Origin of the sequence: Streptomyces tailanensis (assembly GCF_008386495.1) — a bacterium.
Classification (GTDB): domain Bacteria; phylum Actinomycetota; class Actinomycetes; order Streptomycetales; family Streptomycetaceae; genus Streptomyces; species Streptomyces tailanensis.
In genome coordinates this window covers 113,134-169,997 of sequence record NZ_VTHJ01000006.1, presented here as the reverse complement: position 1 = coordinate 169,997, position 56,864 = coordinate 113,134, and the positions used below count along the sequence as shown (strand labels likewise).

The 56,864-nt window shown below is 70.3% G+C and carries 54 protein-coding genes and 1 pseudogene (2 of these 55 only partly in view); 28 read left to right on the top strand and 27 right to left on the bottom strand.

Features of this window, described 5'->3' with window-relative positions:
• Positions 1-65: the beginning of a lipase maturation factor family protein gene (locus F3T56_RS07535; RefSeq protein WP_149823908.1), read on the bottom strand. 1,360 nt of this gene lie to the left of the window's left edge; only the first 65 of its 1,425 coding nucleotides appear in the window; its start codon is at positions 63-65; the stop codon falls past the left edge of the window.
• 138 nt (positions 66-203) lie between these two features.
• Between F3T56_RS07535 and F3T56_RS07530 the strand changes: the two genes are divergently transcribed.
• On the top strand, positions 204-2,282 hold the full coding sequence (locus F3T56_RS07530; RefSeq protein WP_149823907.1) for a SpoIIE family protein phosphatase: 2,079 nt from the start codon (positions 204-206) through the stop codon (positions 2,280-2,282).
• Positions 2,283-2,496: 214 nt separating this feature from the next.
• Positions 2,497-3,366: an Fpg/Nei family DNA glycosylase gene (locus F3T56_RS07525; RefSeq protein ID WP_149823906.1), complete on the top strand. Its 870-nt coding sequence runs from the start codon at positions 2,497-2,499 to the stop codon at positions 3,364-3,366.
• 31 nt (positions 3,367-3,397) lie between these two features.
• Here the strand turns inward: F3T56_RS07525 and F3T56_RS07520 are convergent, their stop codons facing one another.
• The 4 genes from F3T56_RS07520 to F3T56_RS07505 form a co-directional block, all read right to left on the bottom strand.
• Complete coding sequence (locus F3T56_RS07520; RefSeq protein ID WP_149823905.1) at positions 3,398-4,054, bottom strand: hypothetical protein; 657 nt, start codon at positions 4,052-4,054, stop codon at positions 3,398-3,400.
• A gap of 240 nt (positions 4,055-4,294) precedes the next feature.
• Positions 4,295-4,810, bottom strand: a complete 516-nt coding sequence (locus F3T56_RS07515) for a hypothetical protein (RefSeq protein WP_149823904.1) — start codon at positions 4,808-4,810, stop codon at positions 4,295-4,297.
• A gap of 135 nt (positions 4,811-4,945) precedes the next feature.
• Positions 4,946-5,491, bottom strand: a complete 546-nt coding sequence (locus tag F3T56_RS07510; RefSeq protein WP_149823903.1) for a sigma-70 family RNA polymerase sigma factor — start codon at positions 5,489-5,491, stop codon at positions 4,946-4,948.
• 156 nt (positions 5,492-5,647) lie between these two features.
• Positions 5,648-6,109 (bottom strand): universal stress protein, encoded by a 462-nt coding sequence (locus F3T56_RS07505; protein WP_149823902.1) that lies wholly within the window; start codon positions 6,107-6,109, stop codon positions 5,648-5,650.
• A 101-nt stretch (positions 6,110-6,210) separates the two neighbouring features.
• Here F3T56_RS07505 and F3T56_RS07500 point away from each other — a divergent pair, with 101 nt between their 5' ends.
• A complete protein-coding gene (locus F3T56_RS07500; RefSeq protein WP_149823901.1) occupies positions 6,211-7,065 on the top strand; it encodes a polysaccharide deacetylase family protein in 855 nt (284 codons plus the stop codon).
• A gap of 33 nt (positions 7,066-7,098) precedes the next feature.
• Here F3T56_RS07500 and F3T56_RS07495 read toward each other — a convergent pair whose 3' ends face one another.
• A complete protein-coding gene (locus F3T56_RS07495) occupies positions 7,099-7,770 on the bottom strand; it encodes a class F sortase (RefSeq protein ID WP_149823900.1) in 672 nt (223 codons plus the stop codon).
• A gap of 333 nt (positions 7,771-8,103) precedes the next feature.
• Between F3T56_RS07495 and F3T56_RS07490 the strand changes: the two genes are divergently transcribed.
• Complete coding sequence (locus F3T56_RS07490) at positions 8,104-8,595, top strand: LPXTG cell wall anchor domain-containing protein (RefSeq protein WP_149823899.1); 492 nt, start codon at positions 8,104-8,106, stop codon at positions 8,593-8,595.
• A gap of 97 nt (positions 8,596-8,692) precedes the next feature.
• On the opposite strand, the gene F3T56_RS07485 is transcribed toward F3T56_RS07490, so the two are convergent.
• Together F3T56_RS07485 and F3T56_RS07480 are read right to left on the bottom strand one after the other, a co-directional pair.
• On the bottom strand, positions 8,693-9,457 hold the full coding sequence (locus tag F3T56_RS07485) for a bestrophin-like domain (protein ID WP_149823898.1): 765 nt from the start codon (positions 9,455-9,457) through the stop codon (positions 8,693-8,695).
• A 22-nt stretch (positions 9,458-9,479) separates the two neighbouring features.
• Positions 9,480-10,106, bottom strand: a complete 627-nt coding sequence (locus F3T56_RS07480) for a hypothetical protein (protein ID WP_246203469.1) — start codon at positions 10,104-10,106, stop codon at positions 9,480-9,482.
• A 270-nt stretch (positions 10,107-10,376) separates the two neighbouring features.
• Between F3T56_RS07480 and F3T56_RS07475 the strand changes: the two genes are divergently transcribed.
• The 3 genes from F3T56_RS07475 (at position 10,377) to F3T56_RS07465 (ending at position 14,658) form a co-directional block, all read left to right on the top strand.
• Positions 10,377-11,369 (top strand): SCO0930 family lipoprotein, encoded by a 993-nt coding sequence (locus F3T56_RS07475; RefSeq protein ID WP_149823896.1) that lies wholly within the window; start codon positions 10,377-10,379, stop codon positions 11,367-11,369.
• Between the two features lie 335 nt (positions 11,370-11,704).
• Entirely contained in the window at positions 11,705-12,517 is an 813-nt protein-coding gene (locus F3T56_RS07470) for an SAM-dependent methyltransferase (RefSeq protein ID WP_149823895.1), read from the top strand.
• Positions 12,514-14,658 (top strand): putative bifunctional diguanylate cyclase/phosphodiesterase, encoded by a 2,145-nt coding sequence (locus tag F3T56_RS07465; protein ID WP_149823894.1) that lies wholly within the window; start codon positions 12,514-12,516, stop codon positions 14,656-14,658. Before F3T56_RS07470 ends, F3T56_RS07465 begins: the two co-directional genes overlap by 4 nt.
• 114 nt (positions 14,659-14,772) lie before the next feature.
• Here the strand turns inward: F3T56_RS07465 and F3T56_RS07460 are convergent, their stop codons facing one another.
• Entirely contained in the window at positions 14,773-15,657 is an 885-nt protein-coding gene (locus tag F3T56_RS07460) for a LysR family transcriptional regulator (RefSeq protein WP_149823893.1), read from the bottom strand.
• A 120-nt stretch (positions 15,658-15,777) separates the two neighbouring features.
• Here F3T56_RS07460 and F3T56_RS07455 point away from each other — a divergent pair, with 120 nt between their 5' ends.
• From F3T56_RS07455 to F3T56_RS07435, 5 genes are all read left to right on the top strand, one after another.
• Positions 15,778-16,449: a succinate dehydrogenase gene (locus tag F3T56_RS07455; RefSeq protein ID WP_149823947.1), complete on the top strand. Its 672-nt coding sequence runs from the start codon at positions 15,778-15,780 to the stop codon at positions 16,447-16,449.
• A gap of 1 nt (position 16,450) precedes the next feature.
• On the top strand, positions 16,451-18,403 hold the full coding sequence (locus F3T56_RS07450) for a fumarate reductase/succinate dehydrogenase flavoprotein subunit (RefSeq protein WP_149823892.1): 1,953 nt from the start codon (positions 16,451-16,453) through the stop codon (positions 18,401-18,403).
• A complete protein-coding gene (locus F3T56_RS07445; protein WP_149823891.1) occupies positions 18,400-19,146 on the top strand; it encodes a succinate dehydrogenase/fumarate reductase iron-sulfur subunit in 747 nt (248 codons plus the stop codon). The genes F3T56_RS07450 and F3T56_RS07445 overlap by 4 nt, the downstream gene beginning before the upstream one ends.
• A gap of 355 nt (positions 19,147-19,501) precedes the next feature.
• Positions 19,502-20,272, top strand: coding sequence for a GNAT family N-acetyltransferase (locus tag F3T56_RS07440; RefSeq protein ID WP_149823890.1), 771 nt, complete (start codon positions 19,502-19,504; stop codon positions 20,270-20,272).
• 4 nt (positions 20,273-20,276) lie between these two features.
• Positions 20,277-21,194 (top strand): lysophospholipid acyltransferase family protein, encoded by a 918-nt coding sequence (locus tag F3T56_RS07435; protein WP_149823889.1) that lies wholly within the window; start codon positions 20,277-20,279, stop codon positions 21,192-21,194.
• On the opposite strand, the gene F3T56_RS07430 is transcribed toward F3T56_RS07435, so the two are convergent.
• From F3T56_RS07430 to F3T56_RS07385, 10 genes and pseudogenes are all read right to left on the bottom strand, one after another.
• Positions 21,118-22,119, bottom strand: a complete 1,002-nt coding sequence (locus F3T56_RS07430) for an LLM class flavin-dependent oxidoreductase (RefSeq protein ID WP_149823888.1) — start codon at positions 22,117-22,119, stop codon at positions 21,118-21,120. The two genes, F3T56_RS07435 and F3T56_RS07430, sit on opposite strands and share 77 nt — an antisense overlap.
• A gap of 162 nt (positions 22,120-22,281) precedes the next feature.
• On the bottom strand, positions 22,282-27,471 hold the full coding sequence (locus F3T56_RS07425; protein WP_149823887.1) for a family 43 glycosylhydrolase: 5,190 nt from the start codon (positions 27,469-27,471) through the stop codon (positions 22,282-22,284).
• Positions 27,472-27,723: 252 nt separating this feature from the next.
• Positions 27,724-28,695 carry a GNAT family N-acetyltransferase gene (locus F3T56_RS07420; RefSeq protein WP_149823886.1) on the bottom strand — a complete coding sequence of 324 codons (972 nt, stop codon included), beginning with the start codon at positions 28,693-28,695 and terminating at the stop codon, positions 27,724-27,726.
• Between the two features lie 87 nt (positions 28,696-28,782).
• The gene (locus F3T56_RS07415) at positions 28,783-30,504 is read right to left on the bottom strand and encodes a SulP family inorganic anion transporter (protein WP_149823885.1); all 1,722 of its coding nucleotides are present in this window, start codon (positions 30,502-30,504) and stop codon (positions 28,783-28,785) included.
• 264 nt (positions 30,505-30,768) lie between these two features.
• Positions 30,769-31,566, bottom strand: coding sequence for a periplasmic substrate-binding domain-containing protein (locus tag F3T56_RS47525; RefSeq protein WP_246203468.1), 798 nt, complete (start codon positions 31,564-31,566; stop codon positions 30,769-30,771).
• Positions 31,567-31,724: 158 nt separating this feature from the next.
• Positions 31,725-31,925: pseudogene (locus F3T56_RS50015) on the bottom strand (hypothetical protein); the annotation flags it as partial.
• On the bottom strand, positions 31,922-32,506 hold the full coding sequence (locus F3T56_RS07400; protein WP_149823884.1) for an ABC transporter substrate-binding protein: 585 nt from the start codon (positions 32,504-32,506) through the stop codon (positions 31,922-31,924). The gene F3T56_RS07400 and the pseudogene F3T56_RS50015, both read right to left, overlap by 4 nt.
• Positions 32,507-32,591: 85 nt before the next feature.
• A complete protein-coding gene (locus tag F3T56_RS07395) occupies positions 32,592-33,323 on the bottom strand; it encodes an FAD:protein FMN transferase (RefSeq protein WP_149823883.1) in 732 nt (243 codons plus the stop codon).
• 5 nt (positions 33,324-33,328) lie between these two features.
• The gene (locus F3T56_RS07390) at positions 33,329-34,045 is read right to left on the bottom strand and encodes an FMN-binding protein (protein WP_149823882.1); all 717 of its coding nucleotides are present in this window, start codon (positions 34,043-34,045) and stop codon (positions 33,329-33,331) included.
• A gap of 10 nt (positions 34,046-34,055) precedes the next feature.
• Positions 34,056-35,399, bottom strand: a complete 1,344-nt coding sequence (locus tag F3T56_RS07385) for a ferredoxin reductase family protein (protein ID WP_172638841.1) — start codon at positions 35,397-35,399, stop codon at positions 34,056-34,058.
• A 156-nt stretch (positions 35,400-35,555) separates the two neighbouring features.
• Between F3T56_RS07385 and F3T56_RS07380 the strand changes: the two genes are divergently transcribed.
• Positions 35,556-36,245 (top strand): response regulator transcription factor, encoded by a 690-nt coding sequence (locus F3T56_RS07380; protein WP_149823881.1) that lies wholly within the window; start codon positions 35,556-35,558, stop codon positions 36,243-36,245.
• Positions 36,246-36,253: 8 nt separating this feature from the next.
• Positions 36,254-37,699 carry a sensor histidine kinase gene (locus tag F3T56_RS07375; RefSeq protein ID WP_149823944.1) on the top strand — a complete coding sequence of 482 codons (1,446 nt, stop codon included), beginning with the start codon at positions 36,254-36,256 and terminating at the stop codon, positions 37,697-37,699.
• An 18-nt stretch (positions 37,700-37,717) separates the two neighbouring features.
• On the opposite strand, the gene F3T56_RS07370 is transcribed toward F3T56_RS07375, so the two are convergent.
• Positions 37,718-38,812 (bottom strand): zinc-dependent alcohol dehydrogenase, encoded by a 1,095-nt coding sequence (locus F3T56_RS07370; RefSeq protein ID WP_246203467.1) that lies wholly within the window; start codon positions 38,810-38,812, stop codon positions 37,718-37,720.
• Positions 38,813-38,854: 42 nt separating this feature from the next.
• Positions 38,855-39,622 (bottom strand): SDR family NAD(P)-dependent oxidoreductase, encoded by a 768-nt coding sequence (locus F3T56_RS07365; protein WP_149823880.1) that lies wholly within the window; start codon positions 39,620-39,622, stop codon positions 38,855-38,857.
• 161 nt (positions 39,623-39,783) lie between these two features.
• Between F3T56_RS07365 and F3T56_RS46045 the strand changes: the two genes are divergently transcribed.
• The 6 genes from F3T56_RS46045 to F3T56_RS07340 are packed head-to-tail and all read left to right on the top strand — an operon-like array spanning position 39,784 to position 45,772.
• Positions 39,784-39,939: a hypothetical protein gene (locus F3T56_RS46045; protein WP_172638834.1), complete on the top strand. Its 156-nt coding sequence runs from the start codon at positions 39,784-39,786 to the stop codon at positions 39,937-39,939.
• Positions 39,940-39,987: 48 nt separating this feature from the next.
• Positions 39,988-40,185: a ferredoxin gene (locus F3T56_RS07360; RefSeq protein ID WP_149823879.1), complete on the top strand. Its 198-nt coding sequence runs from the start codon at positions 39,988-39,990 to the stop codon at positions 40,183-40,185.
• Positions 40,182-41,372, top strand: a complete 1,191-nt coding sequence (locus F3T56_RS07355) for an NAD(P)/FAD-dependent oxidoreductase (RefSeq protein WP_149823878.1) — start codon at positions 40,182-40,184, stop codon at positions 41,370-41,372. Before F3T56_RS07360 ends, F3T56_RS07355 begins: the two co-directional genes overlap by 4 nt.
• Positions 41,365-42,204: an SDR family oxidoreductase gene (locus tag F3T56_RS07350; protein ID WP_149823877.1), complete on the top strand. Its 840-nt coding sequence runs from the start codon at positions 41,365-41,367 to the stop codon at positions 42,202-42,204. The genes F3T56_RS07355 and F3T56_RS07350 overlap by 8 nt, the downstream gene beginning before the upstream one ends.
• 60 nt (positions 42,205-42,264) lie before the next feature.
• Positions 42,265-44,088: a flavin-containing monooxygenase gene (locus F3T56_RS07345; RefSeq protein WP_149823876.1), complete on the top strand. Its 1,824-nt coding sequence runs from the start codon at positions 42,265-42,267 to the stop codon at positions 44,086-44,088.
• Positions 44,089-44,104: 16 nt separating this feature from the next.
• Positions 44,105-45,772, top strand: coding sequence for an SMP-30/gluconolactonase/LRE family protein (locus F3T56_RS07340; protein WP_246203466.1), 1,668 nt, complete (start codon positions 44,105-44,107; stop codon positions 45,770-45,772).
• Positions 45,773-45,788: 16 nt separating this feature from the next.
• Here the strand turns inward: F3T56_RS07340 and F3T56_RS07335 are convergent, their stop codons facing one another.
• Positions 45,789-46,667: a LysR family transcriptional regulator gene (locus F3T56_RS07335; RefSeq protein WP_149823875.1), complete on the bottom strand. Its 879-nt coding sequence runs from the start codon at positions 46,665-46,667 to the stop codon at positions 45,789-45,791.
• Positions 46,668-46,735: 68 nt separating this feature from the next.
• Between F3T56_RS07335 and F3T56_RS07330 the strand changes: the two genes are divergently transcribed.
• The 7 genes from F3T56_RS07330 to F3T56_RS07300 all read left to right on the top strand — a co-directional run bounded on the left by F3T56_RS07330 (position 46,736) and on the right by F3T56_RS07300 (position 52,728).
• A complete protein-coding gene (locus F3T56_RS07330) occupies positions 46,736-47,665 on the top strand; it encodes an EamA family transporter (protein WP_149823874.1) in 930 nt (309 codons plus the stop codon).
• A gap of 116 nt (positions 47,666-47,781) precedes the next feature.
• Positions 47,782-48,432, top strand: a complete 651-nt coding sequence (locus F3T56_RS07325) for a GntR family transcriptional regulator (protein WP_149823873.1) — start codon at positions 47,782-47,784, stop codon at positions 48,430-48,432.
• 62 nt (positions 48,433-48,494) lie between these two features.
• On the top strand, positions 48,495-49,253 hold the full coding sequence (locus F3T56_RS07320; protein ID WP_149823872.1) for a PIG-L deacetylase family protein: 759 nt from the start codon (positions 48,495-48,497) through the stop codon (positions 49,251-49,253).
• Positions 49,253-49,963, top strand: coding sequence for a 4-carboxy-4-hydroxy-2-oxoadipate aldolase/oxaloacetate decarboxylase (locus tag F3T56_RS07315; protein WP_149823871.1), 711 nt, complete (start codon positions 49,253-49,255; stop codon positions 49,961-49,963). The genes F3T56_RS07320 and F3T56_RS07315 overlap by 1 nt, the downstream gene beginning before the upstream one ends.
• Complete coding sequence (locus F3T56_RS07310) at positions 49,960-51,048, top strand: 4-oxalomesaconate tautomerase (RefSeq protein ID WP_149823870.1); 1,089 nt, start codon at positions 49,960-49,962, stop codon at positions 51,046-51,048. The genes F3T56_RS07315 and F3T56_RS07310 overlap by 4 nt, the downstream gene beginning before the upstream one ends.
• A gap of 10 nt (positions 51,049-51,058) precedes the next feature.
• Positions 51,059-52,009: a catechol 2,3-dioxygenase gene (locus tag F3T56_RS07305; protein WP_149823869.1), complete on the top strand. Its 951-nt coding sequence runs from the start codon at positions 51,059-51,061 to the stop codon at positions 52,007-52,009.
• Positions 52,010-52,209: 200 nt separating this feature from the next.
• Positions 52,210-52,728 carry a MarR family winged helix-turn-helix transcriptional regulator gene (locus F3T56_RS07300; protein ID WP_172638839.1) on the top strand — a complete coding sequence of 173 codons (519 nt, stop codon included), beginning with the start codon at positions 52,210-52,212 and terminating at the stop codon, positions 52,726-52,728.
• Positions 52,729-52,774: 46 nt separating this feature from the next.
• Here F3T56_RS07300 and F3T56_RS07295 read toward each other — a convergent pair whose 3' ends face one another.
• Positions 52,775-53,878 carry an NAD(P)/FAD-dependent oxidoreductase gene (locus F3T56_RS07295; RefSeq protein WP_149823868.1) on the bottom strand — a complete coding sequence of 368 codons (1,104 nt, stop codon included), beginning with the start codon at positions 53,876-53,878 and terminating at the stop codon, positions 52,775-52,777.
• A 144-nt stretch (positions 53,879-54,022) separates the two neighbouring features.
• Here F3T56_RS07295 and F3T56_RS07290 point away from each other — a divergent pair, with 144 nt between their 5' ends.
• The gene (locus tag F3T56_RS07290) at positions 54,023-54,511 is read left to right on the top strand and encodes a phosphatase domain-containing protein (protein ID WP_149823867.1); all 489 of its coding nucleotides are present in this window, start codon (positions 54,023-54,025) and stop codon (positions 54,509-54,511) included.
• Positions 54,512-54,515: 4 nt separating this feature from the next.
• On the opposite strand, the gene F3T56_RS07285 is transcribed toward F3T56_RS07290, so the two are convergent.
• The 4 genes from F3T56_RS07285 to egtB form a co-directional block, all read right to left on the bottom strand.
• The gene (locus tag F3T56_RS07285) at positions 54,516-54,731 is read right to left on the bottom strand and encodes a dodecin (protein ID WP_149823866.1); all 216 of its coding nucleotides are present in this window, start codon (positions 54,729-54,731) and stop codon (positions 54,516-54,518) included.
• Between the two features lie 240 nt (positions 54,732-54,971).
• Positions 54,972-55,934, bottom strand: coding sequence for an L-histidine N(alpha)-methyltransferase (gene egtD, locus F3T56_RS07280; protein WP_149823865.1), 963 nt, complete (start codon positions 55,932-55,934; stop codon positions 54,972-54,974).
• Complete coding sequence (egtC, locus tag F3T56_RS07275) at positions 55,931-56,695, bottom strand: ergothioneine biosynthesis protein EgtC (RefSeq protein ID WP_149823864.1); 765 nt, start codon at positions 56,693-56,695, stop codon at positions 55,931-55,933. Before egtC ends, egtD begins: the two co-directional genes overlap by 4 nt.
• Positions 56,695-56,864: the 3' end of an ergothioneine biosynthesis protein EgtB gene (egtB, locus tag F3T56_RS07270; protein ID WP_149823863.1), read on the bottom strand. 1,177 nt of this gene lie beyond the right edge of the window; the window shows 170 of its 1,347 coding nt (coding positions 1,178-1,347); its start codon lies off the right edge, out of view — the gene reads right to left on this strand; its stop codon occupies positions 56,695-56,697. Before egtB ends, egtC begins: the two co-directional genes overlap by 1 nt.

The following is a 56,864-nucleotide window of genomic DNA, read 5'->3' as shown; positions in this document are numbered from 1 at the left end:
ACGGCCAAGGCCCGCTGGAAGAGCAGTCGGCTCAGCCAGTAGTCGGGTGCGGTGAACCACTCCATGGCTCTCGCGCTCCTGGAAAATGCGAGCCGGTAAGGGGGCTGTACCCACCATAGTGAGCGGATTGGCGTGTACCCCTCCACTCGAAGAACGCGTACCCTCCACTCGAAGAATCGGTCGAATGCTGGCAAAGTGGCCCCATGGTTGATCGGGGAGCGAGCGAGTCGGCAGTGCCCGACGACTGGCTCGCCCACCCGGACCCGGTCCTGGCGCTCAACCTGATGGGCAGCTTCGACTGGGACCTCGACGCCGGTGTGATGCATCTGGACGCCACGGCCCACGAGATCTTCGACGTACGCCCCGAGGAATACGACGGCGACCCCGAGAGCCTGTCGATGCGGGTACCCCCGATGGAGGGCCGCAGACTCGACACCCTGGTCTCCCAGGCCCTCAAGGACGGCAGCGAGAACTACGGCGCCTACTTCCGCATCCGCCTGCGCGACGGAACCCAGCGCTGGACCCACACCCAGGGCTACATCCGCCGCGACGGGACGGGCCGCCCCTACCGCGTCATCGGCATCGTCCGCGACGCCACCCGGGAACTGCGCGAACTCCGCGGCCGCACCGAGCAGGCCGCGCTGAACGAGGCCCGCCGCCGGCAGACCAACGTCGTGCAGGTCATCACCGCCGCCCTGGCCCACGCCCGCACCGTCCAGGACGTGATCGACGTCCTCGAAGACACCGACGGCCTCACCCACCTCGGGGCCACGAGCCTGGTCATGGGTCTGGTGGAGGCCGGCCGCATCCGCATGGTCGCCGCCGGCCCCCAGGACAGCTATGTGCCCGGCACCCGGATCACCCGCATCGACGTGAAGTACCCGATGAACGAGGTCGTACGCAGCCTCGTACCGCACTTCATCGAGTCACCGGAGGAGTTCGCGGAGTCGTATCCGCTGCTGTGGCCGCACATCACCGACCTCAAGATCACCTCGGCCGCGTATCTGCCGCTCATCGTCCAGGCCCGCCCCATCGGCGCCATGGGCCTGCTCTACAACGACCGGAGGGGCTTCACCGCGGAGGAACGCGACGTCCTCGTCGCCCTCGGCAGCGGCATCGCCCAGAGCCTGCAGCGGGCCATGTTCTACGAGCAGGAGAAGGACCTCGCCGAGGGCCTCCAGCAGGCCATGCTGCCCCGCACCATCCCCAGCATCCCGGGCGCCGACATCGCCGTCCGCTACCGTGCCGCGTCGTTCGGGGGCTCCCACGGCCGCGACATCGGCGGCGACTGGTACGATCTCATCCCGCTGCCCGGCGGACGGGTCGGCGCGGTCATCGGCGACGTCCAGGGCCACGACACGCACGCGGCGGCCGTCATGGGCCAGCTGCGCATCGTCCTCAAGGCCTACGCCACCGAGGGACACACCCCGGCCACCGTGATGGCCCGGGCCTCCGTCCTCCTCCACGACCTTGACACCGACCGCTTCGCGACCTGCCTCTACGCCGAGGCCGACCTCTCCACCGGAGTCGTCCAGGTCGTCCGGGCCGGACACATCGACCCCCTGATCCGGCACACCGACGGCACCTGCCACCGGGTCACCGTGGACGGGGGTCTGCCACTCGGCCTGTCCGCCGAGTTCGGCGGCCTGGAGTATCCGGTGACCGCCGTCGAGCTGGACCCCGGCCAGACGCTGCTGCTGTGCACCGACGGCCTCATCGAAGAGCCCGGCGCCGACCTCGACGACGGCATGCGGACCCTGCAGGCACTGATCGCCACCGGACCCGACGACGTCGACGACCTCGCCGACCGGCTGATCGACGTCGCCGAGGAACGCGGGGGCGACGACGACGTGGCCCTGCTCCTGCTGCGCCGCCGCAGCCGCGGCGCCGAGCAGCCCGGCGGGCGCCTGCGACAGCACGTCGGGCCCGGCGACCCCGAGGCGCTCACCGAGGCTCGCCACATGATCCGCGCGGCGGTCCGCAGCTGGGGGGTGCGGGACCGGGCCGACGAGATCGAGCTCGTCGCCGACGAGCTGATCACCAACGCCCTCATACACACGGAGGGCTCCGCGGTCGTCACCCTGCGGGCGCTGACCGGCCCCGACCGGCGCCTCCGGGTCGAGGTCGAGGACTCCTCCAGCGCGCTGCCCCGCCGCCGGGAGGCCGGGGAGTCGGGGGTTTCGGGGCGCGGGCTGCTGCTGGTCGACCGGTTGACGGATGTGTGGGGTGTGGAGGCGCGGGGTGGGGGCAAGTGCGTGTGGTGTGAGTTCGGGTGCGCTTGAGAGCTCGGGGGTTTCGGACGTCGGGCGGCTGCGGGTTGTGTGTGGTTGCTCGCGCAGTTCCCCGCGCCCCTTAAAAGCACGGGGTGCCCCCAGGTTTTCAGGGGCGCGGGGAACTGCGCGACCAGCCCCACCTACCCGCACTCACCCACTCACCACAGACACCCACCCCAGATGCACCGCCCAAGCGCCGCAGGCACATGGCACCCTGGGACTTATGCCGGAACTCCCTGAAGTCGAGGCACTGCGGGACTTCCTGGTCGAGAATCTGGTCGGCCACGAGGTCGTCCGGATACTGCCCGTGGCGATCAGCGTGCTGAAGACGTACGACCCGCCGGTCATCGCCTTCGAGGGGCGGCAGGTCACCGGCGTACGGCGGCACGGGAAGTTCCTGGACATCGAGGCGGACGACGGCGAGCTGCACCTCGTCACCCACCTGGCCCGCGCCGGCTGGCTGCATTGGCGGGACCGGCTCCCGGACGGTCCGCCCCGGCCGGGCGGCAAGAGCCCCCTCGCGCTGCGCGTCGCCCTGGAGACCGGCGAGGGCTTCGACCTCACCGAGGCCGGCACCCAGAAGAGGCTGGCGGTGTACGTCGTACGGAACCCGTCGGACGTCCCCGGCATCGCCCGACTCGGCCCCGACCCCCTCGCCGGCGACTTCGACGTGACCCGCTTCGCCGGGCTGCTCGCGGGGGAGCGGCGGCAGATCAAGGGGGCGCTGCGCGACCAGAGCCTGATCGCGGGGATCGGCAACGCGTACAGCGACGAGATCCTGCACACCGCGAGGATGTCGCCCTTCAAACTGGCCTCGTCGCTGAAACCGGAGGAGACCCGCCACCTCTACGGGGCGCTGCGCACCACGCTCACCGAAGCCGTCGAGCGTGCCCGGGGCCTGGCCGCCGGAAGGCTGAAGGCGGAGAAGAAGAGCGGCCTGCGCGTCCACGGCCGTACCGGCGAGCCCTGCCCGGTGTGCGGCGACACGATCCGCGAGGTCTCCTTCAGTGACTCCTCGCTGCAGTACTGCCCGACCTGCCAGACCGGCGGCAAGCCCCTCGACGACCGACGGATGTCACGACTGCTCAAGTAGCCAGGTATGGACTGGTCAGGTACGGACCAAGTCAACGCCAGGCCGGTGCCCTCAGCGTCACCAGAAGCTCGCCCTCCTGGCTGCGCACCTCGAAGTGGCTGATGTCCCCGCGCCGCATCGTGGTGCCGCCGTGCATGTCGGAGGCCTGGCCGCCGTCGGGGGACTTCCAGTTGGCGGCCGTCTCCTCGGAGCCGTCCTTGCCGACCACGACGAGCCGGCAGGCGTGGGCCCCCTCGGCCTCCTTGACGTTCAGCTCGATGTCACTGCCCCAGACCTGGTCCTCGGCCCTGACCTCGGCCCATACGCCCGTCTTGGCGTCGGTGGCGGCGACCGTGTCCGGCGGCTCCCCCGGCCCCGCGAGGACGGCGACCGCGGGCCCGCCCACGGCGATGACCACGGAGGCGGCCAGCCCGAACAGCCAGCGCCTGCGCCGGGCCCGCTGCCGGGCGGCGACCTCGTCGAGCAGCCGTCCGAGCAGCCGGGGACCGGGCGCCGCGAAGGGGTGCACGGCACGCGGGGTGGCGTTCCGGTACAGCATCAGCTGCCGGGCGGCGGGACGGAACTCGGTGACCTGTACCGCGCACTGGGGGCAGCCGCGGACATGGTCCTCGAAGTGGAAGGACTCCACCTCGTCCAGCACGCCCAACGAGTACGCGCCGACGTCGTGATGACGATCCTGGGACCACATGGCAATTCCTCGGGCCGGTGTGCGGTGGGGGTTGCTTCCTGCCCCCACCGGTACGGACCAGACCGGCGAATCACTCAAGCCCCATGACCATTGCCAACCAAAAGATTCGGAGCCGTACGTCATGCGGATTGGTCGAGGACCGAAAAAATTGGCCTGTCAATGCGCGAACAGGGGGTTTCGCGCCCAGGAAGACACGGGTAACCAGGTCGGCGGCAGGGGATCGCCCGGCCTGGACCCGGCCTAGAAGAGATGGATCGCCAGATGCCCGAGCGGCAGACCGAGCCGCCAGGCCGGTGTCCAAACCTTTGGGCCGTCGTCCTCACCGAGGACCGCACCACCGCCCGGCACCGCGTCCAGATCGGGTGCGAGCAGCTCGGTCTCCTCCAGCCAGCGCCAGGTCTCGGCCGCCAGTTCCAGGTCCGGTGACGGGCTGCCCCGCTCCAGCGCCTCGGCGGTGAAGTCGGCCATGCGCTCGCACACCCAGTCCTGCCACGGCTGGTCGTACGCCGTCAGCGACAGCCAGGTCTCCAGCTGGGTGACGACCCGGATGCCGGAGAGCTCACCGCCGGAGTCCGAGAGGAAGATGGTCAGTGCCAGGGCGTCCCGCCCCGCGCGGAACTCGAAGGACGTCGGCGGCATCAGGTCGCCGGTCCGCAGTAGTTCATCGGCGATGTACTCGGCGTAGAACCACGCCATGGGGACGGCCAGTTCGCCGCCACCGGCGCCGTCCGTGCTCTCTTGACCTCTGTGCAGCATCCCTTCCTGCCTTCCTCCGGTGCGTGCGCGTCGCCCGACCCCGGGCCCTCATCCCGAACACGGATAGAGACAGCTGATTGCTCAACCGGGGTTCTCAGCAAGGCGCTTTACGGAGGTTTGACTCGGCCTTCGGTTTCAGTGCAGGTCGGCCGCGTATCCCGGAAGCACCCGGCGGAGGGCGCGCAGCGCGTAGTACGCGCGGGACTTCACCGTACCGGGCGGGATGCCGAGGGCTTCGGCGGCTTCCGCCACACTCGCCCCCTGGAAGTACACCTGCACCAGTACTTCGCGGTGCTCGGGAGTGAGTGTCTTCACAGCCTCCCGCACATCGAGGGTCGCGACCGACCGCTCGGCGTGATCGGCCATCACTCGGGCGTTCTCCAGCACCGCGTCCCCCACCTCGGCGGGGCGCGCCTGCCGGGCCCGTCGCGCGTCTATGGCGAGCCGCCGCCCGACGGTGAGCAGCCAGGGGCGTACGGAGTCGAAGTCGTCGGCGCGCAGCGCCTCGGGGTGCTGCCAGGCACGCACAAGGGTTTCCTGCACGAGGTCCTCGGCGCGGTGCCGGTCCCCGTCGGAGAGCCGCAGCATCAGGGCGAAGAGGGGGCGGCCGTGTTCGCGCTGGAGCTCGGCCAGCTCGTGTTCGGCGGTCGTCCCGTTGGTGATCGTGGTTCCGGCCGTCATGGCCGTATGGGAACGCGAGCCGCTCCGCGGGGACAGAGGGCGGTCGCGGGTCTGCGGCGGGCGGTCAAACCTGTCGACGAACGGTGCGACGAACGGTCTGCCGGTGTTTCGGAGGCTCCGCCTCCGCACCCCCCCACCCACCTGCACCCGCGCGGGCTACGGCACCACCGTGACCGGCCAGCGTCCCGCCTTCACCAGCCGTACCGCCACCGAGCCGACGAAGCGGTGGCCCGCCTGTTCGGAGGCGCCCACCACGACCGCGTCCGCCTGGAGCTCGTCCGCCGCCTTCACCAGTCCGCTGTACGGGTCGCCGCGGAACGTGTGGAACTCCCAGCGCACCTCGAAGATGCCCTTCACCTGCTCGGCGGCCTCCCGGATCTCCGCGACGAGCTGCTCAGCGATCTCGTCCGTCGTCCCGGCCACCGGTACCCCGAGCGCCGCGCTCGCCGCCAGCACCGGCTGCACGTAGACGATGGCGAGCAGCGCGTGCTGCCGCCGGGCGAGGCCCGCGGCGTAGGCCACGGCGCGGAGGGAGGAGTCGGAGCCGTCCAGCCCGACGAGGATGACCTTGGGTCCGTCGGTGCCCCGTTCGAACTGGTGTGCTTGCTGATCGGTCACGGTGGCGAGGTTATCGGAGAAGTACTCCCATCGGGTGTTTTCGTGCCGCCACACCGGTGTCGTGGGGGTGCGCCGTCCCCACCTTGGTCGACTGATGAGTCATGACGAAGGATCAGATCTTCACACGGCGCCGGCTGCTGATCGGTGGCGCCGCTCTGCTGGGCGCGGCCGGTGTCGCGGGCACCACCGCTTCGCTCATCGGCGACGGGGCCTCCGGCACCACCGCCCCGCCCGCCGCCCCGGCCGCCGGTCCGGCGGCCGACAGCGCGCTCCCGCCCTCCGCCTACCGCCTCCGGCCCATCGCCGGATACGGCGGCGGCCCGCGGCGCCGTAAGCTCGTCCGCCCCCTGGTCCGGCGCAAGCCGTTCCTGCGCGTGAACGGGCGGGGCCGGACCATCGTGCTGACCTTCGACGACGGCCCCGACCCGCGCTACACCCCGGACATCCTGCGCATCCTCCGCCACTACGACGTCCGCGCGATGTTCTTCGTGTGCGGCGAGATGGTGGCCCAGTACGGGGACCTGCTGCGGGAGATGGCCTACGACGGCCATGTCGTCGGTAACCACACCTGGTCCCACCCGCTGCTCACCAAGCTCCCCCGGCGCAGGATCTACGCGGAGATGGCCCGCACCAGCGAGATCATCGACGAGGCGTACGGCGAACCGCCGTTGTGGTTCCGCGCACCGTACGGCGCCTGGAACCGGGCCGCCTTCCAGTTCGGCGCCGAACTCAACATGGAACCCCTGGCCTGGTCCGTGGACACGCTCGACTGGCGCGCCCCGGCCGCCGACACCATCGTCGAGCGGGTGGCGAACGACGCGGCGCCCGGTGTCGTCGTGCTCTCCCACGACGGGGGCGGCGACCGCTCGCAGAGCGTACGGGCGCTGCGCGACTATCTGCCCGCACTGCTGGACTCGGGTTACCGGATCACCGTGCCCCAACGGAAATACGCATAACGGTGGGCATTCGCCCGCCCGGCCGGGGAACGCTCAGCGAACCTCGACCAGGCGGGCGAAAACGACGACGTTGCCGTCGTAGCCGTTCTGCTTCGAGAAACCTCCTCCGCAGGTGATGACCCGCAACTCGGGAATTCCGCTGTTTCCGTAGACGCGGTCGCCGGGGAAGTTGTTCTTCTCGAATACCTCGATTCCGTAGATCTCGAACACGGCGGTCTTCGCGTCCCCGCGCTGGATCTCGACCCGGCTGCCCTTCTTGAGCGCCCCGAGTCCGTAGAACACCGCGGGCCCCTGATCGTTGTCGACATGCCCCACGATCACGGCCGTGCCCTGCTCGCCGGGGGAGACCGCGCCGGTGAACCAGCCCGCGAGGTTCGGGTCCTGGGCGGGCGGCGCGTCGACCCAGCCCTGGGGGTCCAGACCGACGGGCACGGCCGGGGCGTCGACCTGGATCGAGGGGATCCGCACCCGTTCGACCATGGCGTACGGCAGCGGATCGGGCACATTGGTGAAGGTGCCGCGGGGCGTGGTGCGGCTGTCGGCGGCCGCCGCCGACGCGGGCTGCGGCGGGCCCACGTCGAACTCCCCCGAACCGTTGCGAATGAGAGCGAGACCGGTCAGCAGGACCAGCGCTATCACGCCCCACGGCGCACGCTTCCGCTGCCGCGCCTCCTCTTCGGCCCAGGCCGGTTCGGACGAATACATTCGCCATCCCCTCTCGACGCGGCCGTCGCCGCGTCCATCGCGCAATACGACAGAAAATAAGCTTGCCGCACGATTACGGCGACGGGTCAGGTACGAACGGGTGGCGGCGAGGCGGAGTTGTACGCCATTCGTGTTGCCGGGCCCAGGAATTTTCTGACAGTCCGTGACCTGCGGCGATATCCGGTCATGCGGAGATATCACGGCGTGTCGGCTCACCAGGACGGACCATCGCCGAAATGCGCCCCCGTACAAGGCAACTGAGGGTTTTGCTGGGAGGCGCTTCTCGCCGATCGACCGGGGACCGTTCCCGGGGCGTCTTCCGCGGAGGATCACATGCGTACTACTCATGCCCTGGCGGCCTCGGCCGCCGCGGTCGCCCTGGTCGGCATCGCCGCCCCGACGGCCACCGCCTGGGAGCAACCGACCTCGGTCGTGGCCACCCCCAACGCCGTCGCCCGCGGCGGGCAGATCGTGCTCACCGTCAGCGGCGGCAACGCCTGCGCGACGATGGGCAGCACGATCAGCTCGAACGCCTTCCCCACCACCAATCTCAGGTCCCGCGACGGCAGGACCGCGACGGCGACGGTGCGGATCAACGCCAACGCCAACCCCGGGGCGTACGACGTCTTCACCCACTGCGAAGGCCAGCGCAAGAAGTTCGAGGACGTCTTCACCGTCATCGGCGGAGTCCGCGGCGGTCTCGGCGGCAGCAGCTCCACCGGGGCCACGCCGACCGACATCGCCATCGGCGGCGGGCTGGTCGCCGCCGCGCTCATCGGCGGTGGCCTGTTCTGGATGCGCCGCCGCTCGGAGAACAAGATCTGAGGCGTGCGCTCCGCACGGGGGACCGGCATGCGTAGGGCCGGGGGACGGGCCCGGCGTGGCGCCCGTCCCCCGGCCCTACGGCGAGACTGCCGGGCCGTCACCCGCCCGCGTTCGGGAACAGCGCGCGGAACGGATCCGCCGTGGCCGTGAGCCCCCGGCCGTAGGGCGCGTCGAAGTCCCAGACGAGGAAGAGCAGGAAGGCGATGAGGGCGGAGAACAGGCCGGCGAGGATCAGCTCGCGTGCCGTACGACGGATCTGCAGCGCGAAGACCATGCCCACGGTCACCACGGCGCCGGCGAGCAGACCGAACCACACCACGCCCGGCATGGTCTCGCCGGTGGAGTCGGCGCGGGCGTTGCGCGCCGCGTCGGCCGCGGCCATCTGGTCGAGCAGCGGCTGGTAGGCCTGCGCCTCGAAGTCGCTGCTCGGCTGGTAGTCGGTGACGTCCCGGCGGACGGTGTCGAGGAGCTCCGTGCCCTTCTCGGTCATCTCCCCCTTCTCTGTCATGGCCTTCCACTCGGTGGTCACGACGTGGCCGACATACGCGTCGACGTCGTCGCGGATACGGTCGCGTACGTCCTCGGGGTACACCCGCACCCGCTCGCTGATCTCGTGCAGCGCCTGCGCCTCCGCCTGGACATGGTCCTGGGCGACGCTGCGGGCCTCCCAGACCCCGGCGATGGCCAGGCCCAGGACGATGGCGTACACCACGCCGATCATCATGGTGATGTACTCGATGACGTCCGGGGTCTCGGACGGGTCCTCGTCCGCCGGTGCGGCGTGATGCCGTACGACGGCCACGAGGAGGACGACGACACACGCCGCCCCCATCGCGAGGGTGAGAACAAGCCATTCCGACAAGGGGTTCCTCCAGGAAACGGGGTCAGCGCGGACGCAGCGCGGCGACGGCGAACACCGCGGGCGCGGTGATGAGCAGGGCGAGCGTGACGAGTGACGGTCCGGAGCGCTTGGTGTGCGTGCGGGCCGGGGTCCGGTAGGGCGGGTAGCTCACCGGGGTCGGCGACACCTCGGGGCGTGGGCTCGGGGTGGGCTTGAGGGCGGGCTTCGGTGTGGGGGTGGGGGCGGGGCGGGGCGCCTGGGTGACGGGCGGTGGGGGCGGAGGCGGCGGCTCGGGCTTCGGTGGGGGAGCCGGCGCCGGTGTGGGTGGGGGTGCCGGGGTGGTCCGGGGTGGCTTCGGTCGAGGTGGGGCAGTCGGGGTGGGGGTCGGCTCCGGCGGGCACGTCGGTGTGGGTGTGGGTGTGGGTGTGGGTGTGGGTGTCGGCGTCGGCGTGGGGGACGGTGACGGTGTGGTCGCCGGAACCGGCTTGCAGGAGCTGGTCCCCGCGATCGCCACGGCGACGGCACCCCCCTTGTCCGGGCCGGTCGCCGCGTAGGCGCAGGCGTCGGCGACCGCCGTGCCGCCCGGCGCTCCGGTGAGGAGCCAGGTCAGTACGAGCAGGGCCGACAGCCGCAGGGCGAGAGCGGATCGGGTCCGCTGGGGTCCTTGCACGACGAAGATCATCGGCGGTCGCGTGCCCGCACACGCCGGAGCCTGTGCAGATTGCCCCGGACGAGGGAAAACGGGGTGCGAAGGTTTGACCGGGAGAGCCGGAAACCGGCCTCTGTCCGGGGCCTCCGCGGGTCCCGCGGCGAAAAATGTCACAGATTTCGGAAAGAAATTCGTGCCGCGTTGAACACATCGGCCGCCCCCGCCCGTACCTAGGGCCAGCAAGCGGCGCAGTAGGGCGCTGCAACACCCAAGGAAACACGGGGAGTTGGAATGAAGACCTCCTGGCGGAGCGCCTCACTCGTAGCGACAGCTGCGGCTGTGCTGGTGCTGACGACGGCGTGCGGTCAGGAACAGGGGTCCACGTCGAGTCAGAACGTGGGTGCCGCTTCCACCCCGACGCTCGGGGCCGGCACCATCGCCGGTGTCGGCGCGGCCGGCTCCGGTTCCAATGCGCAGGACCAGGCCCAGTCGACCACGGCCGCCTCGGCGGGCGCGCTGACCGTGTGGAACAGCGACGAGTTCGGCAAGGTCCTCACGGACAGCGCCGGGCGCACCCTCTACCGCTTCGACAAGGACTCCTTCGAGCCGCCGAAGACGACCTGTGAGGGCGAGTGCGCCACCACCTGGCCGCCGGTGCCCGCCTCGGGCGCCACCGCCACCCAGGGCGTGGACAAGTCGCTGCTCGGTGAGGTCACCCGTCCCGACGGCACCAAGCAGCTGACGGTCGCCGGCTGGCCCCAGTACTACTACGCCAAGGACACCAAGGCCGGTGACATCAAGGGCCAGGCCATCGGCGGCACTTGGTACGCCTCGGCGCCCGACGGCAAGAAGGCCTCCACGAAGGGCGGCGGCGCCGCAGACAGTGGTGACGCGGGCGACGCCGGTGGCGAGGCGGTCGAGCAGGCCGGCCTGACCACCCGCGAGGACCCGGACTTCGGCGAGATCGTCGTCGACAAAAACGGCATGACGGTCTACCGGTTCATGAAGGACACCCAGTGGCCGATGTCGACCGCCTGCACGGGCGCCTGCCTCGACAAGTGGCCCGTCGTCGCCCCGGTCGACAAGAACGACACCGAGGGCATCCTGCTGAAGGGCTACACGGTCTTCGACCGGCCCGACGGCATCAAGCAGCAGACCATCAACTGCATCCCGCTCTACACCTTCGCCAGCGACAAGGCCCCCGGTGACACCAAGGGCCAGGGCGTGGGCGGCACCTGGTTCGTCATCAACGGTGACGGAGAGCCGATCCGCGCGCAGAAGTAAAGGTCACCTTCCCCAGGGTAGATCGCCTCGCCATTCAGGAAACCGCACGCGGAAGGGAGTGGACGAGCAGAAGAGTGCCGGACGCACCACATCAGCGCGACGGATCCGACCCGCCCCCTCCGCACCGCACGGAGGGGGCGGGTCACTTGGCGTGCCGTGCTACGGGGAGTGGAATGAACAGGCGTGGCTGGGACGATCATTGGGCATGTGCCATCGGCAGCGTCCAGGAACGGATGGTCAATTTCCGTTTTCGCTCGCCCCGTTGACGGACGATCAGTAGCCTCTGCTCGAACACCGGATCGCCTACGCCACCCCCGACGCGTTGGAGAGCACAGATGGAGCGTCCCGCCTGGGCGCCACGGAGCATCGACATATCGATGCCGTCAGTGGCCCGCATGTACGACTACTACCTGGGCGGTTCGCACAACTTCGAGGTCGACCGGGAAGCGGCCCGCAGGGCCATGGAGTTCGTGCCGGGCCTGCCCAAGATCATGCAGGCGAACCGCGCGTTCATGCGGCGCGCCGTGCGGTACGCGGCGAACGCGGGCATCACCCAGTTCCTGGACGTCGGATCCGGGATCCCCACCTTCGGAAATGTGCACGAGGTCGCCCAGGAGGCCAGTCCCGGCGCGCATGTCGTCTACGTCGACCACGACCCGGTCGCCGTAGCACACAGCCAGGCGGTTTTGGAGGGCAAGGATGGCGCGGATGTGGTCGCGGCCGATCTGCGCAAGCCCCGGGACATCCTCGAGAGCCCCCGTGTTGAGCGACTGATCGACCTGAACCGCCCAGTGGCACTGCTTCTGGTTGCCATACTGCACTTCGTGGAGGACACGGACGACCCGTACGGAGCGGTGGCCGAGCTGAGCGACGCGCTCGCGCCCGGCAGCATGCTCGTCGTCTCGCACGCCTGCGTGGAGGGAATTCCGCTTCCCCAGGAGCGGGCAGAGGGCGCGGTGGACGTGTACAAGGACATTCGCAATCCGCTGACCATGCGTTCGCGCGACGAGGTCGCGCGGTTCTTCGAGGGGTACGACATGGTGGAACCCGGAGTGGTGCCGATGGCGACGTGGCGGCCCGACACGGCCCCCGAGGACGAGGATCCGTACGCCTTCGCGCAGTTCGCCGGCGTGGGGACCAAGGCGTGAGGGCGGAGCCGGACGGGCCGGAGGACAGACTGCGCCGGTTCGCGACGATCTGGAGCCGGGCGGTCTTCCCTGTCACCTCCACGTCGCTGACCCGCCCCGAGTTCGAGGAGCGACTCCTGCCGCTCGCCCGGCGCCTGAGCGAGGCGCTGCGGGCCAGGACGTACGATGCCGGGGAAGGCCGAGCCGTTGGCGCCGCCCTCGTCGGGGCGCACTGCACCGAGCCCGAGGCGCTCAGCCAGACCCTGGACTGCGTCGACGCCTACCTGGTGCTCTACTGCGGCGGCGACGGCGCCCAGGAGGATTCGCGGGCGCGCGCCGCGCGGCTGCAGTCCGCGATGGCCGCCGGATACGCCGAGGCGCTGCGGCAGCGGACCCTGGCCGAGCAGGAGGCGATCGCCCGCGCCGCGCTGGAGGCCCAGGGGGCGGTCGCCCGGGCGCTGCACGCGACCGAGGCCCGCTTCCGCGCGGTGTTCGAAGGCGCCGCCATAGGCATCGGCATCGCCGACCTCGACGGCAACATCATCCAGGTCAACGGCGCGTTGCTACGCATGTTCGGCGTCACCGAGCAGGCGATGCGCGCACGCGTCGTCACCGAGTGGACCCACCCCGACGACGCCCCCCAGGTCTGGCGCCTCTACGAGGAGCTGGTGCGCGGCGAGCGCGAGCACTACCACACCGAGAAGGCGTTCCACCGACCAGACGGAACGGTTCTGTGGACCAACCTGACGGTCTCCCTGCTCCGTGACGCGGACGGCAACCCCCAGTACCAGCTGGCGCTGATGGAGGACACCACCGAGCGCCGACTGCTCAACCTCCGCCTCCGCTACGAGGCCACGCACGACGCGCTGACCGGACTGCCCAACCGCACCCTGTTCTTCGAGCGCCTGGAGAAGGCCCTCTCAGCGGGCGACGGCCAGCGCTTCGGCCTGTGCTACCTCGACCTCGACGGCTTCAAGGCCATCAACGACAGCCTCGGGCACGCGGCCGGCGACCGGCTGCTCGTCGAGGTCGCCGACCGGCTGCAGTCCTGCGCGACCGCCCCCGGCGAGATGGTCGCCCGGCTCGGCGGCGACGAGTTCGTGGCGCTGACCACCGGCACCGACACCGAACGCGAGGTCGACGAACTCGCCGACCGCATCATGAACGCCCTCGTCACCCCCGTCCGCATCGACGGCCGCGAACTCCTGGTCCGCGGCAGCATCGGCATCGTCGAGGGCCCGGCGGGCGAGCGCGGCCCGGCGGAGGTGCTGCGCAGCGCCGACATCACGATGTACCGGGCCAAGTCGGCGGGCGGCAACCGCTACGAGATGGCCGACGCGGAGGCCGACGCCCGCGCCATCACCCGGCACGGCCTGACCACCGCGCTGCCCGCCGCCCTCGACCGGGGCGAGTTCTTCATCGAGTACCAGCCGCTCGTCCACCTCGGCGACGGCACCGTACGCGGCGCCGAGGCCCTGGTCCGCTGGCTGCACCCGCAGCACGGCGTCCTCGGCCCCGACCGGTTCATCCCGCTCGCCGAACGCACCGGCCTGATCGTGCCGCTCGGCCGCTGGGTCCTGGAGCAGTCGGTGCGCCAGGCCCGCGAGTGGCAGGAACGTCACGGCGGTACGGGAGCCACCGGCCCGCTGCGCGTCAACGTCAACCTGTCGCCCTGCCAGTTGACCCATCCCGGCCTTGTCCAGGACACCGTCGACATCCTGGAGCGCGCGGGCCTCGAACCGGACGCCCTCTGCCTGGAGGTCACCGAGTCCGCCCTGATCGGCGCCGACGACGACCTGCTCAAACCCCTGCGCAGGCTCTCCGAGATGGGCGTCGACATCGCCCTCGACGACTTCGGCACCGGCTACTCCAACCTCGCCAATCTGCGCCGACTGCCCGTGCGCATCCTGAAGTTGGACCGTTCCTTCACCCAGAGCATGCAGCAGTTCCCGGCCGACCCCGTCGACCTGAAGATCGTCGAGGGCATCGTCTCCCTCGCCCACAGCCTCGACCTCGCGGTCACCGTCGAGGGCGTGGAGACGGGCGCCCAGGCCGAGCAACTACGGATTCTGGGCTGCGACACGGCCCAGGGCTGGTACTACGCCCGCCCGGGTCCGCCGGAGCGCCTGCATGAGCTGGCGCTGGTGGACGCGACGGGATAGGGGGCTGCAGCGCCCCTTCAGGGGCGCGGGGAACTGCGCGACCAGCCACAGTCGACCCGCAGACCCGAACGGCGATCACGGCTCAACGGCGCGACCGGGACAGCAGCGGCACGCTCACCGCTCCACCAACATCCGCTGCAACTCCCGCGCGGCCCGAGGCGGAGCCACATCGCTGCGGTGGGCCAGGGCGATCGTCCGGTGCAGGCCGGGGCGGGCCAGCGGGGTCACCCGGAGGCCGCGCCCGGACCGCGTCGCCACCATGCGGGGGACGACGGCCACGCCCAGCCCCGCCCGCACGAAGCCCAGGACCGCGTCCATCTCACCGCCCTCCACCGCGAAATCCGGCTCGAACCCCGCGGAGCGACACGCGGCGACGGTGAGTTCGCGCAGGTCGTAGCCGTGGCGGAACATGACCAGGCGCTCGCCCTCCAGGTCGGCGATGCGCACCGTGCGCCGCCCGCCGCCGGGCCGGGGCGCCTCCGGTGAGGAGACGACCACCAGGTCCTCGCGCAGCAGCTCCACCGTGGTCAGCGCCGGGGACGGGGTGGGCAGGGGCAGGACGACCAGGGCCAGGTCGAGGGCGCCGCGCGCCAGTTCCCGTACGAGGTCGTGCGAGCCGCCCTCCTCGATCAGCAGCTGGATGCCGGGATAGCGGTCGTGGAAGGCATGCAGCACGTCCGGCAGCAGACCCGTGCACAGGCTGGGGGTCGCGCCCAGCCGGACCCGGCCCCGGCGCAGCTGCACCAGCTCCTGCACCTCATGCCGGGCCGTTTCGGCGTCGGCCAGTATGCGACGGGCCAGCGGCAGCAGGGCCTCTCCGGCGTCCGTCAGCGTGATGTTGCCGCGCGCCCGCAGGAACAGGTCCGCCCCCAACTCCCGCTCCAGCGCCTTGATCTGCTGCGACAGCGAGGGCTGGGCGACATGCACGAGATCCGCGGCCCGGGTGAAATGCCGGGTCTCGGCGACCGCCACGAAGTACTGAAGCTGCTGGAACTGCACCCGGCCATCATAGGGCTCTCCTATTGAAACGAGCCGGACCATGTCTTGGACCGATGGGGCCGTTCGGCCTTAGCGTCATGTGCCATGGCTCTGGCAACGCGGACGGACCGACGGCCGTCGATGGCGCGCACCGTGTGGGACTCCTCCGTCGGCAAGAAGACCGTGATGGCGGTCAGCGGTCTGATCATGCTGCTGTACCTGGTCGCCCACATGATCGGCAACCTGAAGATCTACTTCGGGGCGGTCGAGTTCAACGAGTACGGCCACTGGCTGCGCACGGTCGGCGAGCCGTTCATGCACTACGAGTGGACGCTCTGGCTCATCCGCGTCGTCCTGGTCGTCGCCGTCGTCGCCCACGCGGTCTCGGCGTACCAGCTCAGCCGCCGCGACATCAGGGCACGCCCCAGCAAGTACGTGAACAAGAAGCGGCGGGCGAGCTACGCCACGCGCACCATGCGCTGGGGCGGCATCATCCTCGGGCTGTTCATCGTCTGGCACGTCCTCGACCTGACGACCGGCACGGTGCACCCGGGCGGCTTCCAGGAGGGCCACCCGTACCAGAACGTCGTGGACACCTTCTCCACCTGGTACGGCAACGTCATCTACATCGTCGCGATGCTCGCCCTCGGCCTGCACATCCGGCACGGCTTCTGGAGCGCCGCCCAGACCCTCGGCGCCGGCAGCCGCACCCGCGACCGCGCCCTCAAGACCGTCGCAGGCGTCCTCGCGCTGCTGCTCACGGCCGGCTTCATCGCCGTACCCGTGGGCGTCATGACCGGAGTGGTGAGCTGAGATGACCGCTGAATACGTGAACTACGCGACCGGCGAGCCCGTCGTCGACACCAAGGCCCCGTCCGGCCCGGTCGACGAACGCTGGGACAAGCGCCGCTTCGAGGCCAAGCTGGTCAACCCCGCCAACCGCCGCAAGCACACGGTGATCGTGGTGGGGACGGGGCTGGCCGGCGGCTCCGCGGGCGCCACACTCGCCGAACAGGGCTACCACGTCGTCCAGTTCTGCTACCAGGACTCCCCGCGCCGGGCCCACTCCATCGCCGCGCAGGGCGGCATCAACGCCGCGAAGAACTACCGCAACGACGGCGACTCCGTGCACCGGCTGTTCTACGACACCGTCAAGGGCGGTGATTTCCGGGCGCGCGAGTCCAACGTCCACCGCCTCGCCCAGATCTCCGTCGAGATCATCGACCAGTGTGTGGCGCAGGGTGTGCCGTTCGCGCGCGAGTACGGCGGTCTGCTCGACACCCGCTCCTTCGGTGGCGTACAGGTGTCGCGGACCTTCTACGCCCGCGGTCAGACGGGCCAGCAGCTGCTGCTGGGTGCCTACCAGGCCCTCAGCAGGCAGATCGCGGCCGGTAACGTGGAGATGCATCCGCGGACCGAGATGCTCGACCTGATCGTGATCGACGGGCGGGCGCGCGGGATCGTGGCGCGGGATCTGATCACCGGCCGTATTGACACGTACTTCGCGGACGCCGTCGTTCTGGCGAGCGGTGGGTACGGCAACGTCTTCTACCTGTCGACCAACGCCATGAACTCCAATGCCACGGCTGTGTGGCGAGCGCACCGGAGGGGCGCGCTGTTCGCGAACCCCTGCTTCACCCAGATCCACCCCACCTGCATTCCGCGCACCGGCGACCACCAGTCCAAGCTGACGCTGATGAGCGAGTCGCTGCGCAACGACGGCCGTATCTGGGTGCCGAAGGCCAAGGGCGACACCCGCCCCGCCCACCAGATCCCCGAGGACGAGCGCGACTACTACCTGGAGCGCATCTACCCGTCCTTCGGCAACCTGGTTCCGCGCGACATCGCCTCCCGCGCCGCGAAGAACGTCTGCGACGAGGGCAGGGGAGTGGGGCCGGGTGGGCAGGGTGTCTATCTCGACTTCGCCGACGCCATCAAGCGGATGGGGCGCAAGGCCGTCGAGGCCAAGTACGGCAACCTCTTCGACATGTACCAGCGGATCACCGACGAGGATCCGTACGAGGTGCCGATGCGGATCTACCCCGCCGTGCACTACACGATGGGCGGGCTGTGGGTCGACTACGACCTCCAGACCACCGTCCCCGGCCTGTTCGCGATCGGCGAGGCCAACTTCTCCGACCACGGGGCGAACCGGCTCGGCGCGTCGGCGCTGATGCAGGGGCTCGCCGACGGGTACTTCGTCCTTCCGGCGACGATCAACGACTACCTCGCCAGGCATCCGCACAGCGAGCCGGTCGAGGTCGAACACCCCCTCGTACAGGAGGTGTTGGCCGAGACCGAGGACCGGCTCAACCTGCTCCTCGCCGTCGACGGCGACCGCACCCCCGACTCCTTCCACCGTGAAGTCGGTGAGCTGATGTGGGAGTTCTGCGGCATGGCCCGTACCGACAGCGGGCTGCGCAAGGCCCTGGAGCGGATCCCGCAGATCCGTGAGGAGTTCTGGCGGCGGATCAAGGTCCCGGGGACGGGCGAGGAGTTCAACCAGTCCCTGGAGAAGGCCAACCGGATCGTCGACTACCTGGAGCTCGCCGAGCTGATGTGCCTCGACGCGCTGCACCGGAACGAGTCCTGCGGCGGGCACTTCCGCGAGGAGTCCCAGACGCCGGACGGCGAGGCGGCCCGCAGGGACGAAGAGTTCTCGTACGCGGCCGCCTGGGAGTTCACCGGGACGGGCTCGGCGCCCGTCCTGCACAAGGAAGACCTCGTCTTCGAGTACGTCCACCCCACCCAGCGGAGCTACGCATGAGGCTCACCCTGCGCGTCTGGCGGCAACGCAACGCCGACGCCGACGGCGCCATGTCCACGTACGAGGTGGACGACATCTCGCCCGACATGTCCTTCCTGGAGATGCTCGACACGCTCAACGAGTCGCTCATCCTGCGGGGTGAGGACCCGGTGGCCTTCGACCACGACTGCCGCGAGGGCATCTGCGGGGCGTGTTCCCTCGTCATCAACGGGGACGCGCACGGGCCGGAGCGGACGACGACCTGCCAGCTGCACATGCGGTCCTTCTCGGACGGCGACACGATCGATGTGGAGCCGTGGAGGGCGTCGGCGTTCCCGGTCGTCAAGGACCTGGTCGTCGACCGGTCCGCGTTCGATCGGATCATTCAGGCCGGTGGGTACATCACGGCGCCGACGGGGGCCGCGCCGGAGGCGCATGCCACGGCTGTGCCGAAGCGGGACGCGGACTTCGCGTTCGAGCACGCGGAGTGTATTGGGTGCGGGGCGTGTGTGGCCGCTTGTCCCAACGGGGCGGCGATGTTGTTCACGTCGGCCAAGGTCAATCACTTGAACGTGTTGCCTCAGGGGGCGCCGGAGCGGGAGACGCGGGTGTTGGACATGGTCGAGCAGATGGATGAGGAAGGGTTCGGGGGGTGCACGTTGACTGGGGAGTGCGCTACCGCTTGCCCGAAGGGGATTCCCTTGGTGTCTATTACTAATATGAACAAAGAGTGGCTGCGGGCTGTTCGGAAGAGTGGTCGGTAGCGCCGTAGGGGTGCTTGATTCTTTCGGGCTGCGGGCGCGTTGTGGCTGGTCGCGCCCACGCGGCGGAGCCGCACATTGATACAGCCCCGCGCCCCTTTGGGGCGCGCCGCAGTTAAGGCCAGTTGAAAAAATTATGGACGTTCGCCGAAACGTGCGGACGAGCGGGACCGGGAGTGGTGCTCAACCCCGGTCCCGTTTCGCTTTTCGGTATTCCTGGCATTCAGCATTCCCACATTTGCTCTCCGGGCGGTGGTCACTCGCCTGTCAGCCGGCGTCGGAAGAACTGTGGCGGCGGGTCGCACGTCCCCAGGTCCGCCACTGATGCCGCCGAGTCGGCCCGTGACCAGGAGAAGCCATGACCGCCTCCACCCTCGACAGCCCGCCCCAGCCGACGGCCCCCACCCGCTACACCGTCACCCTCGCCCGCAGCGAGGAGGACGTGCGTGCCGCGCAGCGGCTGCGGCACGACGTGTTCGCCGGGGAGATGGGCGCCCTGCTGGCGTCACCGCAGCCGGGGCTGGACGTCGACTCCTTCGACGCCTACTGCGACCACCTGCTCGTCCGCGACACCCTGACCGGCCAGGTCGTCGGCACCTACCGGCTGCTGCCGCCCGAGCGCGCCTCGGTCGCCGGACGGCTGTACTCGGAGGGCGAGTTCGACCTCGGCCCGCTCGATGCGATCCGCCCCTTCCTGGTGGAGGTCGGCCGGTCCTGCGTGCACCCCGACCACCGCGACGGCGCCGTGATCAGCCTGATCTGGGCCGGGATCGCCCGCTACATGGTCCAGGGCGGCCACGAGTGGCTGGCAGGCTGCTGCTCCATCCCGCTCGCCGACGGCGGCGCCCTCGCCGCGGGCACCTGGAACCGGGTACGCACCAGGAACCTGGCGCCGGAGGAGTACCGGGTACGGCCGCTGCTGCCCTGGAGCCCGAAGGGCCAGGCCCCCGAGGGCCGTACCGAGCTTCCCCCGCTGCTGCGCGGCTACCTCCGGCTCGGCGCCTGGGTCTGCGGCGAGCCCGCGCACGACCCGGACTTCGGAGTCGCCGACATGTACGTGCTGCTGTCGATGCGCCGGGTCAACCCGCGCTACCTGCGGCACTTCCTCTCGCTCGTACCGGCGGCGTGACCCGATGAGCGTGTGGTTGCCCAGCGCGCCCTGCACCCCGCGGGCGTGCGTGGACGCGCGGGCGTCCCTCGCCGCCGTACCGCTGGCGGTGCTGCGGCTCGCGGCCGTCGTGACCCTGCTCCTCGTCGGGATCCTGCTCATACCGCTCGGAGCCAGGATCCCGTCGAGTGCGGTCAGCCGGTGGAGCCGGTGGATCGTGCGGGCCTCCGGGGTCCGGGTACGGATCTCCGGAGCGGCCGCGCCGCCCGCCGGCGGGCTGCTGCTCGTCGCCAACCACGTCTCCTGGCTGGACATCCCGCTGCTCGCCGCCGTGCGCCCGGCCAGGATGCTCGCCAAGTCGGAGATACGGCGGTGGCCTGTGGCCGGCTGGCTGACCGCCCGCAGCGGAGCCCTGTTCATCGACCGGGACCGCATCCGCGCCCTGCCCGGGACGGTCGCCCGGATCGCCGAAGCCCTGGCCGCCGGTGACGCCGTCGTCGCCTTCCCCGAGGGCAGTACCTGGTGCGGGCGCGCCCAGGGACACTTCCGGCGGGCCGTCTTCCAGGCCGCCCTCGACGCGGGCGCGCCCGTGCAGCCGGTATCCGTCCGCTACCGGCTCCTCGACGGAGGAGCCAGCACGGCGCCCGCCTTCGTCGGGGACGACGCACTGCTCACGTCGGTGTGGCGGGTCGTATCGGCACGGGGCCTGGTGGCCGACGTCGACGTGCGCCCGGTCCTCGGCCCGGGCCGCCCCCGCGACCGGCGGGCGCTGGCGCGGGCCGCGGAGATCGGCGTGACCGACGCGCACGACCTGGCCACGTGCGCGGCGGGTATCCACGTCGGCGGGACCTCGGCCCCGGCAGGGACTATCCGAGTCCCGCGACCCGTGCCAGTCGGCCGTAGGACCCCAGCAATGCTTCGCGGTCGTACGTACTCGTCGTGACCAGCACCTCCTGGGCACCCGTCTCCTTGACCACCGACTCCAGCTCGTGCGCGACCTGCTCCTCGGTGCCGTACACATGTCCGCTGAGCCCGGCCTCGTAGAAGCCGCGATCCTTCGCCGTCATCACCCGCCGCTCGACCTCCTCGGCCGGGGCGAGCGGCGGGAAAGTGCCGTGCGTACGCGAGTACGCCATGGCCCACGCCTCGGGGAGCAGGATGCGGCGGGCCGCCTCCGGGGTGTCGGCGACGGCGACCGTCCCGGAGACGACCACGTACGGCTCCTCGGCCCACGGGGACGGGCGGAACTCGGCACGGTAGCGATCGATGCCGCGCCGCATCTTCTCCCGGTTGCGGAGGTCGCCGATGACCATGGGCAGCCCTGCCCGCGCGGCGATCGAGGCGCCTTCACCCATGGCGAGCACGAAGGGCGGGACGGCGAGTCCTTCCGGCGGGCGCGCGTGCACCCCGGTCGGGGACGTCCCTCGAAACCACCCGAGCAGTTCGTCGAGCTGCCCAGCGAAGTCATCGGCGTCGTCCTTGTCACGGCCCAGCGCCTTGCGTACGCCATCTGTGAACCCGACAGACCGCCCGAGTCCCATGTCGATACGCCCCGGGAACAGAGACTCCAACACCCCGAACTGCTCGGCGACGACGAGCGGCCGATGATTGGGCAACATCACGCCGCCGGTGCCCACACGGATGGAGCGGGTGGCCGAAGCAACGGCTGCGGCGAGCACGGTAGGCGCGGACCCGGCGACTCCGGGTACACCGTGATGCTCCGAGACCCAGAACCGGTGGTAGCCGAGGCTCTCCACCTCTTGCGCGAGCCGCACGGTGTCCCGCAGGGCTTCGGACGCGTCATGGCCCTCGCGGACACGGGACCGATCAAGCACGGAGAACCGGATGGAGGAGAGCACTGAGGTCACAAGGTGTTCAACACCTCAGAACGGTGAGGATTCCCGATGGCCGAGCCCCTGGCTTTTTAGGGGCGCGGGGCTGTGTCGATATGCGGCTCCGCCGCGTGGGCGCGACAAGCCACAACGGGCCCGCAGACGTTCTACGGACCCGTCGTGGCACTTTCTGTCTTTCTATCGCTTGCCCACCGTGATCCCGGTGGTCTTCGCGGCCTCCACGTTCTCGTACACCGCCTCACCCCCAGCCACGTTCCAGATCTTGATCTGGAACGTGTCCGGCCCATCGGTGGCCGTGATGCGGAACGCGTACCCACTCTTGCCGTTCACCGTGCCGCTGCCCTGGTACACGGCCTTGGACCCGGTCACCACCAACCAGTCCGACCCGGTGGAACGCAACTTCACCTTGCCCCGGTCGAAGTCGAACGCGGCCTTCCCGGAAGGCACCGTGCTGAACCAGTTGTACTTGGCGGCGAAGGAGAAGGTCGCCTTGCCGGCCGGCGAGGCGAAGGTCCCGCCACCGACCGCGGGGCCCGCCTCCCGGTCGTAGACGATCAGTTCGGCAAGCGTGGTGCCGTCTGCAGCACCGTCGTCGTCGGTGACCGTGACGACCGGTCGGTGGATGCCCGCCTTGGCGTAGACGTGCTCGGCCCGGCAGCCGGAGTCGGTGACCTTCCCGGCGGTCGGCTGGGTGCCGTCCTTCCAGTCGACCTCGCAGGTGTGGGTGTCGCCGGCGCCCGCGTCGGAGAAGGCGGCGGTGACCACGGCCGGCTTGCCGACCGACACCGGGGACTTCGGCCCGCTGGCGGAGCCGATGGCAGGCGCCGCGTTGGTGACCTTCACGGTGGCCGAGTCGCTGCTGCGGCCCCCGGTCAGGGTCACCGTGTACGTGCCGTTGTCCGCGCAGGTGACCGTCGTCTTCGCGGACGTGGCGTCGGCGAAGGTGCAGGGTGCCCCTTCCTCGACCGTCCACTTGGGGCTGCCCGCCCCGGAGACGGTGCCGCTCAGCTCGATGCGGTCGCCCTCCTTGCCCTCGGCGTCCTGCCCGGCGCGGGCGATGGTGACCGGGTCGATGCTCTCCAGCGTCGGGACGACCTTCTTGAGGAGACCGTCGGCGTCGAACTCCAGCTTGTCGATGGTCGTTTCGCGGTGAGTGCCGTCGCCGCTGGGGATGGCGAAGCGGTGGTAGGCGATGTACCAGTCGTCGGTGTTCGGGACATGGACCACCGAGTGGTGGCCGGGGCCCTTGATGCCGAGCGAGAGGTCCTTCTCCAGGATCACGCCTTGCTTGTTCCAGGGACCGGTGGGCGAGGAGCCGGTGGCGTAGGCGACCCGGTAGTCCTCGTCCCGGGTGTCGTTCTCCGACCACATGAAGTAGTAGGTGCCCTTGCGCTTGATGACGAAGGCGCCCTCTCGGAAGCCGCTCGGGGTGATGTCGGTGACCTTCGTGGCGTCGAACGACACCATGTCGTCGTTCAGCGGCACGACGTACCCGCGGCCGTTGCCCCAGTACAGATACGACTTGCCGTCGTCGTCCGTGAAGACTGACGGGTCGATCATCTGGCCCGAGTAGTCACCGGCCTTGAGCAGCGGCTTGCCGAGGGCGTCCTTGAACGGGCCGGTCGGCGAGTCCGAGACCGCGACACCGATGCTCGCGTCGGCGCAGAAGTAGAAGTAGTACTTGCCGTTCTTCTCCTCGATCGCCGGTGCCCAGGCCCTGCTGTCCGCCCAGGAGACGTCCGGGCCGAGGTCCAGGATGACGCCGTGGTCCTCCCAGTGGACCAGGTCCTTGGACGAGTACGCCTTGAACTGCGTACCGCTCCAGCCCGGGAAGCCGTCGGTGGTCGGGTACATGTAGAAGGTGTCGCCGAAGCGGGCGATGTTCGGGTCGGCGTTGAGGCCCGGCAGGACCGGGCTCTTCATGATCAGTGCCGAGACCGTCCAGGTGCGCTTCTCCCCGTCCGAGCCCGTGACCTCGTACGTCACCGGCCTGCTGAAGTCGCGCAGGGTGCCGGAGGCGGGGCTGATGGCCGCGCCGTGGGCCAGGGTGAACTCCGGGGCAAGGGCGGTGACATCACTGCCCTCGGTCAGCGGCAGGACGATCGTGCTGTCCTTGTCGTTGACGATCGCGTCCACCTTGAGCGCCGGGTGGGTCGCCGCGGCGATGCCCGTGGTGTTACCGGCGAGCTCCAGGACCTCGGCGGGCGTCAGGGCCCGGTTGTAGATCCGGAAGTCGTCGACCTCGCCGCCGAAGTACGGGTCCGGGGAGTACAGGGACTTGCCGATGTAGCCGGAGTGGTCCTTGGCCGAGTCGTACAGCTCGGACGGCTTGATGGTGACACCGCTCACGCGGGCCGCCTCGGCGCCGTCCACGTAGAGGATCGCCGTCTCGGTCTCGCCGTTCAGCGTGACGGTGAGGTGCTTCCACTCATTCGGGGTGAGCTGGGAGCCGCCGATCATCTGCTTCTCACCGGACCAGGTCGCCTTGGTGATCGCGGAGAACAGCTTGCCGCTGCCGTTGGAGGGGGTGGCGAACAGGTACTTGTTGCTGTCGGGGCCGAGCCCGAACAGCCACTGGAAGTTGTCGCCGCCCTTCCACTTGACGTACGTCGAGACGGTGACGCTGTTCGCGTCCTTCAGCACCCCGTTCGGGATCTTCACGTACGGCGAGCTGGAGCTGCTGTTGCCGCCGGACATCTTGAACGAGCCGCCGTCCACGCCACTGCCGAAGTCGGGCGTACGGACGTAGGTGCCGTGGTAGCCGTGGCCGCTGGAGTCACGGGTGATGTTGCCGCCGGTCTCGTCGAAGCCGTAGTGCAGGACCAGGTCCGCCGGGACGTCGGGGCCTTCCTCGGAGACGGTGACCTCGGCGTGTACGTCGATCGTGGCGTCGCCCGGCAGGGTGCCTTCGACCGTGAAGGTGCCGGCCTGCGCGTACTGCGACGCCGGGACGTCCGCCCAGGTGACGGCGACGGGTCGCTTGACCCCGTCCGCGGACTCGGCGATGACGGTGGCGGGCAGCACCGGCGCCTCACCGACGCGCGTCTCGACCTTGACGTCCTCGGCGCTCTTGATGATCTGGTCGGGCTGGTAGGTGCTCAGCAGCCGGTCGTACTCGGCCTGCGTCACCGGCAGCACCGTGCCGTGGCGCGGCTTGGACGGCAGGTCGTACGACGAGGACGGCGTCCACACGCCGGAGGCGAGGTCGGTCGTCTCGAAGGGGATGTAGCCGCGTCCGCCGAACTCGTCCAGGAACGCGTACCACTTCTCCTCGGTGTTCGACTTGAACACCAGCGGACCCTCGGCGGCGTTCATCGCGCCCTTGCCGATGCCCTCGGCGACCGAGTCCCACGACAGGTTCAGCAGCGAGTTGCTCTTCTCCTCGAAGATGAACTTGCTGTTGGGGCTGGAGGAGGTGTTGTTCCGCTCGTCCTTGGAGAGGCGGAAGTACGTGCCGTCGTGCTGGATGACCGTGGAGTCGATGACCGAGTAACCGCGGTCGACCCAGACCTTGGGCTCGCTGAAGGTGTGGAAGTCGCGGGTCGTCGCGTACATCATGCGGTTGTACGTGTCGCCGGAGTGGGCCTCGTTGTCGTACAGCTTCGACGCCCAGAAGACCACGTACTCGCCGAGCTTCTCGTCGTAGTACGCCTCGGGAGCCCAGGTGTTGCCCGCGGAGTCGGGGGAGACCTTCACCAGGCGCTGGTTCGTCCAGTTCACCAGGTCGGTGGACTCCCAGACCATGATGGACTTGCTGCCGGTGCGCTGCGAGCGGTCCCAGTCGCCGTTGCCGTAGATCCTGAGGTCGGTGGCGATCTGGTAGAACTTGTCGCCCTCCGGGGAGCGGATGATGAACGGGTCGCGCAGGCCCTTCTCGCCGAGCGTGGAGGTCAGGACGGGCTTGCCGTCGTTCAACTCCCGCCACTTCAGCGGGTCGTTGCCCTTGCTGAGCGCGAAGTAGAGCTGCTCGCCGTCCGAGGTGCCCTCGCCGGTGAAGTAGCTGAACATATAGCCCTTGAGGGCTTCCTTCTTCGGCAGTTCCGGCACCTTCGCGGTGAAGGCGCGGGTCGTCTTCGCCTCGCCCTTGGTGACCGTCGCGGTCAGCTCGACCGTGGTGGCGCCGTCACCGTTCTCCGGTCGGTGGACCACGCCGTCGGCGGCTACCACGTCCGGCTTCGCGGAGGACCAGCTGACCTTCGTGCCGAGGGTGCCGTCCGTGGGGAGGGTGAGGTTGCCGCGTACGTCGTCGAGGTTGTGGACGGTCAGCGCCTCGGCGGCCTGCTCGGTGGCCGTCTTGTCGTCGAAGGCGGGCAGGACCGTGACCTCGAAGGTCTTGGTGTCGGTGACGGTGCCCTTCTTCAGGGTCGCCGTGAGCGTGGCGTGGCCGTTCGGCTCACCGGCGGCGGGGCGGGTCACCGCGCCGGAATCCGAGACCACGGAGGTGTTGTCGCTCTTCCAGCTGATGGACGAGCCCCCGGCCGTACCTGTCTTCGGCAGGTCCAGGTCGGCGGCCACCCCGCTGGTGTCGCCCAGGCTGAGGGCGGCCTTGTCGTCGGCGACGCCCTGCGTGGCCACGGGGAGCGAGAGCTGCTCGACCTCGGTGGCGGCGAGGGCGCGGTCGTACACCCGGAAGTCGCGGATCTTGCCCTTGAAGAGCTTGTCGCCGGTGTAGACCGACTTGCCTATGTAGTTGGCGGTGGTGGTGCCGGAGCCGATGGCGCCCGGGGTGATGCTGATCGAGGTGTTGCGGCCGACCTCCACGCCGTCCTCGTACAGCACGCCCGTGTTGCCGGTCTGCGTGTAGGTGAGCTGCTTCCAGACCGCGCGGGTCAGGTTGTGCGAGTCGGAGGGCTTGGTCGTCTGCTCGGTCGACCAGTTGCCGCTCGCGATGGAGGTGCGCAGCGAGTTGCCGGTGGTGAAGAGGTAGCCGTTGCCGTTGTTGCTGCTGGTGTTGCCGAAGCCGTAGATGAAGTACGGGGTCGTCTGCGACGCGTCGATCAGCACGTCCATGGAGACGCTGATCGAGGTCATGCCCTTCATGACGTCGTTGGGCGCCTTGACATAGGTGTCGGAGCCGTTGAAGGCGAGTCCCTGGCCGGTGCCCGTCCAGCCGGCGGTGCCGTTCACCGTGCCGTCGCGGCCGTTGCCGGAGGCGTCGGTGACGGTGGTGCCGGACGTGGCGTCGAGCTTGTACCAGAGGGCCAGACCGTCGGTGATCTCGGCGCTGTCCGCGGCGGTCGCGCTTTCCGCCGCGAACGCGGGCGCGGTCGGTCCGGCGAGGCCCAGGAGCAGCGACGCGGCGGTCAGCCCGGCGAGCGGACCCGCCCAGCGTCTCGCGCGGCCGCGCAGACCTGCGATGTACGTCATGTGGTGATTCCCTGCTGAGAGCACGGCTGATGAAGGGCAGAACAAGGCAAGGGGAAGGGGCCGAGGGCGATGGCCCCCGTCCTTGGGTGCCACTCCGTTTCGGCCGTGTGACATCGTGTTGCGAGAGTGTCAGTCGACGTGAGGTGGGGCGTCAAGAGGTATCGAACAATGTCCGGCGGGTCGAACGAGTCGCCCTATGGGGGGTGCCTGGTGTCCCTCTCCGGAGGTGCCTGGTGTCCCTTGCCGTTCGTCCTACCTGGCCGGCGTACTCTCCACGGGACGTACCAGCTCCCACGTGTCGACGGCGAAGTCCAGCTTCATGCCGTGCCGTTGGTACAGGGCAAGGGCGCCGCTGCTGTTGTCGGTGTCCACGCCGAGGCCGATGCGGTCTCGGCCCAGCGCCGCGTAGTGACCGAAGGCGTGGCGGAGGAGGTGGCTGCCGAGACCCCGGCCGCGGGCCTCGGGCAGGACGCCGAGGTTCGCGATCCAGGCCATGGTCGTACGGTCGTTGCGCGTGCGCATGACCGCCGCGTCACCGAGACCGTCGACCCGCGCGACCCAGATCAGCGGCCAGTCGACGTTCGTGGCGTCGATGTCGTCCAGCCACTGCTCGTACGTACGCGGCTGGAAGTCGAAGTGGTCGGCGAAGGTGGCCTGGAGCAGGGCGTGGGCCTGCCTGCGGTCCGGTTCGGTGAGACAGGGGCGCAGGGTGATGCCGGGCGGTGGCGTCGGGAGCGGGTCGGCGGGGGAGAGGGGACGGTCCAGGACGTTGTAGCGGCGCACCGGCCGCCAGCCCCGCCCGCGCAGGGCGGCCAGGTCGGTCGTGGGCGCGATGTTGAGGTGCAGGTGGATCACCGCGCGGTCCGCACCATTAACCGCGGCCCGCTCGACCGCCCGGGCCTCCATCAGCTCGAACAGGTGCAGGGCGCCGATCGGCTGGTCGGGCAGCGCGTAGTGGTCCATGTCGATGCGCTCGCCGTGGGAGTCGTCCCACATCAGGCCGTACGCCACCAGCCGGTCGCCGTCGAAGAGGAGCCAGGAGTCACGCTCCAGGTCCACCTCGGGATGCTTCAGATCGGCCTGGACCTCCGCCAGTCCGGTCTCGGCCCGACCGATTTCCAGCAGGTCGACCTCGTTGAGCAGGGCGCACACTGCGGCCGCGTCGTCGAGGGTCGCCGGGCGGACGGTCAGACCGGGCGGCAGGGGAGTGGTGTGCGTCGTCATGGGGTCACTGTCGGGTGGGGAACGGGCGGACCGCAACGGGATTTCGCCAAGCGGCGGACGAAGGGCTGAGGACCGCGGGCTGAGGGCTCAGTGTTCGCGGCACCACTGCCGGTAGCCCGCCACGGCCGTCGGGAGGGTCGGGAAGATCAGGTCGCTGCCGACCGATTCCGCGAGCCCGTATGCCTGCAACTCGTCCCACAGGTCCTGTTTGACGCGGGCGAGGGCGAAGACGATGCCCCGGCGTGTCAGTTCGCGGCGTAGTTCGTCGACGGCGTCGAGGGCGGTGATGTCGACCTCGACGTTGGCCTCGGTGTTGAGGAGGAACCAGCGGACGGTCTCCCCGTGCTCCTCCTGTTCGTCCACGGAGGCCAGGGCGCGGCGGCGGAAGTTTTCGGCGTTGGCGAAGAACAGCGGAGAGTCGTAGCGGTAGACGAGGAGGCCGGGGATCGTCCTGGCCTCGGGGTAGTCGTCGACGTCGTGCATGCCGGCCACCCCCGGGACGAGTCCCTCCACGGCGTCGTGCGGCCGGGCCACGCGCGTCAGCAGCTCGGCCACGGACAGGCCGACGGCCACCAGGACGCCGTACAGGATGCCCCAGGCGAGGACCCCGGCCAGGCAGCCGACCGCGAGGAGCGCCTCCCGGCGCCGGAAGGAGGCCAGCCGACGGAAGCCGGCCAGGTCGACCATGTGGACGGCGGCGTAGACCACGATCGCGCCCAGCACGGCCGAGGGGGTGCGAGTCAGCAGCGAGCCGAGGAAGAGCAGGACGCCGAGCACCGCCACGCCCGAGACCAGCGCGTACGCCTGGCTGCGGGCGCCCGCCGTGGAGGCGAGCGCGGTACGGCTGGCGCTGCTGCTGACCGGCATGCCGTGCAGCACCCCCGCGCCCAGGTTGGCGGCGCCCAGGGCCAGGAACTCCTGGGTCGGGTCGAGTCCCGGGCCCTTGTCCTCGCGGACGGTGAAGGCGCGTGCGGTGAGGACGACGTCCGTGTAGCCGACGAGGAGGACACCGAGGGAGGGCAGCAGCAGGGACGGCAGCTCGGACAGGTCCGGCACGGCGAGGCCCGGCAGGCCGGACGGGACGTCGCCGATCACGTCGATGCCGTGGCGGTCGTCGAGGTCGAGGGTGACCACGGCGACCGTACCGAGGACGACGGCGAGCAGGGGGCCGGGGAGGGTACGGGACAACCGGGCCATCACGAAGATGAAGGCGATCGCGATCACCGAGAACACGACCGTGCCCCAGTGGGCGTCCCCCAGGTGCCGGACGAAGGACCACAGCCGGGGGAAGAAGTCCTCGCCGCTCGTCTCCACCCCCGCGAGCCTGGGCAGCTGGTCCATGATCATGATCAGCGCCAGGCCCGCGAGGTAGCCGATCAGGACCGGCCGGGAGAGCAGATCCGCGACGAAGCCGAGGCGCACCGCCCGGGCGACGAGGCAGAGCAGTCCGACGGCGATCGCCAGGACGGCCGCGAGGGTGGCGTACCGCTTCGGGTCCCCGCCCGCGAGGGGGCCGATCACCGCCGCCGTCATCAGCGCGGCCGTGGACTCCGGGCCGATCGACAGGAGGCGGGAGGATCCGAGGAAGGGGTACAGGGCGAGGGCGGGCAGGATGGCCCACAGGCCGACCACGGGGGGTAGTCCGGCGACGACCGCGTATGCCATGACCTGCGGGACGAGATACGCCGCGACCGTCGCCCCGGCGATCAGGTCACCCCTCAGCCAAGCCCTCCGGTAACCGAGGAGCATGGCGAGACCGGGCAGCAGACGGCGCCACACCGGTGTGCTGTCGCCCGAGCCGTCGGCCATGCGTCTCCCTTCACCTTCGCCCGGTGATCTCAGGATCCACCGGGGGAGGGAGAACCGCGACGCCGGGGCCGGGCGGGGGTGGGGTGCGGTTGCCGGGGCCGCTGCGCCCATGGGTGAGGCCCGTGCCTTCAGACGGGGAGGAATCGAACTCCTGCGGAGCAGGGCAAAGTCACGGCGTCCCTCCTCCCCGGTATGGCTCGTAGCGACAGGCAGTGACACCAGTGGGTGGGAGGGCGTTCGTGGCGTGCTCACTGAACGTCAGGTTCAGGAGTTGTCGGCGGCCTCGGCGACGTTGTCGGCGCTGTCCGCCTCGCCGCGCGCCATGCCGAGGAAGCGCCGGATCGCTTCGACCGGCATGTCGAGCCCCTCGGAGGCGGACTGTTCACTGCCGAACACCTGCACTGCCTCGGTGACGGCCAGGGCCAGTTCGACCTCTGCCTTGCGGACCTTGCCCTCGGCCTTGTCGACGGTGTCGACCACCGCCAACTGGCGGCGCTGCTTCTCCTGAAGTCTCTGCTTGCGGGAAAGGGTTTTGTCAGGGTTCTGCACGGTCATGGCCAAGATCATAATCAGTCGCGCCGTAGTCCATGACATCGGCAACCTACCTGAGCCGTAGGGATGTTCATGGCTCCCCGGGCTTCGCGTGCATCCCTCTCCAACTGTTCCGGCAAGCTGCGCGCAGACACGATGGGGGCACGTGTCCGCCAGACCCCACACCACCGTGTTGCCCCGGTCGGCCATCACCTCCTGCACCTCGGCCCAGGCGGCACGCCGGTCAGCCTCCTTCGTGGCGGCCATCGCCTTCTGCAGCGCGGAGTCGAACGCGTCGTCCGGCAGGACGAGCGAGGGATACGCGGCGATCCGGCCGTAGATGACGGGCAGCGGCAGCGGACCGCTGGAGAACGTCACCGAGTTGGCCGCCTCCAGCGCCTTCGGCTCGAAGAACTCCGCCAGCCCGACGATCTGCTCCTCGGCGTCCAGACCGATGTCCCGCAGGTGCTGCACGAAGAGCTTCGTGGAGTCGTTGTAGCCCGCCTCGTACTCGGCGGAACGGCACACCACCTTCGTCCCCTCGGCCCCGGCCTCCTTGACCAGCTTCCGGGCCTCGTCGAGGTTCCGGGCGAGCGGGCGGACCTCGCTGAAGTACCGGGCGCCCTTGCTGAACAGGTCGTTGCCGTCGCGCCGTAGCCGAGCAGCACGGTGTTCACGAGCTGGGCGCGGTCGACAGCGAGGCGGGCGGCCCGGCGCACCTTCGGGTCGTCGAAGGGGGCGCGGCCCGCGTTGAGAACGAACGCGAAGCTCGTGCGGTTGTCGGTGCCGGCGGTGCGGATCTCGACGCCGGAGCCGCCGACGCCCGCCTTGGCCGTGCTGAAGGGGATGTCACCGGCGTAGTCGGCCTGGCCGGTGCGGACCGCGTTCACCCGGGCCTGTGCGTCCGAGACACTGGAGAACGCCAGTTCGTCGGCGGGTGAGCACCGCCCCAGTGCTTGTCGAAGCGGGCGAGGCGGGTCTCCCGGCCGGCCTCGAAGGCGGTGACCCGGTAGGGGCCGGTGCCGATCGCGTTCTTCGCGGAGAAGTCGGTCGCCTTGTTCTTGACCATCTTCGCCGGGAACGAGGCGAGCAGGACCGCCGGGTCGCCGATGGGCCGCAGGGTGCGGACCTCGACCGTGTGCTCGTCCTTGACCGTCGCCTTCTGCATGTCGAAGTACATCTGGAGCTCGCTGGGCGCGGCCCGGTCCGGCGAACTCATGTAGCGGAAGCTGTGGACCACGTCCTCGGCGGTGAACGCCGACCCGTCGTGCCACAGCACGTTCTCGCGCAGCCGCAGGGTGAACGACATACCGTCCGCGGCCGGTTCGGCGGCGGTGGCGAGCGCGGGCTCGGCCGCCCCCTTCTTCAGCACGAACAGGGAGTCGTAGATGACGTCGTTGCGGACCAGGTCGGCCGGGGAGGTCCCGCCGAACGGGTCCAGCGACTCCTGGGCACCGGCACCGGCGAACACGGCCCGCAGGGTGCCGCCCTTGCGCGGGGTGCCCGAAGTGGTCGCCGCCGTGGGGCCGTTGGCGCTCCCGGTGGTCTCGGCGAATTCAGGCCGCCACCGGCAGCCCCGGCGTGCGGAAGACCCGCTGGTCGGCGTCGACCGCGAACACCTCGCAGCCCTCCCTCGCGGCGGCCCACTCGATACCCTCGGCGCCCATCGCGAACGCGGCCGTCGCCGTGGCGTCGGCCTCCGTCAGGGTCGGCGCCACGACCGTCAGGCTCAGCAGGCCCGTCGCCGGGCGGCCGGTGCGGCCGTCGAAGATGTGGTCGCCGCGTTCGTAGCAGGCGGACGTCGCGACCGCGCCGTCGCTGATCGACAGGACCGTGCAGAGGCGGTCGGCCCGCTCGGGGTGGCGTACACCCACCCGCCACGGGCCCCCGGTCGCGGCCACGTCACCACCGGCGTTGAGGCAGAGCCGCTTCGCGCCCCGGGCCGTGAGCAGCTCCGCGGCCCGCTGCACGGCCCACCCCTTCACCATGGCGCAAGGGTCGAGCCCACGCCCCGGCAGCCGTACGTCGAACGCGCCACCGGTCGCCACCCGGTACTCCTCGCACAGATCGAGGACCTCGACCAGATCCGGGCTGAGCTCGTGCGGTGCGAGCTCACCCCGGTCCAGCCGGGACACCTCGCTGTCGGCACGGAACGGACTGAACCGCGCGTCGACCTCGCGCAGCCAGTCGAAAGCCGGTTCCGCGGCCTCGGCGGTCGTGGCCCCGTTCTCGTCGTCCTCGATCAGCAGCGAGATCGGGAAACCCATGATGTGTTCGACGCGGCGCACCCGGATCAGGCCTTCGCGTCGATGGCGGCCTGGAGGGACTCCTTGTAGCCGTCGCTCGTGATCGTCGCGCCGGAGACGATGTCGATGTCGGCGCTCTGCGCCGCCAGCGTCTCCTTGATCAGGACCGGCACGGCGGCCTCGGTCTGCGGGTGGTTCGGCTGCTTCAGCATCTCCACGGCGGTGATCTTGTCGCCCTCGAAGGTCACCTGGACCTGGACGTCACCCTTGGAGGTGCCGACGGTCGAGCCCGCGACGGTCTGGCTCGCGCTCGCCTCCTCCGAGGCGGAGGCGGACGGCGAGGAGGAGTCCGAGGACGACGCCGACTTCGCGTTCTCGTCGATGGCGGCCTGGAGGGACTCCTTGTAGCCCTCACTGGTGAGCGTCGCGCCGGAGACGGTGTCGATGTCCGCGCTCTGCGCCTCCAGTGTCTCCTCGATCAGGACCGGCACCGCCGCCTCGGTCTGCGGATGGTCCGGCTGCTGGAGCATCTCGACGGCGGTGATCTTCTCGCCCTGGAAGGTCGCCTGGACCTGGACCGGACCCTTCTCGGTGGTGACGGTCGTGCCCGCGACCACGTTGGAGCCCGCCGCGGCGGACGCGGAGGCCGAGGGGTTCGGCTCGGCGGACTGCGTGGTGGTTGTGGTGTCGGTCGAGGGGGCGTAACGCCAGACGGGAACGAGAGCCGCGGCGCTCAGGACAAGGGCAGGTATCGCTCGTTTCACGGTGTCTTCCTCATCCAGCCAGGCTGAAGCGTTCGAAGTGGATCTGCGGCTTGGGCACGTCCAGCTCGCGCAGATTGCCCAGCACCGCCTTCATCATCGGCGGCGGCCCGCACAGGAACACGTCCCGGTCGGCGATGTCCGGCACCATCCGCAGCAGCTCGCGCGGCGCCAGCAGGTCGGGGCTGACGGGGCCTGACACCAGGTGCAGCTCGGCGCCCTTGTCGAAGGCCAGCTGCTGGAGCTCGGTGTAGAGGACCGCGTCCTGGTTGGTGGCCACGCGGTAGATGACCACGGCGTGCCCCTGGATCTCCTCCAGCAGGGCCCGGATGGGGGTCACCCCGACGCCGCCGGCGATCAGCACGGACTCCGGCCGGGTGCGGTGCATCGCGGTGAAGGCGCCGTACGGGCCCTCGGCGAACACACGGGTGCCGACCTTCACATGCCGCAGGGCGGCGGAGCCGTCGCCGGCCGCCTTCGCGGTCAGCCGCAGTTGCTTGCCGTCGGGCGCCGCCGACAGCGAGAACGGGTTGGCCTGCCACCAGCGGTCCCGGGTCATGAAGCGCCACAGGAAGAACTGACCGGCCCGCGCGGGCATCCGGTCCAGGTCACGACCGGTCATGTAGACCGAGACGACGTTGTCGGCCTCCGGCACGACGGCGGTGACCCGCAGCTGGTGGCGCCAGTTGCGCCACAGCGGCAGCACGAGTCGGCCCACGAACACCGACGCGAGCGCCACGCCCCACACCCCGTACCAGTACGCGGTGGCCGTCTCCGACGAGGCGAACGTCGTACCCGCCGCGACCTGGTGCGTGAACGCCAGCACCACCGCGACGTACGTGTACAGGTGGATGAAGTGCCAGGTCTCGTAGGCGAGCCGGCGCCGGGCGAAGCGGGCCGAGACCACGCCGATCACGATGATGATGCCGAGCGCGACGATCGCGCGCAGCACGCCCTCGACGGTCTCGGCGAGGTCGATCAGCTGGTTGACCGGGTCCATGTCCGAGGACTGGGCGTACCCGAAGGTGATGAACACGCCGTGCGCCACCAGCAGCCACAGCACCGAGAAACCGGTCCAGCGGTGCCAGGAGGTCAGCCGGTCCATGCCGATACGGCGGTCGAACCACGGCAGCCGGGCCACCAGCACCAGCTGGAACGCCATGAGCAGCGCGCCGAAGAGACCGGTCAGCCGGCCGAGCACGATCAGGGCGTTCGAGGCGAAGCCCGCCTGGACGAAGAAGACGGTCACCACGGCCACGTTCGCCGCCAGCACGGCGTACAGGCCGGTGCGGGCGACCACTTTGGGACGAGCTCCCGAGCGGCTCAGCGCCGCGGGGGGTTGTTGGACAGTGGTCACGGGGACAGCTCCTGCTCCTTGATCGAGTGGGGGAATACGAGCTTGTCGCGCGAGAGCTGTCGTTTTACTGTCGGACAACTTTCATGTTCTTATCGATCTTCGTTGGAGCTGTGAACGGGCTATGGGGCGACACGGTCGGTGACGCAGTATGAGCACGTGGAAAAAGTGCGACTGCTCGTGGTGGACGACGATCCGCCGATCGCGGACCTGGTGGCGACCGTCGCCCGCTACGAGGGCTGGGACGCGATCACGGCGTACTCCGGCGAGGAGGCGCTGCGCCAGGCGGCCGAGTTCCGTCCCGACATCGTGGTCCTCGACCTGATGCTGCCAGGGCTGGACGGATTCGGCGTGCTCGACCGGCTGCGCCAGTCCGGCACGATGGTGCCCGTGGTGTTCCTCACCGCCCGCGACGGTGTCGCCGACCGGGTCGCCGGTCTCACCCGGGGCGGCGACGACTACCTGGTCAAGCCGTTCGCGGTGGAGGAGCTGATGGCCCGGCTGCGGACCGTGCTGCGGCGCAGCGCCGGGCCCGCCTTCCAGCGATCGGTGCTCCAGGTCGCGGACCTGACCATGGACGAGGACACCCGCGAGGTACGCCGCGGCGAGAAGCTGCTCACCCTCACCCCGACCGAGTACGAGGTCCTGCGCTATCTGATGCGCAAGTCGCCGACCGTCCTCACCAAGGCACAGATCCTCGACCACGTCTGGGAGTACGGCTTCGGCGGCCGCTCCAACGTCGTCGAGCTGGTCGTCAGCCGGCTGCGCCGCAAGCTCGACGACAGCGGCGAACCGCTCATCCACACCGTACGAGGCTTCGGATACGCGCTGCGACAGGCCACCGAGTGATCGCCCGAGTGATCGCCCGGATCAAGGAGACCTATCGCGCGATGCGCCTGGGCACCCGGCTGGCGCTGGGCCTGGGCGCACTCGCGCTGGTCGTGTTCGCCGTCGTCGGCAGCGCGCTCACCATGTACATGCGCGACTATCTGTCGGCGCAGCTCAACGAACAGCTGAAGATCGCCCAGATCGCCCAGTCCAAGAGCATCGCGGACAACGGCACCCTGGAGGGGAAGAAGTACTACCGCTGGTACTACGCCGTGTACGACGTGAAGGACGGCAACCCCAGGCTGCGCGACCCCGAAGACTCCGCCGACGTCCCCGAGGACGTCGACGACTTCACCTCGCTGGCGCGGGCACAGGCCGGTCTGGACACGGAGATCCTCCGCACCGAGCACCTCAAGGGCGCGGGCCTCTACCGGTTGCGCGCCTGCGAGGCCGAACCCGGCGTGGTCCTCGTCAGCGCCGCGCCTCTGGACGCCATCGACGACACCGTGAACCAGCTGATCACGATCCAGGTCGTCACCTTCGTCCTCGCGCTCGCCGCGCTCGTCGTCTTCGGCCGGGCGATGCTGCGGCGCGGACTGAAACCGCTGGGCGACATGGCGCACACCGCCCGCGGGATCACCTCGCACGACCTGACTGATTCCGCGCGGCTGTCGGTGCGCCACGACAACCGTGACGGCGGCCCCGAGGTCGAGGAACTGCGCACCGCCTTCAACACCATGCTGGAGCACATCGACGACGCGCTCGCCGTCCGCACCGAGGCCGAACAGCGGCTGCGTCGCTTCGTCGCCGACGCCTCGCACGAACTGCGCACCCCGCTGATGTCCGTACGCGGCTACGCCGACCTCTTCCAGTACGCCGCCGCCCACAGCCCCGAGGAACGCGACAAGCACCTGGCCCGGCTGCGCGCCGAGGCCGCCCGGATGGGCGTCCTCCTGGACGACCTGCTGATGCTCGCCCGCCTGGACGCTGCCGACGTCGAGACCCCGCTGCGGCTGGAGGAGGCGGACCTGACGGAGCTCGCGCGCCAGGCCGCGGACGCCTTCCGCGCCGGCCGCCCCGACCACCCGCTGACCGTGGCGATCGGCTCCGCCCCGGTACGGCTGCGTCTCGACCCGTTGCGCGTCCGCCAGGTCCTCGACAACCTCCTCACCAACGCCGCCGTGCACACCCCGCCCGGCACGAAGGTCGCCCTGGAGGTGGCCGTCGAGTCCGGCCTGACCGAGGTACGGATCACCGACTCCGGCCCCGGCATACCGGCGGACGACCAGGCCCGCGTCTTCGACCGCTTCTACCGCGTCGACAAGGCCCGCAGCCGCGACCGCGGCGGCAGCGGCCTCGGCCTCGCCGTCGCCCGCTCCCTGATCCGAGCCCACGGCGGCACCATCGACCTGACCAGCGTCCCGGGCACGACGACGTTCACGGTCCGACTGCCGCTCGGGACCCCCCGGTCGTAGGACGCGCAGGTCACAGTCCTACTCGTCGAACGTCACGACCACCTTCTCCGCCGCCCCCGGTGTCAGCGCGAGCTCGAAGGCCCGGTCGGCCTCGTCGGCGGGTATCCGGTGGCTGATGAGCTTGGCGAAGCGCTCGTGGTGTTCGACGAGTTCGGGGGTGACCTCGAAGATCTCGGTGGGGTAGCCCTGCGAGGCGATCAGGGTCAGCTCGCTGCGCAGCATGCCGCCGAGGTCGATCTCCGAGCCCTTCTTCTGCACCGCGACCATAACGAGCTTCGCGTGCCACTTCGCCGACCCCACGACGGTGTTGAAGACGGCGGGGACCCCGGCGGCGTCGATGAAGATGTCGGTGCCGGGCCGGGGCTGGCCGAGCGCGTTGGCGGCCTGGCCGTGCAGTTCGGTCAGCCGCGCGGCGACGTCCTCCTCTGCGGAGTTGATGACGGCGTCCGCGCCCACGGCCAGTGCCTTCTCCAGCCGGGCGGGGATGACGTCGACGACGACCACGTGCGCGACGCCGCGCAGCTTCAGCCAGATGGCCGCGCCGAGACCGATGGGCCCGGCGCCGAACACGACGACCTTGTCGTCGGGCTTGGCCTCCGAACGGTTGACGCAGTGCCGGGCGACGGCCATGGGCTCGTTGAGGGAGGCGACGTCGAAGGGCACGGTGTCGGGGAAGACCGCCACGCTCCGGCCGACCTCGGCGTTCTCGATCAGCAGATACTCGCTCATACCGCCGTACCGGCCGCCGCAGCCGATGATGCCGGTCGGCGCGTCCTGCGGGTTGACCACGACCCGGTCGCCGACCGCGAGACCGGTGACCTCGGCGCCGAGCTCGACGATCTCGCCGGCCGGCTCGTGGCCGAGCGGCACCGGCACTATCTCACCGCCGAGATGGGCGCGGGCGGGCATGCCTTGCATGCGGAGGAAGGTGACGTCGGTGCCGCAGATGCCGCAGGCGCGTATGCGTACGAGCGCGTCCTGGGGCCGGGCACGGGACGCTCGACGTCCACGGCCTCGACCTTGCCGACACCGGCGGTGCGGACGGACTTCATCGTCGCCATGGGGAGACCCACTTTCTGGTGGTACGAGGGGGGCCGACCGGATCCGGGGCACGGACCGTGCCCCGGCCGGACTCGGGGTGGGGGAGGAGGACCGTCAGACGGCGGCCCAGGCGTCGTCCACAGGCAGGACCACGCCGTTGACGAACGCGGCGGCGTCGGAGGCGAGGAAGACGATGGCGTCCGCCTGCTCCTCGGCGGTGCCGAGCCTGCCGAGGTTGGCGCCGATCAGCGGGCTGATGACGGCGGGTCCGTGGGCGTCCTTGTCGGCGTCGACCTGGATGTTGGTCATCGTCGGGCCCGGGGCTATGGCGTTGGCCCGTATGCCCTGCTTGCGGTACATGACCGCGAGGCTCTTCACCAGACCGACGACACCGTGCTTGGACGCGGTGTAGGCGGCACCGGCCGCGCTGCCGCGGAGACCGGCCTCGGAGGCCGTGAAGACGATCGAGCCGCGCTCCGCCTTCAGCATGTGCGGCAGGGCGGCCCGGGTCAGCAGGAAGGGGGCGGTCAGGTTGACCCGGATGACCCGCTCCCACTCGTTGTCGTCGACGTCCGCGAGGGCCGACATCCGGTCCATGATCCCGGCGTTGTTCACCAGGACCTCCAGCCCGCCGAACGCCTCGACGGCCCGCTCGACGACCTGGTCCACGACCGCCTGGTCGCTGAGGTCGCCGACGACCGCGAGGGCTGTGCCGCCGGCCGTCTCGATCTCCTTGACCGTCTCCTCCGCGCCGTCCTTGTTCAGGTCCGCGACCAGGACCTTTGCGCCCGCCGCGGCGAACTTCAGGGCCGCGGCCCGGCCGATGCCGGAACCGGCGCCCGTGACGACGACACCGCGGCCGCCGAGACCGGAGTTGCTCATGGAGTGTTCCTCGTTTCGTCGGGGTGGGGCGGCCGGGCGAACCCGTGAAACGGCCGCCTCGCTTTACTTGAGTAAGGCAAGCATATCTAGATTACTTGAGTCAAGCAATCTGATAGTTCGGATTGCTTGAGTTAGGCAACGAGAAGGGTAGGGTGATGTACATGTCCCCATCGCCGCCGGCGGCCGTTCCCGCTTCCGTCTACAGCACGCTCTACAAGCGCATCCCCACGCTGAGCCCGGTCGCCCCGATCGATCAGCTGGCGTTCAATCACACCGGGACCGCGTACGGCGTCAAGTGTCTGCCCGTCACTTGGTGACACGCCCCCACCCGTACTGCCGAACACTGAGGAACAAGGAGCAAGCCGATGCGCGTGGAACTGGACGAACCGAAGTGCGTGGCCTCCGGCCAGTGTGTGATGGCCTCTCCCGAGGTCTTCGACCAGCGGGACGAAGACGGCGTCGCGATCCTGCTGGTGGAGCACCCCGCCGATGACCTGATGGACGGCGTGCGGGAAGCCATCGCGGTCTGCCCCGCCGCCGCGATCCGCCTGGTGGAGCAGTGAGGCGGATCGTCGTCGTGGGTGCCTCGGCCACCGGACTCGCGGCGGCCGAGACGCTGCGCCGCGAGGGCTACGACGGCACGCTGACCCTCGTGGGCGACGAACCGCACGCCCCGTACGACCGGCCCCCGCTGTCCAAGCAACTCCTCGCGGCGGAGTGGGACACCGACCGGCTGACCCTGCGGACCCCGGCCGACCTCGACGTCCTCGACCTGGACCTGCGGCTCGGCACCGCCGCGACCGGCCTCGACCTCCCCGCACACGAGGTGCGGCTGGCCGACGGCTCGACAGTGCCGTACGACGGACTCGTCATCGCCACCGGCGTACGGCCCCGGCGGCTGCCCGGCGAGGGCGCGCACGTACTGCGCACCCTGGAGGACGCCCTGACGCTGCGGGACCGGCTGACCCCGGGGCGGCGGCTGGTCGTGGTCGGCGCCGGGTTCCTCGGCGCGGAGGCCGCGGCCGTGGCCTGGCGCCTCGGGGCGCAGGTGACCCTCCTCGAACCGGCGCCGGTGCCGCTCGCCCACGCGGTCGGCGCGGAGGTCGGCGCGATGCTGTCCCGGGCCCACCTCGACCACGGGGTGGACCTGCGCACCGGAGTCACCGTCACCGAGGTGACCGAGGACGGGGTACGGCTCGCGGACGGCGAGGTCATCGAGGCCCACGAGGTGCTCGTCGCCATCGGCTCCGTGCCCAACACCGAGTGGCTGGCGGACAGCGGACTCGGCGTCGGCGACGGCGTGGTGTGCGACGAGCACTGCGAGGCCGCGCGGAACGTCTACGCGGCCGGTGATGTCGCCCGCTGGTACAACCCGCTGTTCGGTACCGCGATGCGCATCGAGCACCGCACGCACGCGGCCGAGCAGGGCATGGCCGCCGCCCGCAACCTGCTCGCCGCCCGCGAGGCGCGCAAACCCTTCGCGCCGGTGCCGTACTTCTGGTCGGACCAGTACGACATGAAGGTGCAGGCCTACGGCTATCTGCGCGGCCACGACGAGGTCGCCGTGGTGGACGGGGACCTGGCCGAACGCCGGTTCGTGGCCGTCTACCGCACCGGCGACCGGGTCACCGGCGCCCTGGCCGCCGGGATGCCGCCCAAGGCGATCCGGCAGTGGCGGCAGGCCATCGCGGTCGGCGCCGCCTGGAGCGAGGCGGTACCCACCGAACTGGAGGAGGCCCACCATGGCTGACCAACTGCCGCAGCACAGCCCTGACGTGGTCGTCGTCACCGGGGCCGGCGGCATGGGCGTGGCGATCGCGCGGCGGCTGGGCAGCGGGCGGAGCCTGTACCTCGCGGACGCCTCACAGGATCGACTCGACCGGGTCGTCGACGAGTTGAGCGACGAGGGATATGCGGCGCGCGGCGTCCTGGTCGATGTCCGCGACCGTACGTCCGTGGAGAAGCTGGCCGCGGAGGCGGCGGGCGCGCGCCGGGTGGCCGCCGTCGTCCACACCGCCGGTGTGTCGGCCGCGCAGGGATCGGCGCAGACGATCCTCGACGTCAACCTGCTCGGCACGGTCCACATCATCGACGCCTTCGAGAAGGTGGCAACCCCGGGTATGTCCCTGGTGTGCGTCTCCAGCATGGCCGGCCATGTCGCCTCCCTGAGCCCCGCGGACGAGGCCGCCCTCGCGACGGCCCCGGTCGGGGAACTGCTCGCGGTCGACGCCGTCGCCGCCGTCGGGGACGACGCCAGGAGGGCGTACATCGTATCCAAGCGGGCCAACCAGCTGCGGGTCGAGGCCGCCGCGCTCGCCTGGAACCGGCTCGGCGCCCGCATCAACTCCGTCAGCCCGGGCGTCATCGCCACCGCCATGGCGAAGGCGGAGGCCGAGGGCCCGAGCGGTGCGCACATGCTCGGGATGCTGGAGACGAACGGCGCGGTCCGCACCGGTACGCCGGCGGAGATCGCCGCCGCGGTGGCCTTCCTCACCGGACCGGAAGCGCGTTACATCACTGGCACCGACCTGCTCGTCGACGGCGGACAGGCCGCCTGGCTCCGCCGGCACCGCGCCGCCTGACGGACGCGGCGGCGGAGGAAGACACAAAACAGAAACCGAGAGACAGGAGACAGGACGAAGATGTCCACCCCCCACTCGCCCGTCACCCTCGACCCGCAGGAGCTCGGCTTCGACCCCGACGCCCTGCGCGCCCGCTACCGCGCCGAACGCGACCGCCGGATCCGCCCCGACGGGAACCGGCAGTACCAGCGTGTCGACGGCGATTTCGGCTCCTATGGCGAAGACCCGTACGCCGACCCGGAGTTCACCCGGGAGCCCCTGCACGACCGGGTCGAGGCGGTGGTCATCGGCGGTGGGTTCGGCGGGCTGCTCGCCGGTGCCCGGCTGAGGCAGGCGGGCGTGGAGTCGATCCGGGTGATCGAGAAGGGCGGCGACTTCGGCGGCACCTGGTACTGGAACCGCTACCCCGGCATCCACTGCGACATCGAGTCGTACATCTACATGCCGCTCCTCGAGGAGCTCGGCTATGTCCCGAAGTGGCGGTACGCGCCGGGTGAGGAGATCCGCCGGCACACCCGGGCGATCGCCCGCCACTTCGGCCTCTACGAGGACGCCTGCTTCCAGACCGTGGCCACCGAACTGCGCTGGGACGAGACCGAGTTGGAGTGGATCGTCGCCACCGACCGCGGTGACCGCATGCGAGCCCGCTACGTGGTCGTCTCCAGTGGCACGCTGAGCCAGCCCAAGCTCCCCGGTATCCCCGGCATCGAGACCTTCAAGGGCCACACCTTCCACACCAGCCGCTGGGACTACGACTACACGGGCGGCGACGCGAACGGCGGCCTGACGAAACTCGCCGACAAGCGCGTCGCCGTCATCGGCACCGGCGCGACGGCCATCCAGGTCGTCCCGCACCTCGCCGCCGACGCCGGCCAGGTGTACGTGTTCCAGCGCACGCCCTCCTCGGTCGACGTCCGCGACAACCGGCCCACCGCCCCGGAGTGGGCGAAGACGCTCACCCCGGGCTGGCAGCAGCGTCGTATGGACAACTTCCTCAAGACCGTCACCGGTGTCCGCGTCGGCGAGGACCTGGTCAACGACGCCTGGACCAGCAGCGCGCGGCTCCAGGAGAAGCTCATCCCGACCAACGCGTACGCGGACGTCCCGGCCGCGGAGCGGGAACGCGCGTACGAGATAGCCGACTTCCAGAAGATGAACGAGCTGCGCGCCCGCGTCGACGCGATCATCGAGGACCCGGAGACCGCCGAGAAGCTCAAGCCCTGGTACCGCTACATGTGCAAGCGGCCCGCGTTCAGCGACAACTATCTGCAGGCCTTCAACAACCCCGACGTCACACTCGTCGACACGGCCGACACCCACGGCGTGGAGCGGATCACCGACAGGGCGATCGTGGTCGGCGGGGTGGAGTACGAGGTCGACTGCATCATCTTCGCCACCGGCTTCGAGGTGGGCGTCTCGGGGCTGCTGTCCGGCAGGCTCCCCGCGTACGGCCGGGGCGGTGTCGGCCTGCTGGAGACCTGGATGACCCAGGGCCCGAAGACCCTGCACGGCTTCTACAGCCACGGCTTCCCCAACCTCTTCCAGCTGGGCCCGATGCAGAACGCCAGCTCGGTGAATTACGTCCACATCCTCGACCAGCAGTCGATCCACGTCGGCGAGGTCGTCGCCGCGGCCCGCGCCCGCCGGGCCCGGTACGTCGAGCCGACCGCCGAGGCCGTGGACGCCTGGGTCGCCACGATCCGCGAGAAGGCCGCCGACCTGTACACGTTCCAGGCGGAGTGCACCCCCGGCTACTACAACGGCGAGGGCAGGCCCCGCGAGCGCAGCGAGTCGTACGGCGACGGGCCGGTCGCCTTCCACGAACTGCTCGCGCACTGGCGCGCGAACGGCGGCATGGACGACGTCCTCGTCGGTGCCGAGTGAGAAGAAGGGGGATGACATGACCGCTTGTCCCAGCCGGTTCGACGAGACCGGCGAGCGGCGGCCCACCAGCGATCGCTGGACCGCCCGCAGACTCAACCGGCCCAACCGGCTGTGGGGTTCCAACGGCATCGCGTTCGGCCCCGACGGACGGCTGTACGTGGCGGAGTACCTCGCCGGCCGGATCAGCGCCTTCGACCTGGTCACGAGGGACGTCGACGTCGTTGTACCGATGGACAGTCCGGTGCAGTCGCCGGACGACCTCGCCTTCGGCGCGGACGGCTCGATGTACATCGCCGACCTGGTGCCGGGGCGGGTGTGGCGGCGGAGTCCGCGGGGGGAGTACAGCGTCGTCTCCGACGATGTGGAGAACCCCAACGGCATCACGTGTATCGGCGACCGGCTCTTCATCAACGAGATGAAGTTCGACGGCCGTCTGATGGAGCTCTTCCCGGACGGCGGCGACCCGGTCGTGCTCACCGAGGGCCTGGCCCTCGGCAACGCGATGCAGCGCGGACCGGACGGATACCTGTACTACCCGCACATGATCACCGGCCAGGTCTGGCGGATCCCGCCGGACGGCGGAACGCCCGAGGTGGTCGCCGAGGAGGTGCACATGCCGGTCGCGGTCCGCTTCGACCAGGGCGGTGTCCTGCACGTCCTGTCGCTGGGCGTCGAAGGCTACGTGACCCGCATCGACCTGCACGGCAGCGGATCCCGGACGCTGGTCACCAGTGGTCTGAAGGGCCTCGACAACGCGGCGTTCGACGCGGAGAACCGCATGTTCGTCTCCAGCTACGCCAGCGGCGGCCTCACCGAACTCCACCCCGACGGCCGCACCCGCGAGCTCGTGCCCCGCGGCTTCGACGGCCCCTACGGCGTCACCGTCGACCTCGGCGGCACGGTGCACGCGGCCGACCACTACCGGCTGGCCGGGCCGGCCGTGACCGACGAGGGCGAGGGCGAGCTGCTGGGCGCGTTCGGGAAGGCCGAGCCGGGCGGCGTGACGACCCGCCTTCTGCGGCCGTTCGCCCACGGCATCACGGCCGACGGTGAACTGCTGCACTACACCTCGCAGTTCGGCACTGTGCACACGTACGAGCCCACGACCGGGACCACGCGCGACCGTGCGGGCGGGCTCGACCGGCCCATCGGCATCGCGGTGGGACGGGACGGATCCCTCGTCGTCGCCGAGGCGGGTGCGGGCCGGATCGTGGCCATCGACGCCGAGGACACCGTGACTGTGCTCGCCGAAGGCTTCGACCGGCCCACCGACGTCGCCTTCGACGCGGAGGGCCGCCGCTACCGAACACTTGCCCACTGCTCCACCCTTCAGGCTGGAGGTGTAGGGCATCCTGCCGGTAGTGACCCGGAGGGGCACAGCGGCATGGCTAAGATCGCTTTGTCCGACAACGGAGTTGTGGGACCTACCGCCGGACGGGCGGGAAGTCAGGCCTGCGGAGGCTGTGTAAGACCGACTCTCACCGGTCGGCAGTGGCCTGTGAAACAGGAACCCGTGGTGGTACCGCGTAGCGGTACGGACCGGAATCTCCTGCCCTCGGGCAGGAGAGGACGTCAAGTCAGCGAGGAACGGCTCGGGTCGGTGCTCCGGATCGACGAGGCGGGCAGGGCGGTCGTGGCACCCTCGTCCTATCGGCCAACGGCGAGGGCACCGTGCTGCGACTGACGCCGAAGGCGAGGGCTCAGGCGGAGCGGTAGAGCTCCGTCAGCAGTTCGAGCACGGTCTGGGTGGCGGGATGCGGGTCGTCCCGCCACCAGGCGAGCCGTACGGCGATCGGCTCGGCGTCGCGCACCGGCCGGTAGACGACGCCGGGCCGCCGGTACTGGTGGGCGGTGGACTCCGGGGTCACCCCCATGACCCGGCCGGTGGCGATCGAGGTGAGCCATTCGTCGACGTCATGTGACTCCTCGAACGTCGGCCGGGCGTCGGGCGGCCACAGCTCGGCGGTGGTCGTCCCGGTCCTGCGGTCGGCCAGCAGCGTACGTCCGCTCAGCTCGGCGAGCCGGACCGAGCGGCGCCGGGCCAGCGGATCGTCGGCGGCCATCGCGCACATCCGGCGTTCCAGCCCCACGATGGCGGAGTCGAACCGGCGCTCGTCCAGCGGCCTGCGGACGACGGAGAGGTCACAGGCACCCTCCGCGAGACCGGCCGTCGGGGAGTTGATCCGGAGGAGCCGCAGATCCGTCTCCGGGTGCGCGGCTCCCCACCGGCGCTGGAAGTCCAGCGTGTGCCGACCCAGTGCCGACCAGGCGTAACCGATCCGCAGCCGCACATGGCCCGACGTGGCCTCCGTGACGAGATCGTCCACCTCGCCGAGCACCCGCCGGGCGTGCGACACGACACGCGAGCCGGTCGGCGTCGGCGTCACCTCACGGGAGGTCCGCCGCAACAGCCTTACCCCCAGGGCGTGTTCGAGCGAGGCGAGCGTGCGGGACACGGCCGCCTGGGAGACGCCGAGGGCGGCGGCCGCATCGGTGAACGTGCCCTCCTCGACGATGGCGACGAGACAGCGAAGCTGGCGCAGCTCCACGTCCCTGGCGGTGTCGGCTTCGCTGTCCATGACTTCAGCGTATAGATCGAGCAGCCGATGCATTTTGCGCATTCGCCTTCCGCGCGCACGATCGGTCCATGGATGCCGCTCCCGCCCCGCTCTCAGCCCGGACGACCCAGGCCCCAGCCCCATCGGCCCCTGCGCAGGCCGCGGCTCCCGCCCGCGAGCCGGGTGCGGGGCGGCTGGCCGGTGTCGTCACCATGGTCGGCTGCGGCCTGTCCAACCAGGTCGGCGCCGCGATGGGGGCGCTGGCCTTCCCGGTGCTCGGGCCCGTCGGCGTCGTAGCGATACGGCAGTACGTCGCCGCGATCGTCCTCGTGGCCGTCGGCCGCCCCAAGCTGCGGTCCTTCACCGCACGCCAGTGGTGGCCGGTGGTGCTGCTGGCGCTGGTCTTCGGGACGATGAATCTGTCGCTGTACACCGCCATCGACCGCATCGGTCTGGGGCTCGCGGTGACCCTGGAGTTCCTGGGCCCGCTCGCCATCGCCCTCGCCGCCTCGCGCCGCCGGGTGGACGCCTGCTGCGCGCTGGTCGCGGGCGCGGGCGTCGTGACCCTGATGCGCCCCCAGCCCTCCACCGACTACCTCGGCATGGGCCTGGGCCTCCTCGCCGCGTGCTGCTGGGCCTCGTACATCCTGCTCAACCGCACCGTCGGCCGCCGCATCCCCGGCGCCCAGGGCTCCGCGGCCGCCGCCGGGCTCTCTGCCCTGCTCTTCCTGCCGGTCGGCCTCGTCCTGGTCGTCCGGCAGCCGCCGACCGCCGGGGCCGTCGGCTACGCCGTCGCCGCCGGCCTCCTGGCCTCGGCCCTGCCGTACCTCGCGGACGTGTTCACCCTGCGTCGGGTCCCGGCCCAGGTGTTCGGCCTGTTCATGAGCGTCAACCCTGTCCTGGCCGCCCTCGTCGGCTGGATCATGCTCGGCGAGAGGCTTGGCTGGGTCGAGTGGACCGCCATCGGCGCGGTGGTCGCGGCGAACGCGCTGAGCATCGCCGTACCCCGTCGCGCGTAGTGGGGGCGGCCCGCGGTTCAACACACCGCAACTGTGCGACTCCGTGAGAACAAAATTGTTGACAATCCTGTTGGCCTAGATTTACGTTCGACAGGCACTCACTCAGGGAGGGCACGATGCAGGAGGAAGCCCGTCCGGGCACCGGAGAGCAGGCCAAACAGCTCGCGCTGGCGAAGCTGAGGCAGGCGATTCTGCACGGCGACATGGCACCGGCACAGCGGCTGGTGGAGAACGAGCTCGCCGAGCAGTTCGGTGTGACACGGGCCAGTATCCGCGCGGCACTGATCGATCTGGAGGCCGAGGGACTGGTCGAGCGGATCCGCAACCGGGGCTCCCGGGTGCGGGTGGTGACCTTGGAGGAAGCGGTCGCCATCAGCGAGTGCCGCATGGTCCTGGAAGGGCTGTGCGCCGCGAAGGCGGCGGTCGAGGCGACCGACGACCAACTCGCCGAACTGGCCGACATCGGCACGGCGATGACCAAGGCCGTCGCCGACGGCGAGCCGGTGACGTACTCCGAGCTCAACCAGCGACTCCACGCCAGGATCCGGGAGTTCTCCGGTCAGCAGGTGGCGGTGGAGCTGCTGGAGCGGCTCAACGCCCAGCTGGTGCGTCACCGTTTCCAGCTCGCGCTGCGGCCGGGACGGCCCCAGCACTCCCTGAGTGAACACCTGGCCATGATCGAGACGATCAGCGCCAGGGACCCGCAGGCGGCCGAAGCGGCCGTCCGCGCCCACCTCATGAGCGTGATCGAGGCGTTGCGCGAGTAGCGCCCCCGCGCGGCATGCTCCGAGGTGGGCCAACCGGTCCGTACACCAAGGAGATTCAGTCGATGACCGACGGCACGGCGCCCGCCACCGCCACCCCACCACGATCGACCCTTGTCATCACCGCGCACGCGGGGGATTCCGTGTGGAGGGCCGGCGGCGCCATAGCCCTGGCGGCCTCCCGCGGCGAGAAGGTCACCATCGCGTGCCTGACGTTCGGCGAGCGCGGCGAGTCCGCGAAGGCCTGGCGCGAGGGCAAGAAGCTCGACGAGATCAAGGCGATCCGCAGGGAGGAGGCCGAGAAGGCGGCCGCCACCCTCGGCGCCGACATCGTCTTCTTCGACGCCGGTGACTACCCGCTGCTCGGCACCCCCGAACTCACCGACCGGCTGGTCGCCGTCTACCGCGCGGCCCAGCCGGACGTCGTCCTCACCCATCCGCTGGAGGACCCGTACAACGGCGACCACCCGGCCGCCGCCCGGATGGCCCTGGACGCGCGCGTGCTCGCCCAGGCCATCGGCTACCCGTCCGAGGGCCAGATCATCGGTGCGCCGCCGGTCTTCTTCTTCGAACCGCACCAGCCCGAGATGTGCGGCTTCAAGCCCGAGGTGCTCCTCGACATCACCGAGGTCTGGCAGACCAAGCGCAAGGCCATGGAGTGCCTCGGCGCCCAGCAGCACCTGTGGGACTACTACACCGACCTCGCCGTACGCCGGGGAGTCCAGCTCAAGCGCAACGCGGGCCCCAACCTGGGCCTCGCCCACAAGACCATGGCCGAGGCGTACATGCGCCCCTACCCGCAGGTCACGGAGGTGCTGGACTGATGGGCGGCGTGATCGTCACCAACCCGCCGAAGGCGGACGCGAAGGACGTCCAGGCGATCGCCCAGTACGGTGTCGCCACCGTGCACGAGGCGATGGGCCGCACCGGGCTGCTCGGCACCCACCTCCGCCCCATCCAGCAGGGCATCCGGGTCGCGGGCACCGCCGTCACCGTGCTCTCCTGGCCCGGCGACAACCTCATGATCCACGCCGCCGTCGAGCAGTGCGGCGAGGGCGACATCCTCGTCGTCACCACCACCTCGCCCTCCACCGACGGCATGTTCGGCGAACTGTTCGCCACCGCCCTCAGGCGGCGCGGCGTACGCGGCCTGGTCATCGACGCCGGTATCCGCGACACCGAGGAACTCCGCGCCATGGACTTCCCCGCCTGGTCCGCCGCCGTCAGCGCCCAGGGCACGGTCAAGGCCACCGGCGGCTCCGTCAACGTCCCCGTCGCCATCGGCGGCCAGGCCGTCCGCCCCGGCGACGTGATCCTCGCCGACGACGACGGCGTGGTCGTCGTCCCCCGTGAGCGGGCCCGCCGGGCGGCCGAGGCCTCGCAGGCCCGCGAGCGGAAGGAGGCCGCCTCCCGCGCCGCCTTCCTCGACGGACAACTCGGCCTGGACCGCTACGGGTTGCGCGAGACCCTCGTACGCCTCGGGGTGACCTACAAGTCCTTCGAGGAGTACGTCCGCGAGGAGGCGGAGTCGTGACCGGGTGGCCCGAGGGGGTCCGCTGCACGCTGATGCGCGGCGGCACCTCCAAGGGCGCCTACTTCCTCGCCGACGACCTGCCCGCCGACCCCGCCGCCCGCGACGAGCTGCTGCTGCGCGTGATGGGCAGTCCCGACCCGCGCCAGATCGACGGCCTGGGCGGGGCCCACCCGCTGACCAGCAAGGTGGCCGTGGTGTCGGCCTCGGCCGACCCCGACGCAGATGTCGACTATCTCTTCCTCCAGGTCGGCGTCGACAAGCCCGAGGTGAGCGACCGTCAGAACTGCGGCAACCTCCTCGCCGGAGTCGGCCCGTTCGCCGTCGAACGCGGACTGGTGGCCGCCCGCGACCCGGAGACATCCGTACGCATCCGCATGCTGAACACCGGCGACCTCGCCGTGGCGACCTTCCCCGCCCCCGGCGGCCGGATCGCGGTCACCGGGGACACCGAGATCTCCGGGGTGCCGGGGACGGGCGCGCCGGTGATGATCGAGTTCCCGCCGAGCGGCAGCCCGCTGCTGCCCACCGCGAACGCCCGGGACGTCGTCGCCGGCACGGAGGTCACCTGCGTCGACAACGGCATGCCGACCGTGCTGATCGCCGCCGCCGCGCTCAAGGCCACCGGCTACGAATCCCCCGAGGAACTGGAGGCGGACCCGGTCCTCACCGACCGGCTGCGCGAGATCAGGCTGGAGGCGGGCAAGCTGATGGGCCTCGGCGACGTGGCCCGCACCACCGTGCCCAAACTCAGCCTGCTCGCCCCGCCCCGGGACGGCGGCGCCGTCACCACCCGCACCTTCATCCCCGTCCGCTGCCACACCTCCATCGGCGTGCTCGGCGCCGCGAGCGTGGCCGCCGGGCTGCGCGTCGAGGGCGGTGCGGGCGACGGTCTGGCCCAACTCCCGTTCACGGGTGAACGGTTGCGCATCGAGCACCCCACCGGCTTCCTCGACATCGAGACCCGGGTGACGTACGACCCCGACGGCCGCCCCGCGGCGAGCCGTACCGCCGTCGTACGCACCGCCCGCAAGATCTTCGACGGCACGGTCTTCCCCCGGCCCGCCGAGCCCGCCTCTCACCCCTAAGGACCCGCTGATGGCCCCACCGCTCGGCGACATCGCCCACCTCGGCCATGTCGAACTGCTCACCCCCGACCTCGACCGCAGCCTGTGGTTCTTCACCGAGATCCTCGGACTGACCGAGAACGGCCGCTCCGGCGGCTCGGTCTACCTGCGGACCTGGGACGACTACGAGCACCACAGCCTCACCCTGACCGCCCACTCCACGTCCGGCATCCGCCGCACCGCCCTGCGCACCTCCTCGGAGGAGGCGCTCCAACGCAGGGTGAGGGAGCTGGAGAACACCGGCCGGGCGGGCCGCTGGATGGAGGACGAACCGGGCATCGGTCCGCTGTACGTCACCACCGACCCCGACGGCCACGAGGTCGCCCTTTACTGGCAGAGCGAGTGGTACGAGGCGCCGGACGACCTCAAGCCGGGGCTGAAGAACCAGCCCCAGGCCAAGCCCGGCCACGGCGTGGGCGTACGCCGCCTCGACCACGTCAACTTCCTCGCCTCCGACGTCGCGGCGAACGCCGCCTTCACCCGCGAGGTCCTCGGCGCCCGCGCCACCGAGCAGATCGTCCTCGACACCGGGAAAGTCGCCGCCCAGTGGCTGACCTTCACCAACAAGTCGTACGACGTCGTCTACACCGAGGACTGGACCGGCTCCCAGGGGCGTCTGCACCACATCGCGTTCGCCACCGACACCCGCGAGGACATCCTCCGCGCCGCCGATCTCTGCCTCGACCAGGGCGTGTTCATCGAGACCGGCCCGCACAAGCACGCCATCCAGCAGACGTTCTTCCTGTACGTCTACGAGCCGGGCGGCAACCGCATCGAGCTGTGCAACCCGCTCACCCGGCTCGTCCTCGCCCCCGACTGGCCGCTGATCACCTGGACCCAGGCCGAGCGCGCCAAGGGCCAGGCGTGGGGCCTGAAGACCATCGAGTCGTTCCACACGCACGGCACCCCGCCGGTCGACTGACGGATCCGCTCACCGGCCAGACCTCCAACCGTCGCCGATATTGTTGACAAAAACGTCGACTCTCTCGGTGTGGCTGCCTGGCGTTTCGACGACAGGTTTTGGATAGGCCCCAGGGGGCTCCGGCGGTACACCCCGAGGTCTCAGGCGATCCAAACAGGGGAACTTACTTGAGTTAGGCAACAAGATGTTAAAGTGGCCCCATGTCCCCAGAACCGCTCCCCTCCAACCCCCCCACCCCCGAAGTGATCGAGATCGAGCGAGCCCTCACCCGCATCACTTACCTCAGCACCCGGGCGCGAGCCCACGAGCGCCTGATGGCCCTGGCCGGTGTCCCGCTGGACCGCGCCGCCGTGGCCCTGCTGCGCCAGATCGCCGACTCCGAGCCGCTGCGCCCGGGGGAGCTGGCGAACCGCCTGGGCGTCGAGGCCTCGCACGTCACCCGCCAGGTCCAGCAGCTGCAGAAGTCCGGGTACGTCAGCCGCGTACCCGACCCGGACGACCGCCGCGCCCAGCGCATCGAGCTGACTCCGGTGGGCCGACAGGCCATCGACCGCATCCGCGAGGCCGGCGTCCGCGGTATGCAGATGGCCCTGGCCGGCTGGTCGCCCGAGGAACTCCAGCAGCTCGCCGGCCTCTTCCACCGCATGGTCGACGACTTCCTCACCCACGCCAACGACCTCGTCGAACAGGAGACCACGGACCCGGCACACACCGGCTGACGCCCCGGCCCGCCGCTCGGTGGCCGGGGCGGGACGGGGCGTGGCCTCAGGCCGAGTAGCCGAGCTGTTTGCGTATGTACGGCGTCATCAGCGTCTTCGCCTTGGCGAGGGTGGCGGTGCGGCCGCCGAGGACGGCGGTCTCGCCGCCCGGCACGGGGATCAGGGTGAGCCCGTCGGCCGCGCCGAACGGCACGATCAGCGGGGTGCGCTGGATCGGCCGGTAGAAGCGGGGCTCCTTGCGGTGCCTGCCCGAACTTCCCAGGTAGGCACGGATGTTGTGGGCGGCGATGTCCGCCTGGGCGATCGCGACGGGGGAGACCTTCAGCTCGCTGACGTCGTTCACGTCACCGACCGCGAACACGTCCAGCCGCCCCTCGACCCGCAGCATCCGGTCGACCTTGACCTGCCCCGAACCGTTCAGCCAGTCGCCGTGCCCGGCCAGCCGCAGCCAGAGCGTGTTGGGCGTGGTGCCGTTGGCCCAGAAGGAGAGGTCGGCCTCGATGATGTTGCCGCGGCCGTCCCGGTAGGTGTCGAAGTCGGCACCGGGCGAGATGAACGAGTCGAGGCGCACCTCCACGTCATGCGACTCCAGCCAGGACAAGGCCCGCCGACCGGCCCATTTGCTCCCCATGGAGTTGAGCAGCACCGACCCGGCGTGCGCGAGTGTGACCCGCGCCTCGGGCCGCGCCAGCCGGATCTCGGCGGCGAGTTCCACACCGCCCGGCCCACCGCCGGCGATCAGCACATGCTCGGCGTCGGCGATCTTCTCCTGGTGCGCGGTGAACGTCTTGGCCGCCTCGTCCATGGTCGTGCCCAGGAAACGCGCGGGCTCCGGATAGTCGGCGCCCGTGGCGATCACCACCACGTCGTACGGCAGTCGCTCACCCGTGGCCAGCCGTACCTGCCGCGCACCGGTGTCGATGTCGATCGCCTTGCCCACGACCACCCGGCCGTTGCGCAGCAGCCGGTCGTAGGGGATGAAGGGCGTTGTCGTCCAGTCCTCGTGCACCCCGGCGCGCAGCGCGGCGATGCGGTGGAAGAAGACCTCCTTGCGGTCCACGAGGGTGACCCGTGCGACCTCGTCCAACTGTTTGGCCAGGCGGATGCCCCCGTATCCGCCGCCGATCACGATTACTTCGCCGTCAAGCACATCAATTCTCCTGTGCGGGTGGGGGGAGAGATGACGAGCGTATCCCTTGAAACCTCAAGCGACGGGCGAAGTCTGTGCTTGTTGTGTGAAGCGACGACGGGGATCACGGAACTGTCACGTGTCACAGGGCCCTAGGCTGGCCCCGTGACCGCAGACGACCGCCCCCTCGCCGTATTCGACCTGGACAACACCCTCTCCGACACCGCGCACCGGCAGCGGTACCTGGAGCGGAAGCCGCGCGACTGGGACGCCTTCTTCGCCGCCGCCCCCCAGGACCCGCCACTGCCCGAGGGCATCGAGATGGCACTGGCGAGCGCAGAGGAGTGCGAGGTCGTGTATCTCACCGGCCGCCCCGAACGCTGCCGCCGCGACACCGTCGACTGGCTCGCCGCGCACGGCCTCCCGGAGGGCCGCATCTGGATGCGGCGCGACAACGACCGCCGACCCGCCCGCCGCACCAAACTGGAGATCCTCCGCCGACTCGCCCGCACCCGCGAGATCCGAGTCCTCGTGGACGACGACGAGTTGGTCTGCGAGGACGCGGAACAGGCGGGCTTCACGGTCGTACGAGCACGATGGGCGGCGACGTCCGCCGTACTGAAGGTGGCACAGGAACGGGAGGGCCGCACCTGAGCACTCAGCCGGCGTCCTCCAGCCGGAACCCAACCTTCAGTCCGACCTGATAGTGCGCGATCTCCCCGTTCTCGATATGCCCCCGCACCTGCGTCACCTCGAACCAGTCAAGATTCCGCAGCGTCTGCGAGGCCCGGGCAACCCCATTCCGAATGGCCTGATCGACACTCTCCCCCGAACTCCCGACAATCTCGGTAACCCGATAAACATGGTCGGACATACGCCTGCTCCTTTCAGCCACCCCCACCTCCACGGTGCCCCACACCACAAGACTCCGCGAGAGGTGGCGTCCCTTTAGGGGCGCGGGGAACTGCGCGACAAGCCACGGCTTACCGCACTCGCCACACATCCCCGACCTCCCGAGCTCTCAGGCGTACGGGGTCGAAGGGGCAGCGCCCCTGGGGGATGGGACGGGTAGGGGCGGCGGGGGCGAGCAAAACCCACCCGGCCACCCCGCCGCTCACCGAGCCACACTCAGCGACAGCGCGAACCTCCCCTCCCGATCCGTCCACCAGTGGCTCAACTCCAGCCCGGCACGCCCGAGCTCGGCCCGCACACCGCCCTTCCTGAACTTCGCCGACACCTCCGTCCGCAACGACTCCCCACCCGCAAACTCCACGGCCAGACCAAGCGCCGGAATCTTCACGGTCTGATCCACCCGCGACCGCAACCGCATCTCGATCCACTCCCGCTCCGCATCCCACAGAGCGACATGATCGAACGCCTGGGGATCGAAATCCGCCCCCAGCTCACGATTGACAACAGCCAGCACGTTCTTGTTGAACGCCGCCGTCACCCCGGCCGAGTCGTCGTACGCGGCAACCAACACCCCCGCGTCCTTGACCAGATCCGTCCCGAGCAACAACGCGTCACCGGGCGCCAACAGACCACGTACGGAAGCCAGGAACGCAGCCCGCTCCACCGGCACGAGATTGCCGATCGTGCCCCCAAGGAACGCCACCAGCCGCGGCCCAGGCGTCTCCGGCAGCCGAATCCCGGCGGTGAAGTCGTCGATCAGGGCATGCACGCGAAGCCCCGCCCGCTCGGCGACCAGCGCCTCACCCGCCAGCCGCAGCGCACTCTCACTCACGTCGACCGGCACATACGTATGCAGTCCGGGCATCGCGTCCAGCAGATGCCGTGTCTTGTCGGAGGACCCGGACCCCAGCTCGACCAGGGTCCGCGCCCCGCTCGCCGAGGCGATCTCACCGGCCCGGTCGATGAGGATCTCGCGCTCGGCACGGGTCGGGTAGTACTCGGGCAACTCGGTGATCCGCTCGAACAGTTCACTGCCGACGGCGTCGTAGAACCACTTCGGCGGCAGCGTCTTGGGCGTACGGGTCAGCCCGTCCAGGACATCGGCGCGCAGAGCCGCGTCCGTGGCGTCCTCGGGCAGGGTGCGGGTGAGAAGGAACGCGCTCACGCGTGGGTACCCTCCAACTCCTTGAGCGGGGTGAGAAGAACGTCTGTACGGCTGGCCGCGAGCAGCGTGCGGTCCGGCACCTCGACCCAGTGCGGGTCGTCGTCGTACGGCTCGGACGCCACGACGGTGCTGCAGCCGGGCTCGGCGAGGTACCAGAGGGTGTCGCCCCAGGCCGTCGCGGCGATGGTGTCACCGTTGGTGAGCAGCAGATTGAGCCGGGAACCGGGGGCCGCCCGGGCGACCTCGAGGACCGTGTCGGCCAGCGCCTGACCCTCCTCGTCGCCGGCCCGCAGCCGGTTCAGGACCAGGGCCCACACCAGCGCTGAGTCGTTACGGGCCTCCATCGACAGCACCTCGACGGTCGGTAGTTCGGCGGCGAGCCCCGCCAGCGACCGCGGCCACCCGGCGACGGCCCCGTTGTGGCTGAACAGCCACGGCCCGGCGGTGAACGGCGCCGCCGCGGCCTCGTTGTCCGCACCCGGCACCGTGGCGTCGCGTACGGCGGCCAGCAGCGCCCCGGTACGCACGACCCGGGCGAGGTCCGCGAAGGACTGGTCGCCCCAGATGGGCCCGGCCCGCCGGTACCGCCCCGGCACCGGGTCGCCCTCGGCGTACCAACCCACCCCGAAACCATCGGCGTTGACGGTCCCGTACCGCTGCCGCCGCGGCGCCCACGACTGCCGGAACAGACCGTGCGGCGGATCCACCAGGACCTTCCCCAGCGGCGACGGCGGGCCCAGGAACGCGATATGACGGCACATCAGACGGCCTCCGGGGACGCGTCCCGCGCGGTGCGGAACCCGCAGAAGATCTGCCGCCGGACCGGATAGTCCCAGTTGCGGAACGTCCCCCGGCAGGCCACCGGGTCCACGGCGAAAGACCCGCCGCGCAGCACCTTGTACTCGGGACCGAAGAACACCTCCGAGTACT

Excerpts from the sequence above, each read along its gene's own strand:
- F3T56_RS07530 (WP_149823907.1), top strand. The coding sequence starts at position 204 with ATGGTTGATCGGGGAGCGAGCGAGTCGGCAGTGCCCGACGACTGGCTC.
- F3T56_RS07525 (WP_149823906.1), top strand. The coding sequence starts at position 2,497 with ATGCCGGAACTCCCTGAAGTCGAGGCACTGCGGGACTTCCTGGTCGAG.
- F3T56_RS07520 (WP_149823905.1), bottom strand. The coding sequence starts at position 4,054 with ATGTGGTCCCAGGATCGTCATCACGACGTCGGCGCGTACTCGTTGGGC.
- F3T56_RS07515 (WP_149823904.1), bottom strand. The coding sequence starts at position 4,810 with ATGCTGCACAGAGGTCAAGAGAGCACGGACGGCGCCGGTGGCGGCGAA.
- F3T56_RS07510 (WP_149823903.1), bottom strand. The coding sequence starts at position 5,491 with ATGACGGCCGGAACCACGATCACCAACGGGACGACCGCCGAACACGAG.
- F3T56_RS07500 (WP_149823901.1), top strand. The coding sequence starts at position 6,211 with ATGACGAAGGATCAGATCTTCACACGGCGCCGGCTGCTGATCGGTGGC.
- F3T56_RS07495 (WP_149823900.1), bottom strand. The coding sequence starts at position 7,770 with ATGTATTCGTCCGAACCGGCCTGGGCCGAAGAGGAGGCGCGGCAGCGG.
- F3T56_RS07490 (WP_149823899.1), top strand. The coding sequence starts at position 8,104 with ATGCGTACTACTCATGCCCTGGCGGCCTCGGCCGCCGCGGTCGCCCTG.
- F3T56_RS07475 (WP_149823896.1), top strand. The coding sequence starts at position 10,377 with ATGAAGACCTCCTGGCGGAGCGCCTCACTCGTAGCGACAGCTGCGGCT.
- F3T56_RS07470 (WP_149823895.1), top strand. The coding sequence starts at position 11,705 with ATGGAGCGTCCCGCCTGGGCGCCACGGAGCATCGACATATCGATGCCG.
- F3T56_RS07455 (WP_149823947.1), top strand. The coding sequence starts at position 15,778 with ATGGCGCGCACCGTGTGGGACTCCTCCGTCGGCAAGAAGACCGTGATG.
- F3T56_RS07450 (WP_149823892.1), top strand. The coding sequence starts at position 16,451 with ATGACCGCTGAATACGTGAACTACGCGACCGGCGAGCCCGTCGTCGAC.
- F3T56_RS07445 (WP_149823891.1), top strand. The coding sequence starts at position 18,400 with ATGAGGCTCACCCTGCGCGTCTGGCGGCAACGCAACGCCGACGCCGAC.
- F3T56_RS07440 (WP_149823890.1), top strand. The coding sequence starts at position 19,502 with ATGACCGCCTCCACCCTCGACAGCCCGCCCCAGCCGACGGCCCCCACC.
- F3T56_RS07435 (WP_149823889.1), top strand. The coding sequence starts at position 20,277 with ATGAGCGTGTGGTTGCCCAGCGCGCCCTGCACCCCGCGGGCGTGCGTG.
- F3T56_RS07425 (WP_149823887.1), bottom strand. The coding sequence starts at position 27,471 with ATGACGTACATCGCAGGTCTGCGCGGCCGCGCGAGACGCTGGGCGGGT.
- F3T56_RS07420 (WP_149823886.1), bottom strand. The coding sequence starts at position 28,695 with ATGACGACGCACACCACTCCCCTGCCGCCCGGTCTGACCGTCCGCCCG.
- F3T56_RS07415 (WP_149823885.1), bottom strand. The coding sequence starts at position 30,504 with ATGGCCGACGGCTCGGGCGACAGCACACCGGTGTGGCGCCGTCTGCTG.
- F3T56_RS07365 (WP_149823880.1), bottom strand. The coding sequence starts at position 39,622 with ATGAGCAACTCCGGTCTCGGCGGCCGCGGTGTCGTCGTCACGGGCGCC.
- F3T56_RS46045 (WP_172638834.1), top strand. The coding sequence starts at position 39,784 with ATGTCCCCATCGCCGCCGGCGGCCGTTCCCGCTTCCGTCTACAGCACG.
- F3T56_RS07360 (WP_149823879.1), top strand. The coding sequence starts at position 39,988 with ATGCGCGTGGAACTGGACGAACCGAAGTGCGTGGCCTCCGGCCAGTGT.
- F3T56_RS07350 (WP_149823877.1), top strand. The coding sequence starts at position 41,365 with ATGGCTGACCAACTGCCGCAGCACAGCCCTGACGTGGTCGTCGTCACC.
- F3T56_RS07345 (WP_149823876.1), top strand. The coding sequence starts at position 42,265 with ATGTCCACCCCCCACTCGCCCGTCACCCTCGACCCGCAGGAGCTCGGC.
- F3T56_RS07340 (WP_246203466.1), top strand. The coding sequence starts at position 44,105 with ATGACCGCTTGTCCCAGCCGGTTCGACGAGACCGGCGAGCGGCGGCCC.
- F3T56_RS07335 (WP_149823875.1), bottom strand. The coding sequence starts at position 46,667 with ATGGACAGCGAAGCCGACACCGCCAGGGACGTGGAGCTGCGCCAGCTT.
- F3T56_RS07330 (WP_149823874.1), top strand. The coding sequence starts at position 46,736 with ATGGATGCCGCTCCCGCCCCGCTCTCAGCCCGGACGACCCAGGCCCCA.
- F3T56_RS07325 (WP_149823873.1), top strand. The coding sequence starts at position 47,782 with ATGCAGGAGGAAGCCCGTCCGGGCACCGGAGAGCAGGCCAAACAGCTC.
- F3T56_RS07320 (WP_149823872.1), top strand. The coding sequence starts at position 48,495 with ATGACCGACGGCACGGCGCCCGCCACCGCCACCCCACCACGATCGACC.
- F3T56_RS07315 (WP_149823871.1), top strand. The coding sequence starts at position 49,253 with ATGGGCGGCGTGATCGTCACCAACCCGCCGAAGGCGGACGCGAAGGAC.
- F3T56_RS07305 (WP_149823869.1), top strand. The coding sequence starts at position 51,059 with ATGGCCCCACCGCTCGGCGACATCGCCCACCTCGGCCATGTCGAACTG.
- F3T56_RS07300 (WP_172638839.1), top strand. The coding sequence starts at position 52,210 with ATGTCCCCAGAACCGCTCCCCTCCAACCCCCCCACCCCCGAAGTGATC.
- F3T56_RS07285 (WP_149823866.1), bottom strand. The coding sequence starts at position 54,731 with ATGTCCGACCATGTTTATCGGGTTACCGAGATTGTCGGGAGTTCGGGG.
- egtC (WP_149823864.1), bottom strand. The coding sequence starts at position 56,695 with ATGTGCCGTCATATCGCGTTCCTGGGCCCGCCGTCGCCGCTGGGGAAG.